Origin of the sequence: Collinsella aerofaciens (assembly GCF_015554145.1) — a bacterium.
GTDB classification, from domain to species: Bacteria; Actinomycetota; Coriobacteriia; order Coriobacteriales; family Coriobacteriaceae; genus Collinsella; species Collinsella aerofaciens_AA.
This window is the reverse complement of record NZ_JADNHZ010000013.1, coordinates 1-57,671: the sequence shown is the minus strand read 5'-3', so window position 1 is coordinate 57,671 and position 57,671 is coordinate 1. Positions and strand designations below refer to the sequence as shown.

The following is a 57,671-nucleotide window of genomic DNA, read 5'->3' as shown; positions in this document are numbered from 1 at the left end:
CGCCGTCCGCTGCACCTGGTCTTGGCGCTGCTCGTCTCGGCGGTGCTTATTCCCATCGCGGCATATGCCATGGGGTCACTCTTCTTTGGCTCCAACCCCAACCTTGTCTGCGGCATTGTGCTCGAATACAGCGTGCCCGTGGCCGTCACCGCTTTTATGTGGATCAGCATGTTCGGCGGCAACGGCCCGCTCGCGCTCACCATCATCCTGACGTCCTCGGTCATCTCACCTGTGACGATTCCGCTTACGCTCAAGCTCCTGCTGGGCGCCACCGTCTCGATCGACGTGCCGAGCATGATGCAGAACATGGCCTTTATGATCGCCATCCCCGCTGTGCTCGGTATTGTCATCAATGAACTCACGCGCGGCTGGGGCCACGAGAAACTCTCTCCCGCGCTCTCGCCCGCCTGCAAGTTCATGATGATGGGCGTCATCGCGTCCAACTCCACCGCTATGAGCGAGTACGTGCTACACATGAACGCGGTGCGCCTGGAAGTCGCCCTCTTTATTTTGGTCTTCGCCATCAGCGGCTTTGTCGTCGGTTTTCTGGTCGCACGTGCGCTGCATCTGCCATATAGCGAGACGACTACCATGTGCTTTACCTGCGGCATGCGCAACATCTCTTCGGGCGCCGTCATCGCCACACAGTACTTTCCGGGCGAGGTCGTGTTCCCCGTCATGTGCGGAACGCTGTTTCAGCAGGTGCTTGCCTCGCTTATCGGACACCTCTTTGAGAGTCTAACCGGCGAGGAGCGCGCTGCCCAGCGCAAACGGGTCGAGGCCGGTCGCGATGCGTTGGCACGCTAGGCTGTCCGCATTACGCGGGTGTTAGTCTTGCTATACGAGCGTTTCCAGATGCGCACGCAGACGCTCAGCATCGATATCGAGCGTCGTCTCGGCATTGACTTGGGCCAAACGATAGCCGACAAAGTAGGGCGAAACCACCCAACGCGGCAGCACCTTGGCAATGGTCCGACCGCCCAGGTGATAGAAGAACAAGTTGTACGACTCTGCGCGACCACCGTGGCGCCCGTTTAGGATATAGCGCAGAGCTACCTGGATCGCATCGGCAAAGAGATCCGCCTCGGCTTGGTCTCGTGCGCCATCGCTGGCGGCGATTCCCTGCGGGGCTGAAACGTTGATCTCAAAGAACCCCATGATCGGTTCGGTTGAGATATTGACCGAGATTCTCCCCTGTTGCCAGACATTGATTCCTTCGAAATTGGCGGAAGTCAGCGAAGCATAGCCGTCTTCCTGCTCCAAACCTACAATCTGCATGTGCGGATGGACCAGACTGCCGCCCGAAAGTGGGCCCTTGTTCTTGTACATGAGAACGCTGCGATACTGTCGGGAGTCAATCATCCGCTGCCAGCAATCCAGAGCAAACCGCATAACATGATGCAGCTCGTCCGGCGCATAGGTCACCAGGTCGGCGTCGTGGTCGGACGACTCAATCAATACGGTCTGGCGAGTGGCCCGCAAGGTCTTAAACTTATTCTCGAGCCAGATGCAGTCACCGTCGCGCCGGATGATATTGGCGAGTTCCTCGGTATCGCAAAAGGGGCACGCGGTGCCGGGACGACGGTTGTCGTCGGGCTTACCGTTCGCCTGTTGAACGTCAAATACCAGCGCCACGGGTTATACCTCCAGCGGCACAATCTTGGTGCCATGGAGCTCGGAGACGCCCAGTGCCGCCGCCACGGTATCGCGATTGGCCGTGGAAATGCCGCCACCGGGAAGGATGGTCAGGCGGTCGCCCGCGTACTCGACAAGACGCGACAGGTGCTCCAGGTTGTCCTCGATCGGCGTTCCGGCAGCACCACCATGCGTCAGGATGCGCGTGATGCCGCAGTCGGCGAGTGTGTCAATGGCATCGAGCTGAGCCTCGAGCGAGAGCTGGTCAAAGGCCATGTGAAAGGTGATATCGATGGCCCCGCGCTTGCACTCCTCGGTCGCGCAGCCCGTAGCCATCACGAGGGCGCCGAGGGTGAGCTCGTCGAGCGCCCAGCCGCCGGCACAGGGCTTGCAGCAGCCAAAGACCAGGCCGTCAACGCCGGCGCTCACGGCAAGACCCAAGTCCATCTCCATCATGCGCAGCTCGTCCTGGTTGTAGTGAAAGTCACCGCCACGCGGGCGAATCATGCACATCACTCGCGCGTCATGCTCGTGAGCATAGCTGACCGTAGTGCTGATAACGCCGGCCGAGGGCGTGGTACCACCGACGGCAAGGTTGTCGCACAACTCGATGCGCTTAGCACCGGCATCGATAGCCGCCGGCACACGCTCAAAGTTCTCGGCACAAAACTCGTACAGCATAGATAGCCCCCAGGAGACATTTCGATTTCCACACGGCATTGTCGCACGTTAAATAGCAACCCGCACGATGGAACAAAACCTTGACAAGGAGTGTCCCAAAGTGCCGGCACATAAGGAACGTCCCCAGGTGCCACCTTGAGCGATGGGTACTCATTTAAGTACGTCCCCAATGAGTACCCGCAGGGGACAGACAGACCGGACTCCCTATACGACAACTGTTGACATCATATACTATGTGTCATATAGCAGGTGTTGCACAGTATACTACGAAAGGAGGTGTGCGGATGGAGGCACAGATGAAGCGCGGCTTCCTCGAGGCCTGCGTGCTCGCGGCCGTCTCGGGCGAGGAATCCTACGGCTATCAGATCGTGAAGGACGTGCCCGCGAGCATGGGGCTCACGGAGTCCACGCTCTATCCGTTGCTCAAGCGCCTGGAGAAAGCGGGGTGCATCACGGCGCGCTCCGCCGAGCACAACGGGCGGCTGCGAAGGTACTACCGCATCACGGAAACCGGGCATGAGCGTATCGCCGAGCTCCTCGCCGAATGGCCATCCGTGCAGGAAATCTACCGTTACGTGAAGGGAGCGCACCATGACGCGCGATGAGTTCTTGAACCGGCTGGGCGAGCTTCTGGCCTGCCTGCCGGCAGATCAGGTAAGGGAAACGCAGGAGTTCTACGCGGAGGCCATCGCCGACCGTATGGAGGACGGCATGACGGAGGCCGAGGCTGTGGCCGCCATGGGCACGCTCGGTGAGGTCGCCGAGGCAACGCTCGACGAACTGCCCGCCGTGCCGCGCGCAATTGCGAGGACCAAGCGCAAGAGCACGGCGCTTCTATGGGCGCTCGCCATCGTGGGCTCTCCGGTATGGATTCCGCTGCTGCTCGCGTTCGTCGCCGTTGCCGCTACAGTCTACATCTGCATTTGGGTTCTTGCGCTCTGCGTGTGGATCGTGGCCGCGGCATTCGGGGGCGCGGGCGTGGTGGGGCTCCTGTTCACCGCGGACGGCATCATTATCGGGCATGTTCCGTACGTTTTAACCTCGATGGGAATGGGATTCGTTTCCATCGGTGTGGCGCTCCTCGCGGGAGCCGGTGCCTGGACGGCGTCCAAGCAGATCGCGTGCCTCTCTGCCCTTTGGGCGAAGAAAGCCGTTTCGCCCTTCTGGAAAGATCGAGGCAATAAGAGCCGCAGGGGCGCTGAAGCGGCGCCGCTTACGGCATAGGAAGGAGTGCAAACATGTCCAGCGTAAAAAAGATTTACCTTGCCGTAGCGGGTGGGCTTGTTGCCACGGGGCTCGTCCTGGCTGCTATCGGATTTGTGGCCTCCGGCTTTAACCTCGCTGTGTTCAACACACAGATCGACCTGCGCGATGACACCATCATTCTGGGTGGTGTTGAAATAGACGACCCGACAGGGCTTCCGCTCATCGAGCAGCTTGCCGAGGTCGGCGAGATCCATATTGGATCTGCAACGGCTGGTTCGTCTTCTCCTCGCAAATGATCGAGCTCGTAGCGGCCATCCCCCTTCGGGCACACCACGACGGGCGTGAGCACGCCGCGCTCGGAGCCTTTTGACCTAGTCGTTGGGGACGTTCTTAAACGACTAGTCATTCAAGAACGTCCCCAGCGACTACCCCAAATGTCAGAACCAAAGCAACGCCGCAGGCAGAGGACGGACAGCGAGCGGGCGCCAGAGCGAACAAATTGGCATGAAAAGAGGGCGGCATAGACCTTCTGGTCATGCCGCCCTCTTTGAATGACAAGTTGTCGCTCTGGTGCCCGCGCAGCGTCGGCCGGTCCGCCGTTCGGTAGAACGGCGGAACCTCCTAGCCACCGAGATAGGCCTTGCGGACGTTATCGTCGTGCAGGAGCTCTTGGCCGGTGCCGGTCATGGTGATCTTGCCGGTCTCGAGCACGTAGCCGCGTGTGGCGATCGAGAGCGCCATCTGCGCGTTCTGCTCGACCAGAAGCACCGTGGTGCCGGCCTTGTGCAGGTCCTCGACAATCTGGAAGATCTGCTCAATCAGAATCGGCGCCAGACCCATGGAAGGTTCGTCGAGCATAAGCAGTTTGGGGTTACTCATAAGGGCGCGGCCCATAACGAGCATCTGCTGCTCGCCACCCGAAAGGGTGCCGGCGACCTGGCGACGGCGCTCCTTCAGGCGCGGGAACTGCTCGTAGACGCGCTCAAGGCCCGGAGCAACCGTGGACTTGGGCTGCGTGTAGGCGCCCATCTCCAGGTTCTCCTCGACCGTCATCTGCAAAAAGGCGCGACGGCCCTCGGGCACCTGGGCCAGGCCCTTACCAACCAGCTTATCGGCGGGCGTATGAGTAATGTCCTCGCCCATAAACTTGATGGAGCCGGTCTTGGAGCGCAGCAGGCCCGAGACGGTCTTGAGCGTTGTGGACTTGCCGGCACCGTTCGCACCGATCAGAGCCACGATCTCGCCCTCGTTGACGTTAAAGGAGATGTCCTTGATGGCGTGGATGGCACCGTACCAGACGTTGATGTTGTAGACGGAAAGCATCGGCTCTGCCATTTAGTTCTCCCCCTTATCCTGCTTGCCCAGATACGCCTCGATAACGGCGTCGTTGTTCTGGATTTCCTCGGCCGTGCCCTTGGCGATGACCTTACCAAAGTTGAGCACGCAGATGCCCTCACAGATGTTCATAACGAGCGACATGTCGTGCTCGATAAGCATGATGGCGATGCCGAAGGTGTCACGAATCTTGACGATGTTCTCCATGAGCTCGGCGGTCTCGGACGGGTTCATGCCGGCGGCAGGCTCGTCGAGCAGCAGCAGCTTGGGGTTGGTGGCAAGCGCACGGACGATCTCCAGACGACGCTGAGCGCCGTAAGGCAGCGAGCCGGCCTGCTCATTTGCCAGATGCTCCATATCAAAGATGGACAGCAGCTCCATGGCGCGCTCGTGGGCGGCCTTCTCGTGCTTCCAATACGTCGGCAGGCGCAGCACGCCCTCAAAGCCGGAGTAACGCTCCTGGTTATGCAGGCCGACCTTAACGTTATCCTCCACCGTCATGGTGTTAAACAGGCGGATGTTTTGGAAGGTGCGGGCAATACCCATGCGGTTGACCTGGTAGACCGACTTGCCCGAGGTGTCCTCACCGTCGAGCAGGATGGTGCCGTGCGTGGGCTGGTACACCTTGGTGAGCAGGTTGAAGACCGTGGTCTTACCGGCACCATTGGGGCCGATCAGGCCGGCGATCTCGGTCTTGCCGATAGTCAGGCTAAAGTCGTCGACTGCCTTAAGGCCACCGAACTCAATGCCCAGGTGGATGCACTCGAGCGCCGGGCGCTGGCCCAGGTCGCGATCGGGAACGATGGCGCCAGAAGGATACGGGACCATCTTGCCCTTGTTGAACTCAAATTTACTGGGCATCGGCTGCCACCTCCTTCTTGGAAGCAAAACGGTCCTTGACGCGACCGAAGAACGCCTTGAGCTGCGGGTTGTTGGTAAAGATCATGACCAGGATCAGCACGATGGCGTAGATGAGCATGCGGTAGTCCGAGAACTGACGGAGCAGCTCAGGAAGCACCGTGAGCAACGCCGCCGCGATGACGGAGCCGCGCATGTTGCCCAGACCGCCCAGGACCACGAACACCAGGATGAGGATCGACGTGTTGAAGTCGAACTTGGTGGCGGAGAGCTGCGAGAAGTTACCGCCGAAGAGAGCTCCGGCAGCACCGGCGAGGGCAGCGGAAACCACGAAGGCGATCATGCGGTACTCGGTGACGGAGATGCCTACGGACTCGGCTGCGATCTTGTTATCGCGCACGGCCATGATGGCACGGCCGGTACGGCTGCGCACCAGGTTGAGTACAATCACGAGCGCGACCATGACCAGGATGGCACCGGCGAGGAAGGTCGAGTACGTCGACACGCCCGAGGCACCCTGGGCGCCCTTGATGATGGCGGTGCCGTCCTCGAGCAGGTGCAGGTCGTCGATCGTGGAGTTGCCCGTGATGTTAAAGATCACATGCAGGCCGCGGGAGTCGACGCCCACGATAAGGCAGGTGACGATCTCTTTGATGATCTCGCCAAAGGCCAGCGTCACGATAGCCAGGTAATCGCCGCTCAGGCGAAGGACCGGGATGCCGATCAAGAAGCCCAGGATGGCGGCAGCGATGGCACCGACCACGATGCTGATGATAAGGCGCACCGGATCGGAGGGAACGGCGCTCTCCAGCGCGACGGCGGTGACGATTCCCGTATAGGCACCGACACTCATAAAGCCCGCGTGGCCCAGCGACAAGTCGCCCGCGATGCCGACGACGAGGTTAAGGGAGATGGCCATGACGATATAGGCCGTGATGGGAACCAGCTGACCGGCGATCATGCGCGGAATCATGTGGTTGGACTGCATAAAGAACACGATGGCGAACGCCACAAGGCACATGGCGTACGTAACAAAGTCGTGACGCGTCTGCTTGTCTTTAAGAAACTTCATAACGCTCACCTACACCTTCTCGGGGACGTACTTGCCCAAGAGGCCGGCAGGCTTGACGAGCAGGACGATGATCAGAACACCAAAGACGATGGAGTTGGCAAGGCTCGTGGAAATGTAGGCCTGCGCCATCGCCTCGATGATGCCGATGAGAATGCCACCGACAAAGGCGCCGGGGATGGAGCCGATACCGCCGAAGACGGCGGCGTCGAAGGCCTTGATGCCAGGCATGGCACCCGTCGTGGGCTGCAGCACCGGCGAGTAGGAGCACAGCAGCACGCCGGCGATGGCGGCAAGGGCAGAGCCGATGGCAAACGTCATCGAGATGGTACGGTTGACGTTGATGCCCATGAGCTGAGCGGCGGCCTTGTCCTCGGACACGGCGCGCATGGCTTTGCCCATCTTGGTCTTACCTGTAAAGAACATCAGACCGGCCATGATAACCAGGCAGGCGACGATGGTGACGAGCGAAACGGCGCTTACATTGAACTTGGCCAAGAACTCCGGCACCTGGAAGGTGACGAGCGAAGTGAAGTTCTTGGGCGTGGCGCCCCACAGAAGCTGCGCGGCGTTCTGCAGGAAGTAAGACACGCCGATGGCCGTGATCAGAACGGCCAGCGGGCCCGCCTGACGCAGCGGCTTGTATGCCAGACCCTCGATGAGAACACCGAGAACGGTGCAGACCACACAAGAGAGAATTACAGATGCCCAGCCCGGGAGGCCGAGATACGACGTGGCACAGAACGAGACATAGGCACCGACCATGATAACGTCGCCGTGAGCGAAGTTCAGCATCTTGGCGATACCGTAGACCATGGTGTAGCCCAACGCGATGATGGCGTAGACGCTGCCCATGGACAGGCCGTTGACCAGGTATTGGATAAAGACCGTCATGTTCCACATCCCCCTTTCGAATAGGTTTCCAGTTAATGTATGAAACAGGGACGTTACACTGTCCCTAGATACCAAGCAAGCAGGGAAGGCCAAACCTCCCCTGCTTGGGATCAAAACCGCTCTATGTAAGGCGGCTTATTAGGCCTGTACGTACTTGCCGTCGGTGATGACGTACGCCGTGGGCTCCTTCTGGACCTGGCCCTTATCGTTCCAGGTGAGCTTGCCGGTCAGACCGTCAACGGTAATCTTGAGCATAGCCTTAGGCAGCTTCTCGGCGACCTCGGTCGGGTCGGCGTCGACACCAAGACCGGCCTCCTCGAGGGCCTCGGCCACCGCGTGCACGCCGTCGTAAGCGTCGGCGGCAAACTGGTCCGGAGTCTCGCCATACTTATCCTTGTAAGCGTTGACGAAGTCGGCGTTCTTCTCGTCGTCGGCGGAGAACGGGGTCATGAGCAGCAGACCCTCGGCAAGAGAGGTGTCGAAGCCCTCAACGCCCAGGATGCCGTCCATGCCGTCGCAGCCCATCATCTTGACGTCGTAGCCCATGTCCTTGGCGTTCTTGAGCAGGACGGACGCCGGCGTGTAGTAGATTGGTGCAAAGATCATGGTGGCGCCGGCCTGCTTGGCCTTGGTGAGCTGGTTGGTAAAGCTCGTGGCGGAGTCGTCCTTAAAGGTCTCCTCGTCAACAATCTCGAGCTTGGATTTAGCGGCCTGAACCTTAAAGGAATCTGCGATGCCCGAAGAATAGGCGTCGCCGGAGTTATAGAACAGCACGAACTTCTCGTCCGCATACTTCTGCGCCAGGAACTTGGCAGCGTTGACGCCCTGGTTGGGATCGGTAAAGCAAACCTGGAAGACGCAATCCTTGCCCTTGGTGACGTCCTCGGAGGACGCGGACGGAGTGATCATGAACGTCTCGGGGTCGTTACCGCACTCGGCGGCAACGGCAACCGACGCACCCGTGGTGGTCGGGCCGACGAGGGCCTGCATGCCCCAGTCGAGCAGGGTGTTAAAGGCGTTGACGGCCTTCTCGCCGTCGGCCTGGTCATCCTCGGCCTTGCTGGCAAGCGGCAGCTCCTTGGTCGAGAAATCCTTGCAGCCAAGCTCGACACCCTGGGTAACGGACTTGCCGTAGGACGCGTTGGCGCCGGTCAGCGGGCCGATGGTGCCGATCTTAAACGAAGCGTCGCCCGAAGCGGAACCGCTGTCGCCGCCGTTGGAGGAGCAGCCAGCTAGAATAGACATCGCCCCCAGACCTGCTGCGCTCGCGATAACGCTCCTGCGATTCATAACAGGGTTCAATGACTTACCGGTGAGGCTCGACATGCGGCTCTCCTCTCAAATCTCGTCGGGTTTCGGTTACCCAACAGGCCATCCTTCGCCGTGTTCGGCGTTCGCAAAATAGTAGACGCTTTAGTTGAGAAAAGTGGCGATTATTTCAACTTTTCTTTTGTTTTGTCCGTTTATCCATAATTATGCGTATTTCTATTGGTTTATGCAGTTTAGCCACTTTATTGTGTGAAAGTAATGTTTCCATTCCGTTACAAGCGTCCCTGCCCTGAATAAAACGGCCTCACCGGTCGCACTTTTGCGCACTTAGGCGGCGATGTACTTGCCGTCCTGGATCACATAGGCTGTGGCGGGCTTTTCGACTTGGCCCTCGTCGTTCCACGTGAGCTCGCCCGTCAGGCCCTCGATCTTGATCTTGCGCATGGCCTTGGCAAGATCGCCGGCAATGTCGGCGCCGTCGGCCGTGATGTCGATGTCTGCCTTATCGATAGCCTCGACAATCGCATGGACGCAGTCATAGGCATCGGCGGCAAACTGGTTGGGCGTCTCGTCGTAGGCGTCCTTATATGCCTTGACGAAGTCGGCGTTCTTCTCATCGTCGGCAGAGAACGGGGTCATGAGCAGCACGCCCTCGGCAAGAGAGGTGTCGAAGCCCTCAACGGAGAGCAGGCCGTCCATGCCGTCGGTGCCCATGAGGGTCATGTCGTAGCCCATGTCCTTGGCGTTCTTGAGCAAAACGGACGCCGGCGTGTAATAGATCGGGGCAAAGATAAGCGTGGCGCCGGCCTCCTTGGCCTTGGTGAGCTGGTTGGTAAAGCTCGTGGAAGAGTCGTCCTTAAAGGTCTCGGTATCGACGATGTCGAGCTTGGATGCCTTGGCCTGCTCGGCAAAGGCGTCGGCAACACCCGAGCTGTACGTATCGCCGGAGTTGTAAAACAGGGCGATCTTGGCGTCTGCATACTTCTCGGCCAAAAACTTGGCAGCACTCGCGCCCATGGTGGGGTCGGTAAAGCAAACCTGGAAAACCGTGGTCTTGTCCTTGGTGACGTCGAGGGACGAAGCAGAGGGCGTGACCATGAGCATATCGTCGGCGATCTCGCCCGAGACAGCGACGGCGGCACCAGTCGTGACGGGGCCGACGAGCGCCTGCATGCCCCAGTCGCACAGGGTATTGAAGGCGTTGATAGCCTTCTCGCCGTCGGCGACGTCATCCTCGGACTTAAGCGAGAGTTTGAGGTCCTTGGTCGAGAAATCCTTGGCGGCAAGCTTGGCACCCTTCTCGGCCGAAACGCCATAGGTTGCCGCGGCGCCGGTCAGAGGGCCGATGACACCGATCTTGAAGGTCTTGCCGTCATCGGCGGTGCCGCCGTCCGAGCCACCCGACGAGCAACCAGCGAGTGCGGCGGTGCTGCCGAGCGCCGCAGCGCCGGCGAGAAAGTTCCTACGGCTGAGCGTGCTGTTGATGTTGAACATGGTGTCCCCCTTTTTCGCTGGCCGCGGTGCGGCCGTCTTGCGGTACAGGGCAAACCTTATGGCGCAAACGTTGACAGTTTGTTACGGAAGTCCGTTTGTAGCGAGCGTGTTTCCAATGTTTCCGCAGCGTTTCGGGGGTGCCGTTTTGTGCGGCTCCTGTTGCCTGGCGAGCACGCGCCCCCGGTTCACGCTAGAATGCACTCAACCTTTAAGCGGTTTATCCATCCATAAGATGCACGAAGGAGTTATCTATGAGCGAACCCCTGCGCACCGTGAACGTCGGTCTGATCGGTCTGGGAACCGTCGGCGGCGGCGTGGCCCGTCTGATCAAGAGCCACCACGATGAGTACCTGGCAGCCTACGGCATCGACCTTAAGCTGACCCGCGCCTGCGCGCTTGCTTGGGAGCAGGCCGAGGCGGCAGGCATTGAGCGCGAGGCCTTTACGAGCGACTGGCACGATGTCGTCACCGACCCCGCCGTCGACATCGTCGTCGAGCTGATTGGTGGCGAGCATCCCGCAACCGAGATCTTCACCACTGCCTTCGAGAACGGCAAGCATGTCGTCTCCGCCAACAAGGCCCTGCTGGGCCGCCATGTCGAGACGCTTGCCGAGAAGGCGCGTGCGTGCGGCGTGCAGATTAAGTGCGAGGCCAGCTGCGGTGGCGGCATCCCCATTGTCAGCACACTCGAGCACGACCTGGTGGGTAACAAGATCCTGACCATCGCCGGCATCCTCAACGGCACCACCAACTACATCCTGTCGCGCATGGACGCCGAGGGCGCCGATTACGCTGACGTGCTCGCCGACGCACAGGCTAAGGGCTATGCCGAGGCCGACCCGTCCGCCGACGTCGACGGCTTCGATGCCGCCAGCAAGACGGCCATCCTCGCCTCCATCGGCTTTGGCACCCGCGTTACCACCGATGATGTGTACCAGCAGGGTATCCGCACCATCGGCGCCGAGGACATCGCCCAGGCCCGCGAGCTCGGCTACACCATCAAACTGCTCGGCATCGCCCGCAACACCGACGCTGGCGTCGACGTTCGCGTGCATCCCACGCTGATCCCCGCAGACCATATGCTCGCCAAGGTCAACGGCGCCATGAACGCCGTCTACGTGGTAGGCGACGCCGTGGGCGAGACCATGTTCTACGGCGCGGGCGCAGGCTCCTTCCCCACCGCGAGCGCCGTCGTGGGCGATATCCTGTCGCTCTCCGAGCAGATCAGCCGCGGCGTGGCTCCGCTGCCCGAGATTGAGCCCTATGGCCACAACCTCACCTTTAAGCCCATGGACGAGCTCCAGACCAAGTACTATGTGCGCCTGAAAGTCGCCGACCGCGTGGGCGCCCTGTCCGAGACGGTCGACATCTTTGCCAAGCACAACATCTCGATCTCGCTCATCAACCAGGTCGAGGACGGCAAATCGGGCGTCAGCGATGCCTGCTCGGTCATCTTCCTGACGCACCGCGCGCTCGAGAAGGACGTCCAGGCTGCCGCCGCCGAGCTTGCCAGCGTCGGCTGCGTGGCCGAGGTCGCCAACGTCCTGCGCATCGAGGACGTTGAGGCTTGGACCGAAGGCGTCATGGCGAACTAGCCCAACGCTCGCCTAGCAATACGCGCCTTGAGGGCTCCCGTCCGATGTGGGACGGGAGCCCTTTTGTCACCTGCCCTAAGCACAACGGCAAAGCATATTTGCGCGAGCCGCTCATCGGTAACGCGGGCTACCGTTCACCGATATGCAAACGCGGCCGATTCCGACTACCGCTACGCTGTGCTGCGAATGTCCGCCCGCGATGAGAGGAAGCACCATGTTGCTCGAGGGCAAGAAAGCAATCATCACCGGAGGCACACGCGGTATCGGCTATGCCATCGCCTGCCGTTTTATCGAGGAAGGCGCTGCCGTCACCGTCTTTGGCTCGCGCCAGGAGACTGCCGACACGGCCGTTGAGAAGCTGACAGCCGCCTATCCCGACGCCAAGGTCTGGGGTCGCTCCTGCGATCTCACCTCGCTCGAGGCCGTGACTGAGGCCTTTACGCAGACTGCAGCCGACATGGGCGGCTTGGACACGGTCGTCAACAATGCCGGTATCTCCCAGCGTTCACCCCTCTTGGACTACACGGCCGAGGAGTTCGCAAAGGTCATGGACCTTAACGTCGTCGCCGTCTTTAATGGCCACCAGGCTGCCGCCAAGATCATGACCGAGGCCGGCCACGGCGGCACCATCACTACCACAAGCTCGATGGTCGCCAAGTACGGCCAGCCCTCCGGCGTCGGTTACCCCACGTCCAAGTTTGCCGTCAACGGTATGGTCCAGTCGCTCTCGCGCGAGCTCGCTCCCATGGGCATCCGCGTCAACGCCGTCGCCCCCGGCGTGACTAAGACCGACATGGTCGCCAACCTGCCCGAAGAGGTCATCAAGCCCATCATCGCCACCATTCCGCTGGGTCGCATGGGCGAGCCCGAGGATGTCGCCAACGCCTTTGTTTTCCTGGCGAGCGACATGTCCTCCTATGTCACGGGCGCCGTGCTCCCCGTCGACGGAGCCGCCCGCTCCTAAAGGTCGCAAGCCACGATTTCGGACCTCAACGGAGCTCAACGCAAAAGGCGCGCTGCCTGCATCAACCGCAGGCAGCGCGCCTTCTATTATTTGGACGGAACCCGTATCCCGACATTCCTTGCTACTTGCCGTCGTCGTCTTCGGCTTCTTCGCGCGCATAGAGCTCCAGCATGCGGCGGCGGTATTCGCGCACAGCGAGCTTGGCGCGCTCCAGGCGGCGGCGCTCACGCGGAGTCAGCTCGGACGGGTCGACCTCGTCTCCATAGGTCTTATCGGCAAGCAGGTGCGCCGCGTCCACGATGCGGGCATCGATGTGGCCGCTCGCTGCCTCGGCGGAAAGACGCTCGGCAATCGTATCGAGCGTAGGCAGGCCCTCGAATACGCGACCATGGCCATGCGAGGTCAGCAGCTCGTGCTCGCGCGCGAGCAAGCTCGCTAGGTCGTGGTGGGCGCGCAAGATGTCGAGCGCATCGGATGGATGCTCGGCAACCTCTGCCACGGCGGCGACCGGTGCGGCATCCACCACGCGGTAGAAGAGCTGCGCGAGCAATGGCATCAAGAACACCGTGATGGCACCGGCGGCAACCATGACCGACGCAATATCTTGCGACAGCGCGCCCGCGTTGACGGCAACGCTCGTAACGGCAACGATGATCGGCAGCGCCGTGGTGCAGTACAGGGCCACGGTAATGCGACCATACGCCGACACATCGCGCGTCGCAGGACAAATGCTCATGGAAATAAGAATGGGCACGGCACGAATAATCAACAACGCCACGATAAAGCCCACGAGCAGACCCGGGCGCGACGCCACGGCCGTCAGATCGATCTTTGCGCCCGATACGGTAAAGAACACCGGAATCAAAAAACCGTAGGCCAGACCGTCGAGCTTGGTCTCGAGCGTATGGTTGCCCTCGGGGATGATATAGCGCAGGACAAAGCCGGCGGCAAAAGAACCCAACACGATGTCGAGATCAAAGACAGCCGAGAATGCCACGAGCGTGACCAGGATGAGCACCGTCAGGCGCACGAAGGTCTGCGACGTGGTATCGGCGCGCTCCTCAACAAATGCAAAGAAGCGGCTGCCGACGCGCTTGGAGCGGCTCGGGACCACGGCCAGCAACACGCAAACCACCGCAAACAAGCCAAGGATAACGAGCGTTTGGATGCCAGTGCGGGCAGACAACAGCACCGACATGGCGAGCACGGGACCGAGCTCGCCCCAAGTGCCATACGCGAGAATCGAGTCGCCCACGCGCGTGCCGGTGAGCGAGCGCTCACGCATGATGGGCACAAGCGTACCGAGCGCCGTCGAAGTGAGGGCAAGCGTCACGGCGATACCGTCGAAATGACTGACTGAGAACCACGGGGTAAAGCGCACGGCAAGCCAGGCGATACCAAACGTGACGACCCACGTCGCCAAGCCGTAGCGCCCCTCGACGCCCGTGATGCTCTTGGGGTCGATCTCAAAGCCGGCAAGCAGGAACAAAAAGGCCAGGCCCAGCTCGGACACAAGCGAGACCTCAGCATCTACATGGATGACGCCGAGCATATGGGGTCCCAGTACCGCGCCGAGCACGAGCAAAAAGACCGTCTCGGGAACGGGTTTTCCGGGAATCGCCGAGGCGATAAAAGGACTCGCAAAGGCCACGAGTGCGATGATGGCGAGCGAAACGAATGCCATGTGATGCCTTTCTCTTGTTTGCGCTTCACTGTAGCACCCTCGCCGTCCTCAACGCGCCGCGAGCTGTCGTATCATAGTGAGGTTTACAAACATGTGGCTCAAGGCGACCGCAGGGCAGACCCCGCAAACCGACCGCTGCCGCATACCGTACCGTACGCCCAACCGATCAGGAAGGCAGGAACCAATGGTCTCTCGTATCTACGTGGAGAAGAAACCCGGGTTCGACGTCGAGGCTCAGCAGCTCAAGGGCGAGCTGACCGAAATTCTCGGCATCAAGGGCATCGAGGCCCTGAGGATTATCAACCGCTACGACGTCGAGGGCATCGACAAGGAGCTTTTCCGGTCCTGCGTGCCGACCGTCTTTAGCGAGCCCCAGGTCGATGTGACCTACGACGAGCTCCCCGCAAGCGATGGCGCCGTCTTTGCCGTCGAATTCCTGCCTGGCCAGTTTGACCAGCGCGCCGACTCCGCCAGCGAGTGCGTGCAGCTCATCAGCCAGGGCGAGCGCCCCGCCGTGCGCTCCGCCAAGGTCTATATGATCTCGGGCGCTCTGGACGAGGCCGCCATTGATGCCATCAAGCACTACGTGGTGAACCCCGTCGAGGCGCGCATCGCCTCGCTCGACCTGCCCGAGACGCTGTACATGGAGACCCCCGAGCCCCAGCCCGTCGAGGTGCTCGACGGTTTCCGCGAGCTCGACGAAGCCGGCCTTGCCGCCTTTATTTCCGAGCGCGGCCTTGCCATGGACGAGGCGGACATCGCCTTCTGCCAGCAGTACTTCCGCGATGAGGATCGCGACCCCACCATCACCGAGATCCGCGTGATCGACACCTACTGGTCCGATCACTGCCGCCACACCACCTTCGGCACCGTCCTGGACGACGTGACGATCGACGACGCCGTGGTGCAACAGGCCTTCGACCGCTACATGGAGATGCGCCACGAACTCGGTCGCGACACCAAGCCCGTCTGCCTCATGGACATGGGCACCATCGGCGCCAAGTACCTCAAGAAGACCGGCGTCATGACCGATGTCGACGAGTCCGAGGAGATCAACGCCTGCACCGTCAAGGTGAAGGTCGATGTCGACGGCGAGGACCAGGACTGGCTGTTCCTCTTTAAGAACGAGACCCACAACCACCCGACCGAGATCGAGCCCTTCGGCGGTGCCGCCACCTGCGTGGGCGGTGCCATCCGCGACCCGCTGTCGGGCCGCAGCTACGTGTACCAGGCCATGCGTGTCACCGGCGCCGGCGACCCCACCGTCCCCGTGTCCGAGACGCTCGAGGGCAAGCTGCCGCAGCGTAAGCTCGTGACCACTGCTGCCGCCGGCTACTCCAGCTACGGCAACCAGATCGGCCTTGCCACCGGTCAGGTCAACGAACTCTATCACCCCGGCTACGTCGCCAAGCGCATGGAGGTCGGCGCCGTCGTGGGCGCTACCCCGGCAAACCACGTGCGTCGCGAGTGCCCCGCCCCCACCGACAAGATCATCCTGTTGGGCGGCCGCACCGGCCGTGACGGCATCGGCGGTGCCACTGGCTCCTCCAAGACCCAGAACACCGAGTCCATCGAGACCTCGGGCGCCGAGGTCCAGAAGGGCAACGCCCCGGTCGAGCGCAAGCTGCAGCGCCTCTTCCGCCGCGGCGACGCCTGCCGCCTGATCAAGCGCTGCAACGACTTTGGCGCCGGCGGTGTCTCGGTCGCTGTAGGCGAGCTTGCCGACGGCCTGTATGTCGACCTTGATACCGTGACCAAGAAGTACGACGGCCTGGACGGCACCGAGCTCGCTATCTCCGAGTCCCAGGAGCGCATGGCCTGTGCCGTCGCCGACGGTGACGTCGAGGAGTTCATGGGCTACGCCGCCGAGGAGAACCTCGAGGCGACCGTTATCGCCGAGGTTACCGCCGAGCCGCGCATGCGCATGGCCTGGAACGGCGTCGCCATCGTCGACCTGTCCCGCGAGTTCCTCAACTCCAACGGTGCACCCAAGCACCAGGTCGCCCACGTCTGCGCCCGCAGCGTGTGGCAGCCCAGCTGGGCCGGCACCACGCTTGCCGAGCGCATGACCTCGCTGGTCACCGACCTCAACGTCGCCTCCAACAAGGGCCTTTCCGAACGCTTCGACTCCACCATCGGCGCCGCGACCGTGCTCATGCCCTTTGGCGGCAAGACGCAGCTCACCCCGAGCTCGGCCATGGTCGCCAAGTTCCCCGTGGACGGCGAGACCACCACGGCAAGCGCTATGGCATGGGGCTTCAACCCCTACCTGATGGAGGCCGACCAGTTTGCGGGCGCTTACCTGTCCGTGGTCGAGTCCATCGCCAAGCTCGTAGCCGCCGGCTTTGAGCACAAGCGCGCCTACCTCTCCTTCCAGGAGTACTTCGAGCGCCTGCGCACCGAAGCAGAGCGCTGGGGCAAGCCCATGGCTGCCGTCCTGGGTGCCCTTATGGCCCAGGTCGACCTGGGTGCCGGTGCCATCGGCGGCAAGGACTCCATGAGCGGTTCGTTTGAGGACGAGACCGGCGAGCTCAACGTTCCGCCGACCCTGATCAGCTTCGCCGTCGCCGTGGGCAAGGCCGCCCGCGCCGTCTCGCCCGAGTTCAAGGGCCTCACGCACCGCGTCGTCCGCATCGCCCCCGCCACCTACGGCGAGGATTACCGCCCCGACGCCCAGCAGCTGCTCGCCGCGTTTGACGCCGTCGAGGCGCTCACCGCCAACGGCAACGCCCTGGCCATCTCCACGCCCGGCTACGGCTGCGGCGCCGAGAGCCTCTTTAAAATGTGCGTCGGCAACCAGATCGGTATCGAGCTTGCCGAGGATGTGGACGTGGAGAGCCTCTTCACCCCGCTCTACGGTAGCTTTATCGTCGAGCTCGCCGAGGATGCCGAGCTGCCCGAGGTCGCCGACGGCGTTGTCGTCGAGCCCCTGGGCACCACCGTCGAGGGCTATGTCATCGACACCGGCTCCGAGGTCATCGAGCTCGCCGAGCTCCAGGAGGCCTGGGAGAGCGGCATCGAGGGCGTCTTCGCCTACCGCAGCGCCGGCAAGACCCCCGAGGTCGAGACCATCGACTTCCGCGCCAAGGATATCCGCGTGTACGGCGGCGCCAAGATCGCCCGCCCGCGCGTGATCATCCCCGTGTTCCCCGGCAACAACTGCGAGTACGACAGCGCCCGCGCCTTCCGTGCCGCCGGTGCCGAGGCCGACACCTTCGTGATCAACAACCTCACGCCCGAGGCCGTCGCCGAGAGCACCCGCGAGCTTGCCCGCCGCATCCGTGCAAGCCAGATCGTTATGATCCCCGGCGGCTTCTCGGGCGGCGACGAGCCCGACGGCTCTGCCAAGTTCATCACGGCGTTCTTCCGCGCTCCCGAGGTCACCGAGGCAGTCCGCGACCTGCTCAAGGCCCGCGATGGCCTGATGCTGGGCATCTGCAACGGCTTCCAGGCCCTGATCAAGCTCGGCCTGGTGCCCTACGGCGACATCGTCGACGCCACGCCCGATGCGCCCACGTTGACGTTCAACACCATCGGTCGCCACCAGAGCCGTCTGGTGCGCACCCGCATCTCGTCCAACTTGTCCCCGTGGCTGTCGCAGTGCAGCCTGGACGACCCCTACACCGTCGCCATCAGCCACGGCGAGGGCCGCTTTGTCGCCAATGACGAAGTGCTCGCCCAGCTGATCGCCAACGGCCAGGTCGCCACGCAGTACGTGGGCGAGAACGGCAAGCCCAGCATGGATCTCTCCGTCAACCCCAACGGCTCCGCACTCGCCATCGAGGGCATCACGAGCCCCGACGGCCGCGTCCTGGGCAAGATGGGCCATGCCGAGCGTCGCGGCGACAACCTGTACCGCAACGTGCCCGAGCATGTCCCCGGCGATAAGTTCATGCCGATCTTTGAGAGCGGCGTGGCCTACTTCGCTTAAACCTTTCCCATCGGGTACAATCCCCTCGGGTAACAACACCCGCCACCGACGCATCCGGTGGCGGGTTCTTTTTTGCTTCGCGCATGCAGGAAGGACATCATGGAAAGCCGCAAGCCGTATCTCGCCACCCTGCCCGGACTCATCCTGGGTTGTCTTGTTTGCTGTGCACTCTGGGGATCGGCGTTTCCCTGCATCAAGATCGGCTACGCGCTCTTTGGTATCCCGGCGCACGATAGCGCCTCGCAGCTGCTCTTTGCGGGCTTGCGCTTCACGCTTGCCGGCGCCCTGGTTATCGTTGGGATGAGTGCGGCCCAACGCCGCCCCCTCATTCCGCAGGCTCGCGACATCAAGCCCATCTTTGTCTTGTCGCTCTTCCAGACTATCGGGCAGTACTTCTTTTTCTATCTGGGCCTCTCGTGCGCCAGCGCCATGTCGAGCTCCATCATCGAGGCCAGCGCCAACTTCCTCGCAATCCTCTTTGCCGCCCTAGCATTTCACACCGAGAAGCTCAATACGGCCAAGGTGCTTGGCTGTGCGCTGGGCTTTGCCGGCGTCGCGCTCGTCAACCTCTCGGGCGCAGATGGCACCTTTGGCTTCAGGCTCGATGGCGAGGGCTTTATCCTAGCCTCCACTGTCGCGGGTGCTCTTTCGACCTGCCTGATCGGCATCTTCTCGCGCAAGCACGACGGCGTCTTGCTTGCCGGGTGGCAGTTCTTGGTCGGCGGACTGGTCCTCACCGCCATCGGCTTTTTGATGGGCGGCGCGCTCTCCCCCACTGAAATCGCCCCCGCCATCGCGCTCATTATCTATATGGCACTCATTTCCGCCGTCGCGTACTCGCTATGGTCGCATCTGCTTGCCGTCAACCCCGTCAGCCGTGTGTCGGTCTTTGGCTTTATGAATCCAGTCTTTGGCGTACTGTTAAGCGCGCTGCTGCTCGGCGAGGGCGCTGGCACGAGCCCTGTGACCGTACTTGTTGCCCTGCTGTTGGTCTGCGGCGGCATCATCATCGTCAACAGGCCCAAAAAGGCCTAATGAACTGCCCTTATTTAGCAGAGCGGATTCACATACTTTAGTTTAATGGAGTACATCGGAGAGCCGAGGGCCGCCACGCACGCCAGCGTGTGCCCCTTTTCCTAGCGTATCTGAACGCCGGCTTTCTTCTTCTCGCGCTTTACGCGGTAGAGCTCCGCGTCGGCAGCACGAAGCAAGTCTTGCCAGGTATCGACGCCATCACCAACCCGTGCGTAGCCGATGGACATCCGCAACAGATACGGAACCTCGGCGCGCGCGAGCTCATCGTTGATTGTCGCGCACAGATGCATGATATCCTGTTCCGCCACTGCCTTTTGGAGCACCACGAACTCATCGCCACCATAACGTGCGATAAAGCCGCCAGACGCCGAGCAGACTTCTTTGAGCGCAGCGGATATGACCTGAAGAGCGTGGTCGCCCTCCACATGCCCATAGCGATCGTTAATCTGCTTAAAGCCGTCGGCGTCCATCATAAGCAGATATACATCTTCGGCCTGATCCACATTTGAGAAGAGCGACAGCATATAGGTCTCAAAACGGTTGCGATTGTTAAGTCCAGTCAACGGGTCGGTCGAGATGAGCTGCTCCTGGTAGATGATGTAGAGCAGCAACATGCTAATCATTATGCCGACACAAAGGCCGGGCACCGAGTATACGACCTGAAAGGTACCGCCCACCAGGGCCGGAATGGCGAAAAATGCCAAGGTTCGATAGATGGCCTTCGTCTGCAGGCTCTCGACCCTGCGAGATTGCACAAATGCATGCAGGGACGTATGTATAACGTAACAGTAGCTGACGATGGGCTGGATCATATAGGCAAAGCCGCGACGATACACGCCCTGCGAATCGATATAGAACAGGGCGTGCGTCCAGTAACTGGTAAACGCCAGCACGACCACCAGAGCCGTAGGCAACGCTACAAGCACCACCCTATAGCGCGAGGTCAAAAGGCGAGAACCCTGCACCGTCTCGGAATAGATAAACCAAATGAGACACGCGATAGCAAAGAGCGAAAACGAAACCGCGTTGGAAATCCAGTTGGCAGCAATGCCCAACGTGCCGTCCACACCGTCCGAAAGCGTCCAGATCATATCGAATAATATGTACGCGGCAGAGGTGTAGCCAAGCATGCTAAACAATAGCTGCTGGGTGCTCGAGAACAAGGAGCGACGACTTCGCACGGCAAGCCCGATAAGAACAATCATGCATAGCACGAATATCTCAATCTTGAGTGCCTTAACCACTAGCGCCATCCCTTCAATATCCAAGTGGTCAGAATCGCCCAATTCGAATCAGGGCAATAAACACCCCTTTACTCCGCAGGGGTAAAGGGGATAATAGCAGAGCGCCCGAACATCACTGCAAAACAGTTTCTGTTCGGGCGCCCATACGGCGCGAATTGCACACGCCGGCATCATTGATGGGTATCGATCGCTACTCGCCATCGATGTCAGTCGCGACGGCCTCCTCGATGGCCTCGACACCGACAGGCGACAGATCCTCCTTGCCTTGGCAGAACTTCTTGTCGACCCAGCCAGTCAGAATCGGAGCCATGATCGCCGTGATGATAACGGCGGTGGCGATCTGAGCGTACGCGGTGGGCGCAAGCTCGGCATAGCGCGGCGCGACCTCGGCGAGGGCAACCGGCGTGGTCATAGCCGTGCCGGCGATGGTGGAGCAAGCAACGGCGGCCTTGCCGTTGCCGCCACACAAGCGCTCGAAGGCAAAGGTGATGGGGCCAACGATAAAGAGGGTGATGAGGCCCAGCAGAATGCCCGAGATGCCGCCGGTGATGAAGCTCGAAAGGCTCATGGACGCACCGAGCTGAAATCCGATGACGGCAATCGCAGGATTGGCACCGGGAACCAGCAGGTTCTTGATAAACGGGAACAGGTTGCCCAGAACCATGCCGATAACGAGTGGCAAGATGGAGCCGATAATGGTGCCAATGGGAATGTTGGCGAGGCCGGAAACACCGAGGATGATCATCGTGACGGCGGGGCCGGCCGTAAAGAACAGGATACCGACGGCGCCCTGCTCAGACTCATCGCCGAACTCGCCCATGATGCCCGTATAGAGCGCCATGTTGCAAAACGTGATGCCGCCGATGATAGACACGGAGCTCAGACCCAGGAAGTTGTCGTTAAAGAAATATGCCACGCCCAGGCCGAGAGCCGCTGCGACGACCAGCTTGGGGATCAGCACGACGATACCGGTCTTGATGGCACCCGGCGTGGACTTAAAGCTGATGCCGGCGCCCACAAACAGCAGGATCGCGGCGACGATGGTATTGGAGCCACCGCGGCAGGCAGCCGTAAAGAATCCGCCGATCTCAAAAACCTGCGGGCAGAAGGTGTTGAGCAAAAGACCGACGATCATCGGATAGATCATGATGTCGCCCGGGATGCGCGGGACCTTGAATTTCTTTTGCTCGTTGGCGGTTGCTTCCTGTGCCATGAAACCCCCATTTCCGCTGACGGGGTACAAAAGCCCACGTCACGCTTTGCTACAGTAAAGTTTGACCATGGTACCAGAAGAAATAGACCAGCTCGGTGAAAAATTCGACGAGTTGGGATGGAACGAGATTCGGCGCCCGCGACGCCACCCCTATATAAGGCCCAAGACGATATAGAGTACGATGCCCGAGACGCAGCACCACAGCATCGATTTTGTCTTGACCGCCACGACCACGACGCCGGCGGCCGCAATCCAGGGAACCAAGGCAGGCCAGAGCCCCGCGTCGAACGCGCCGGGACTCACCAAGTCGTTGGCGACCAGCGCGGCAAAGGCAGCGGGCGGGATATAGCCCAGGGCCTCGGTAATGCGGGGCGACAGGGTCCGCCCGCGCAAGGCGAACGCCGGCGCGATGCGAAAGAACGCGATAGCAGCCCACGACGACAGCCACAGAACCAAGAACTCGTTAACGGGCATCGCGGGCACCTCTTCCGTCAAATACAGCATCGCACGCCAGCGCAATGGTAATGCCGACCACGACGCTTGCCGGCACGGCAATATTCGTGAGGCCCAAGAACTTGCATACGGCGACGGACACCGCGCCCGAAACCGCCGCGACAACGTTGCCGCGCGACAGCCGCTGCGAAAAGAGCAGGCAGATAAAGAGCGAGGTGCAGACAAAGGCCGCAATGGCGGTGGGAACATCGACAACGGCGCCGACGATGGCGCCCATCGTACACGAAACGCCCCATGTTGCGATGAGAATCACGTTGAGCACGAAGGACTCGCGCGGGCCCCAATCCTCCCCTTCAACCAACTTGGCAAGCGAGATGCCATATGCCTCCTCGGTAAGTGTCGCGGCAACAGCCAGCGTCTGACGCTTCGAGGCACCCGTCAGATGCGGCGCGATCGATGCCGAGTAAAGCGCAAAGCGCGAGGAGATGGCAGCAACGCTCGCGACGATCGATGCTGCAGGCACGCCCGCCAGCCAAAGATTGCAGATCATAAACTGGCCGCTGCCCGTCACAAACGTGCTGCTCAGAGCAAAGACCATCCAGGGCTCCATTCCCGTCTGCCCCATGATCATTCCGCACGGCGCGCCTATTGCAATATAGGTAAGCATCACTGGCCAGACGATTTTAAAGATCCTAAGGACCATGCCACTCCCATTCTGGTAAGTCGTCTGCAGCGCGCCTTGCAACGCAGCAGAAATATCAACCGGTGGCAATAAAGTTCACCTACAATTGCCACCGGATCGAAAGACACAACTTTTTAGGAAGTCATTATGACAGCTATCAATCGAGACCGGGCGCGCGCGGCCTTCAAAAGCTACACCGATGCCTACGACGCCACCAACCCACGCATCGCGCTCAAAATCGAGCATACGTACCACGTGGCCGAGGCATGCGATGCCGTAGCGCGCGAGCAGGGCTGGTCGTCAGAAGATATTGACCTGGCATGGCTTTGCGGCCTGCTACACGATATGGGCCGCTTTGAGCAGTTGCGGCGCTGGGACACCTTTAAGGACGCCGAGAGCATGAGCCATGCAGCGCTGGGCATCGAGGTCCTCTTTGGCGAGAATCCCGCCGATGCACCCGCCGTAACGAGCATCCGCGACTTTATCGATGACCCGGCAGAGGACGAACTGATCCGCGCGAGCATCGCCCACCACAGTGATTTTCGCCTGCCCACGGAACTCGACACCCGTACACGGAGCTTCTGCGAGATCGTGCGCGATGGCGACAAGATCGACATTATGCGCACCATCGCCGACAGCACCGTCGACACCATCCTCAAGGTGGATGAGGACACGTTTCTCGCCAGCCACTTCTCGACACCGGCGCTTACCGCCTTTGACGAGCATCGCTGCGTCGCGCGTGACGAGCGCAACGAGCCGGCGGACTACCTGGTGGGGCTCATCTGCTTTATGTTTGAGCTCGTCCATCCGGCAAGCCGTGCACTGGCGCGCGAGCAAGGCGATATCTATCGCCTGCTCGACGCGCCCTTTGGCATTACGCGACCCTTAACCGACCCCGCCGCGCAGGCAACCTGGAGCCGCCTTAAGGACGAGCTGCGCCGCTGGCTGGCAAGCGCTTAGCACTCGAGCTGAGCCAGCAGTTCCTCAACGATCTCAACGGCATCGCCGACGACCTTGTACTGGGCGGCACCGAAGATGGGGGCATCCGGGTCCTCATTGATGGCGACAATGCACTCCGCCCCACCGATGCCGGCGAGATGCTGGATAGCGCCCGAGACACCGATGCTCACGAGGAGCTTGGGCGAGACCGATACACCCGTCTGGCCAATTTGGTGGCGATACTCCAGCCAGCCGGCCTCCACCACGGGGCGCGTGCAGCCAAGCTCGGCACCCAGAGCCTCGGCAAGCTTTCGCATCAGCGGTAGGTTTTTCTTGGAGCCGATGCCGCGGCCCACCACGACTAGACGCTCGGCATCGGCAATTGAGGCCTGCTGTCCCCACTCCTCGGCGGGAATCGAGATCTCGACACGGGCCTTAACGTCATCCGCTAGCACTACCTGGGCAATCGTGCCGGAGCGGCTATAGTCAAACTCGAGCGCCTTAAAGATGCCGGGGCACACCGTTGCCATCTGAGGACGGTGGTTGGGGCAGATAATGGTGGCCATCAGGTTGCCGCCAAACGCCGGGCGCGTCTGCTGCAGCAGACCCGTCTCCGTATCCATCGAAAGCACCGTGCAATCGGCCGTAAGGCCCGTCTGCAAGCGCACGGCCACACCGGGCGCCAGCTCGCGACCAAAGGCGGTCGCGCCGTACAGAATGGCCTCGGGCTTGCGCTCGGCTACCAAATCGCAGATCAAGCGGGCGTAGACCTCCGCGTCGTTCTGACGCAGGCGCTCGTCACGACAGACCAGAACTTCGTCCGCACCGGCGCAAATCAGATGCTCCAGGTCCCCAAGTGAGCCCTCGGGGCTCATGCCGACCAGTGCCACCAGACGGCAGCCGCGGGCATCGGCAAGCTCGCGCCCCTTGCCCATGAGCTCGAAGGCCACGGATGCAACGGCATCGTGCTCGTCAGTCTGCACGAAGATCCAGATGTCTCGATATGCGTCAAGTTCTGCCGCGCCGGCGGCCTCGTCGCGCTCAATCGAGATGGCGTTGACGGGGCAGGCGTCGACGCACCCACCGCACAGGATACAGCCGTCGGTTACGCGGGCACAGCGATTGGGGCGCTCACCCTCCACCACAATGCCGCCCGAGGCGCAGGCGCGAACGCAGCGACCGCAGCCGATACAGGCTTCGCTATCGATAATCAGCCCGCTCATCTATGCCATCCCCTCGATAATCTTGGCAAGTTTTACCGCCTGCTCGGACGCCGTTCCCTCGACGGCCTCGCACGTTTGGTCACGGTCGGGCACAAACGAGCGCACGACCTGCGTCGGTGATCCGGCAAGGCCGCAACGCGAGGGGTCGGCGTTTACGTCGGCAGCGCTGGCCACGCGCACGTCTGCATCCTCGGCCGCGCGAATACCGGCAATACTCGGCATGCGCAGCTGGCCAATCTCCTTGGCGGTCGTCATCGCACACGGCATCTCCAGGTACACCGTCTCCTCGCCGGCATCGCAGCCGTGGACGAGCGCCAGCGAGCCACACGTCGTAAATCCCGCGCTCTGCACACAGCTCACGTCGGTCACGCAGGGGACCCCAAAGGCGCCGGCCAGCTCGGGGCCGATCTGGGCCGTATCGCCGTCCACTGCCATCTTGCCGCAGATGAGCAGGTCAAAGTCCTCATCGAGTGCCTCGATGCCGCATTTGAGGGCATAGGTGGTGGCTAGGGTATCGGCGCCCGCAAAGGCGCGATCGGTCAGCAGCAGCGCGTCGTCGGCACCGCGGGCGATGCAGTCGCGCAGCAGCGATTCGGTCGCGGGGATGCCCATCGACACCACCGTCACACGCACGTCCATGCCAAAGCCGATAAAGTCGTCCTTCAGCGCCAGCGCGCATTCCAAAGCGCTCGCATCAAAGGGATTAATGACCGCCTGCTTGCCATCGCGCACGATGGTATTGGTCTTGGGGTCCATCTTGACCTCGGTGCTGCCCGGCACGGCCTTGACGCACACCACCATATGGAAATCGCTCATCTTCACGCGCCCCCTTTCTGGACGAGCTCATCCAAGAGCTTCTCCGAAAACAGGTTGCCGCGACCCAGCTGCCCGTCGGGATCGAGCTGGAGCTTGAGCCGCGCCGACTCGACCATGGCCTCGTGACCGTACATCGTCTCTAAGAAGCCCGCCTTGATCTTGCCGACGCCGTGCTCGGCAGAAACGGCACCGCCCATAGCCGTTACCTCCGCAGCCCACTGGGCAAACAGCTCGCCACCGCGACGGTAGTCCTGCGCATCGCGCGGCAGGATGTTCACATGCAGATGGTTGTTACCGATGTGCCCCCAGGCAGCAGATTCAAGCCCGCTTTCGGCCAGCGTGCGGCGATAGAGGGCCACGACATCGGCAAGGCGTGCATTGGGCACCGACATGTCCGAACCCAGTTTGGTGATGGTGGGATCCGTGCGGCGACGCTCGTCGATCAGCATATTGACGCTCTCGGGGACCGCATGGCGGAAGAACCGCTGGCACTCGCGATCAACCTCGGTGCGCGCGACCCATGTCGCATCGTCGCGGCCACCCGCGAACTCGAGCACCCATCCCAGGTGGTACAGTTCCTCGGTCGCCTGGGCTTCGTCGTCGCAGTCGAGCTCCACGTAGACACAGACCTTGGCGTCTTTGTCGAGCGCCGGCAGCGAGGCGAACGCCGTCGACTGCTCGCGCTGGCGACGTAGGATATCCAGGGCGCCCGCATCGAAATATTCGATGGCAGCCGCGTGGGACAGGACGGGACGCACAGAATCGGTAAAGGACACGGCCTTGTCTTCGCTGTCAAAGAAACAGCTCACGCCCCAAACGACCGCAGGTGCCGCCTGCAGGGCGATCTCGAGCTCGGTAATGACGCCGAGTGTGCCGCACGCACCGATAAAAAGATCGATGGCGTCCATATCGTCCGCAACAAAATAACCCGAGGCATTTTTGGTCTTGGGCATGGTGTAGTCAGGAAGATCGAGCTCGAGTATATGGCCCTCTGCCGTCACGAGCGACAGGTGGCGGCCCTGGGCAAAAGCCTCGCCGCGCTGAAGCACAAGCAAATCGCCATCAGCCAGCGCGACGTGGAGTCCCGTGATATGCGGGCGCATGGGACCGTAAGCGTAGCTGCGGGCGCCGGAGGCGTTGCATGCCGCCATGCCGCCCAGACAGGCAGATGCCTCGGTGGGATCGGTGGGAAAGAACTGCTCGGGGGCCTCTTGGAACTCCTCGTAGGCCTCAAGCGATGCCTGGTCCCAACCAGCGGTCGGCAGTACCTTCTTGCTCAGCTGCTTACGCAGCTCCGAGAGCACAACGCCCGGCTCCACGCGCAGCAGAAATTGACCTTGTTCATCGCGGCGAAGGCCCAAGTAGCGATTCATACGGGAAGTATTGAGGATATGCCCACCGTGGGGCACGGCACCGGCGGCAAGGCCGGTTCGGGCGCCCTGAACCGTTACCGGGACACGCTCGGCATGGAGCGTTTCCAAAATGGCACGGACCTCGTCTTCCGTTGTCGGAAACGAGATGCTCGATGCTTCGCCCGATGCGCGAGATTCATCGCGGCCATACTCTTCGAACTCGTCGGTGAAGGGTTTTATGGTTGCAGACACGCGAACTCCCCCTTTAGCTAACTACAGTGTTTGCAGGGAGATGTTACCGCATCGTTTCGTCGACGTGTTCGAGACCGTCTCCATAATTGGCGTTTTTTACGTTCGTGCAATTCGGCGAACGGCAAGGCTTCCTCGGCAGACGATGTTTTTGACACATACCGCCCCGCCGTCGCCGACCGCTCGATTGTCGCTCGAAAAAAGTTGGAGTATTTTTTGCCACCTTTTACCTGCGGAGATGTCAATCCGTCAAGCATTTGGTCAGAAATTGGTCAAGTAGCGGCTGATACGGTCGGCGTCGACAGGCAAAACCGATAGAAGTTTTGGCCCCAGAAGCAGGGAGGTTCCCATGGCATATTACTGGCCCCAGTACGGCGTCGCCATCGAGGTCGACGACGATCCCTATCTCCTACCTTTCGACGAAGAGGCGTTCCCCGATACGGCGGTCTACCACGTCACCACCGATGTTATCTGCGACCCCGAGTCGTTCTCGGCGCTCGCCCACCACATCGCGCGTATCCACGACATCGAGCTCCCTCACGACTTTGACGAGCTCATCTACTCGCGCCGCCTGATGCTTCACATGCTCTTTGGAGCGGACCCGTCCACGTTCGCACGTGTCTACACCACCAAGGACGCCGCATGAGTGCGAAGAAGCCGCCCCGCCTTGCAGGACTGGATCGTCGCAAGAAGTTCATCGTTGCCTGCTTGGCCATCGTCTGCGCCCTTGTCGCCGTAGGACTATACGCTTGGCAGTCTCAGCCCGTACCCGAGGCGGGCGCTTCAGTTACGACGGCCGAGGGCAAAACGCGTCGGGAAATCCAAGATGAGCTCGATGCCATCGTCCGCGACAACATGATGACGATTTCGGTCGCTCCGGTCGCTCAACTACAGGAGGACGGCAAGCTACGCGTCAACGTGCAAAACGTCCAAGACAATAAATTTCCCCAGCGATTCCGCGTCATCCAAAACGACGAGACCATGTACGAATCCGGTGTGGTCGAGACCGGCAAGACAATCGAGACGTGCCCCGCCGGCGACATCAAAGAAGGCGAGGCGTACATCGAGATTCAGGCACTCGATGCCAAGACCCTCGACAGCCACGGCAATCCGACACGTGTCAAGGTACGGGTTGAGCAAACCGAGAACTAGCTTTTTCGGCCGACGCGGCACCGCATGCAATTCACCAGCATTCGTCCAATCATCGCGGGGACGGCCCGCGGCGAATAGAAAGGAACGACCATGGACATCACCAGGAACATGAACGGAGTCAGAGCGCTCGTCGTGGGCGCAGGGCTCGCGCTCGCGCTCGCAATGGGCGCCGCCCCGACGCCAGCTCTGGCAGCCGGGCGCGCTGGAACCACGAAAGTAATGGTCAGGACCGAGATCGACAACGTTGAGTTCAAAGTTCCGACGGTTATTCCCTTCGTCGCCAAGGCCGACGGCACGCTTCAGGGCCCCTCAGAAGACGCGACCACCATCGACAATCATTCGGCCTACGGCATCCATGTCACCAACATGAAGATCGACGCCATGAACACCTGGACCATTGCCGCCGACGCCAAGGCCGGAACCGCGCAGAACTCCATCGACTTTAAGGTCGGCCCCGACGGCGCACTCCAGAACGCCAGCGCCGCAATGCAGGGGACGGGCCTCGATCTTTCCAAGAATGCAGCCTTCGACATGGACTACCAGGGCATTGCCGGCGGCACGGACAAAATTAAGCTCAAGACAAGCGGAAACGTCGCCCGCGTCACGCGCGACATCTTCCACGTAACCGGCGAAGGCGATCAGGTTGCAACGATCACCTGGACGGTCGAGCCCGGTGCGCACACGGCATAAGGCCGTCGCCCTGGCCGCCGCCGTCAGCATCCTAGCGTTTGGGCCAGCCATGGCCTTTGCCCAGCAAGAACAGGCGCAGGCCGCCACGCAAGTAACGGTCGACCTCTCGGAGCTCGACCGCGGCAACCGTGAGGAACCGTTGGCACAGACAGACGACAGACGATGGCTCTTGGCAGCAGGCGCCACGGCAGCAGGCGCGGGAACCGCCGGCCTCGGTCTGCACATCAAACGCAGCCAGAAACGAAACACGGACAGGCCGCACTAAATTAGCTAAGGAGACCCCATGGCATCGAAGAACCTTTTGCCCGTCGTCGCACTCTGCGGCGCGCTCGCAACCGGAACGCCTGTCGCCGCTTGGGCGACTCCCGTCATGGCAGGCTCCTTACCATCAGCCCTAAGCTCCGCACCAAATCCGTCGAGCGCCATTGCGTGCAAGCGTTTCTCGATCGCACAGGCAGCAATCTCAACCTCGGGATGCCTTCGTCGTAATACGGATGGCTCGATAGTCGTGGATATCAATCGTTCGAACAAGGCAAACGGCTCCCAGGCGGGGTGCGCTGTCTGCACATGGCGCTCGGTTGCGCTCGATGCAGATGGCGATTCATGCAATTTAGAGCTGCGCATCGATATCGCTTCGGTCGATGACTCGGCGAACGGAGCGAAGGTCGCCTTCGACGGTGCGTTATTCGAGAAAGGAGGCGGTATATGTCTGGGCTGCGCCGCCGCGAATGCAGACGACACGCAGCCCACCCTCTCATTCACGGCATCGTTGCGGCTGACCAAAGCCGGCACCGATGCCATCGCGGCGGGAGAAGCATCCCTGCTGTTCTACGCCGTCAGCACCAAAGACACAGACGCTCATTTCGAGAAGCCAGCCGGATCACTCAGCCTTACACGAGGGACAGAGGCAGGCCCTATTGAAGTCGATACCCACGCGCAAAGCAGGCAACGCATTCTTGCCGACCCGGCGCTTCTCGAGATGGAGTGGAACGGATCCGGAGCCGTCGGAATTCTCCCCTCCGCGCTTAACGCCAAGACGCTCCCCTCAAACGACGAACCCATCAACGCAACCATACAAGAAGAGAGCACGGACAAAGAAGCAGGTGCGGGCGACACGCCGTCGCCGACAAACAGCGTCCCAGCTTCTTTCGAAGCACCGAATGAGCCCGCTACCGGTCCAAACGATCCCGAGCTCGCGGACAGTCTGGGGCTTGCTGATCCTCAGGAGATCGATGAAGGTAACTGCTGCGTGCTTGCCGCCCTCGACCACACAGAGGTCATCGATGCTGCAAACATCGAAGTTGCCGCCGCCAATCAGCCCGTCCGCAAGTCGGCCATCATCGCATTTCCCGAATCCATCGAAGTCGTCTTTTTGCCATCGGGCGAGGTCGTGGCCCCAACACTGCTCACCTTGTTGGGCGCCAAGAATACTCGAAACGAAATTAAAAAGGTCACGGTTGTCGACCCTGCAACCACCGCTAAACTGCGTCTATACGCCGTTGCCCCAGACGGAGGCAAGACCTTGGAATTCGATGGCGACACACTTCTAGCCTGGCGACGTCTGGACATTATGCAAGACGTTTCGTATCAGATCGAACTCGAAGGGTTTGATCGTGCCCGCGATGCCAATATCATCGCCGCGGCTACTGAATCCCCGCAGCGGCTTATGACACTGCGCTTTGACTACTACCCCTATGTCCCGACAACCACCTGAGGCTTAAATGCTGCGCATCATTCCTAATACCACTTATATAACGTATTAGATGAGTCGCGATGTGCCTCGCATTTCGTTCTGCTACGATTGCCACGTTGGCATCAATACAGGAGGGCTCATGCCGGGCTTGGGAACAATCATCAACGTTGCGCTTTTAGTTGCGGGCGGTCTTTTGGGATTAGCGGGCGGCCGCTTCATTACACCGCACATCCAAGACACGCTCATGAAAGCATCGGGGCTGTGCGTCCTGTTTATCGGCCTGGGCGGCACCATGCAAAAGATGCTCATCATCGATGGAAAGGCGCTAGCGACCACCGGTACCACCATGCTCATCGTCTCATTTGCGCTCGGTTCGCTCATCGGCGAGGCCATCAACTTGGAGGCCGCCATCGAGAACCTTGGCGAATGGCTCAAGCGCAAGACTGGCAGTGAGGGCGATAACAGGTTCACCAACGCTTTTGTCTCGACTTCACTCACCGTGTGCATCGGCGCCATGGCCATTGTGGGATCGATCCAGGACGGCCTGCTCGGCGACTGGTCAACGCTTGCCCTCAAGGGCGCACTGGACTGCATCATCGTCTGCACCATGACGGCCTCGCTTGGCCGCGGCTGCATCTTCTCCGCCCTGCCCGTCGCCGTGTTCCAGGGGACGATCACGTTGTTTGCCGGCGCGCTCTCCCCCATCATGACCACAGCTGCCCTCAACAGCCTTTCGCTCGTAGGTTCCATGCTCATCTTCTGTGTCGGCGTCAACCTCATCCGTCCTCAGACCTTCCGCACGGCCAATATGCTTCCCTCCGTCGTCATCGCCGTCATCTACGCCCTCCTGTTCTAAATCTATCAACGCATCGGTATCTCGAACATCTGTTTGATGCTGTGCTATGATATGAGGTCACCGTAGCTGCGTTCGAGAGGAGGAGCGGTGGCCGACCAGGACATCAAGATGCTCATCGAGCGCATTATGGCCGAGGCCCGGACCCATCAGTCCGCCCGCTTCTCAAACGAAACCTACGCAGACGAGCCGATTCTCAAGACCGGTCGTCAGATGCAGAACTTCCTCCCCGACCAGTACCGCAAGATGCGCGAGATATCACGCTGGCAAGATGATCCCAAAGGCGGCGCGGGACGTTGGCTATCGGAGGCGGAGCTCTTTTACCGCCAAGGCCTGCTGATGGCCGACTTTGAGGACGACTGTCCCTACTACGGCACCTTTAAGTCGTACTTTCCCACCTACAATGCCATGAGCGATCGACAGTTGCGCGGCTACTTTACCTGGCGTGCCCAAGTGCGCCGCGGAACCGTCGAGGAAACGTCTACGTCCTTTGCCTTTCTGTATCTCTATGAGCTGATTTGCGGCATTGGCGTAGATAATCCACTCGATGGTTTTAACAAGATCAAGGCTTTTTGGGATGTCTATCGCGCCTTCGAGCCCGGCATCGACCGGTTTGCGCGCGTGTGGCTGCAAGATTACGCCGTGTTCCATGGGCTCGACCCCAAGCTGCTTCGCGACTCTAAAACCGTCATATTCGATAACGCCCTTATCGAGCTGCGGCGCGCGGCACGAGACCTTGTACCAGCACCGACGCCGTCGGACCCGGCACCCAAGCGTCGCAAAACCTCCGAGCCCACGCTCCCCCTTCCGCCCGATGAGGTGCGCGAGGAGCGACTCATGGCCGCCATCAACGCCCTCTCCACGTACAACCTAAGTAACTCGCGGCTCGACCGCAGCCACCACCGTGATCTGCGCCACGTGGCATGCGCCGTGTATGTCCGCATGGTGCGCTACTATGACACGCACCGAAAGACCGGCATCGTGGCGAGTTTATTTGGGGAGGAGACGGCCATGCCCTACACCATGTTTGCCTCGGCCGTATTCTTTGCGCCCGAGCGCCACGAGGACTGCGAATACCGTCTGGACCCCATCCATATCTACCGTTGCCAAAACGGTTTTTGGGAATGCATGCGAATTCACGGCAGCAGGCAAAAGAGCAGCAAACTTGGCGAGATGATGCGCGCCTGCGACCAACGCCTGCGCCTGGCCCTGGACCCTGCCCATCCCCTGAAGGAAGAAAAGGTCCCCAAATACCTGGCCAAGATTATCGATGACGAGATTGTGGCATGGCTTTCGTGGGACGCCGCACACCAGCCCGTCAAGATCGATATCGATCTGAGCCAGCTGGGGCACATTCGGAGCGCTGCCGCACAAACGCGCGAGGCGCTTTTGATTGACGAGGAGCGCGAAGACGGCACGCTTGCAGATGCCGAGACAGCGGACTCAGGGCAACCGGAAGCCGAACCCGTAGCCGACGCGACGGTCGAGGCGGTCGCGGCGGCCGCAGGGCAGGACGAGGACGACGAGCCGACCATATCCACCGAACAGTTTGATGTCGTGGCACCGCTTCTCGCGCCGACGCCCGCGTTCGCAGCGGCTGCGCCCGCTGACGCCACGAACGAACTCGCGCCTGCGGCAGCCGCCTATCTGCGTGCGCTGCTCGAGCAGAACACAGCGCAGGCGGCATCGGCGCAGGAGAGGTCGGAGCAGAGCGAGGACATGCTCGTCGATAGCATCAACGAAGCGCTCTTTGACCTGGTGGGCGACACCATTATTGAATTTGGCCCAGCAGGACCGCAAATTATCAAGGACTACGAAGCAGACGTGAGAGGATACTTAGACCATGAGTGATACCGCATCCGCAGCACCCCGTGTGCCCAAGCGCGTCGCCGCCGTCATTCTCAACTCGCTCAAGGGCGGCGTGGTCCCGCGCATCGGCCTTCCTTACATCACCGTAGGGCGCGAGGTCGAGATCCGCGCCCTGCTCACCGATCTGAGTCTCATCGCCGACGGTGGCGCGAGCTTCCGCTTTCTGGTCGGTCGTTACGGCGCCGGCAAGAGCTTTTTGCTCCAGACTATCCGCACGCACGCCATGGGCGAGGGATTCGTCGTCGCTGATGCCGACCTGTCGCCCGAGCGCCGCCTGCAGGGCGGTCAGGGACAGGGCCTTGCCACCTACCGCGAGCTCATCCGCAATATATCGACCAAGACGCGCCCCGAGGGCGGTGCGCTCAACCTTATTCTGGATCGCTGGGTCGCCTCGTGTGCCGACGTCGACGAGTCGGTCGTCAATGCCCAACTGGCCCCGCTCGAGGAGATGGTCCACGGCTTCGACTTCACCCGCATGCTCCGCCGCTATCGCATGGCCGCATCCGGGGGCGACGAAGAGACCATGAGCCGCGTGACCAAATGGATTCGCGGCGAATACCGCACCAAGAGCGAGGCACGCGCCGAGCTGGGCTCCTCGACCATCATCAGCGATGACGACTGGTACGACTACGTTAAGCTCATTGCGCGCTTTTTGGTTTGCAGTGGCTACAAAGGCATGCTGGTGCTCATCGACGAGCTCGTGAATCTGTATAAGATTCCCAACGCCATCACGCGCCAATACAACTACGAGAAGATCCTGACTATGTACAACGACACGCTCCAGGGCAAGGCGCAGTACCTGGGCATGATCATGGGCGGCACGCCAACCTCCATCGAAGACCGCCGCCGCGGCGTGTTCTCCTACGAGGCCCTGCGCAGCCGACTCGCTCAGGGTCGCTTTGCGCGCGAGGACCTTAAGGACATGCTCGCGCCCATCATCCGCCTGCAGCCGCTCACCTACGAGGAGCTACTGGTGCTCATCGAAAAACTCATGCAAATTCACGCCGGCTACTTTGGCTGGACGCCCACGCTTACCGAGAACGACTTGGTGGACTTCCTCAAGATCGAGTTCGGTCGTGTGGGAGCCGACACGCATCTGACGCCGCGTGAAGTCATTCGTGACTTTATCGAGTTGCTCGACATCCTATGCCAAAACCCCGACGCCAACGTGGCCGAGCTGCTGCAAAGCGTCGGCGGCGACGCGCTGGCGCCGGCAGCCGCAACAGGCGACACCGATACCGCAGGCGGCGACCGTAACTTCGCCGAATTCACCATCTAACCTGCCAAAAAGGGACAGGTTTATTTTGGCAGGCTCTATCTGGGCAAACGTTGAAGCAGTAATGCAGCAAGCCACTGCCCGCCGCGTTGAGAGATTCGCTTTTGAAAGGAGGCCTCGTGAACGCCTTTGGCCGCTACGCCCCGTTTATCCAAGACTTCATCTACTCCCACGATTGGGAGAGCTTGCGCTCTATCCAGGTTGCGGCAGCTGATGCCATCTTTAACACGCAAGATAATGTGCTCCTGACGGCATCCACGGCTTCCGGCAAAACCGAGGCAGCCTTCTTTCCCATCCTGACCGAATTTTGGGAGAACCCGCCCACGAGCGTGGGCGCCCTCTACATTGGCCCCCTCAAAGCGCTCATCAATGATCAGTTCGTCCGTCTCAATGACCTGTGCGAAGAAGCCGACATCCCCGTCTGGCACTGGCATGGCGATGTCTCGCAGTCGCACAAGGCCAAGCTCATCAAAAAGCCAAGCGGCATCTTGCAGATTACGCCCGAGTCGCTCGAGGCGCTCTTAATCCATAAGCACATGGCGATCCCGCGCATGTTCTGCGACCTGCGCTATGTGGTTATCGACGAAGTCCATTCGCTCATGCGCGGCGACCGCGGCGGGCAGACGCTCTGTCTTATCGAGCGCCTCTCGCGCATGGCAGGCGTGCAGCCCCGCCGCATTGGCCTTTCGGCCACCATCGGCGACCCCGAGCGCACGGGCGCCTTTCTCTCGCAGGGAACGGGGCGCGACTGCGTTATCCCCCGCTTTGAGGAACCGCGTCGCGTGTGGCGCATCTCCATGGAGCACTTCTACAACTCGGGCCCCCAGGCTCAGCAACGAGGATTCGTAGGCACAGGTCCACAAGAAGCCGAGGTGCTTGCTTGCGAGCGTATTGAGACGGCGGCGCCCGCGGCGCTGCCCGCATCCGGACAAGACATGTGCCACAGCGGACAGCTTACACAGGAAGAACACCGTCAACGTCGTGAGCAGGCGCGGGACAAGGCCGCTCCCAAAGACCGTCGCACTTCCTCGGCCCCCGAGGGCGAAGTCGACATCCCACGAGCGACCGAGCAGGCGCTTCTCAACCCCACCGACACGGCGCCCGACAACGCCGACCCCGGCATGGGCTATATCTTTGAGCATACGCGCGGCCGCAAATGCCTGGTCTTTGCCAACTCGCGCGAGGAGGCAGAGGCCGTGTGCTCCATGCTGCGCAGCTACTGCGAGAGCCGGCACGAGCCCGACCGTTTTCTCATCCATCACGGCAATCTTTCGGCATCGCTACGCGAGACGGCCGAGGAGCTCATGCGCGACGAGGAGCAGACGCAGACAACCGTCACCACCTCTACGTTGGAGCTCGGTATCGATATCGGCCGCCTGGAGCGCGCCTTCCAGATTGACGCGCCGTTTACCGTCAGCTCCTTTTTGCAGCGCATGGGGCGCACAGGCCGTCGCGATCTTCCGCCCGAGATGTGGTTTGTCATGCGCGAGGAAGAGCCCGAGCCGCGCACGATGATGCCCGAAACCATTCCCTGGAAGCTCCTGCAGGGTATCGCGCTCGTACAACTCTATCGCGAGGAAAAGTGGGTCGAGCCACCCGAGCTCGATCGTCTCCCCTACAGCCTGCTCTATCACCAGACTATGTCGACCCTCGCCAGCACCGGCGAGCTCACGCCGGCCGAACTTGCCCAGCGCGTGCTCACGCTCAGCTATTTCCACCGTGTCTCGGCAGACGATTACCGTGTGCTGCTACGTCACCTCATTAAGATCGACCATATCCAGGTCACCGAAGGTGGCGGGCTCATCGTGGGTCTCGCGGGCGAGCGCATCATTAACAACTTTAAGTTCTACGCCGTGTTCCAGGAAAACGAGGAGTTTACCGTCCGGAGCGAATCGGCCGAGCTGGGCACGATCGTTAATCCGCCCCCGCCCGGTGAGCGCATCGCCATCGCCGGACACTGCTGGATTGTCGAGGAAGTGGACTGGAAGCGCCACACTGTCTTTGCCACGCAGGTCAAGGGCCGGGTGCCGGCCTACTTTGGCGACTGCCCCGGCGACATTAACACGCATGTGCTCGAGCGCATGCGCCAAGCGCTCACTGAGCACGCAGTATATCCGTACCTTATGGGTAACGCACGGGCTCGCTTGGCGCAGGCTCGTCATACCGCCGAGATTTCGGGCGCGGGAACTAAGCCGCTCATCAACCTGGGTGGCGACACCTGGGTGCTCTTCCCCTGGTTGGGCAGCTACGCCTTCCTAGCACTCGAGCGCATGCTTAAAATCAAATGCGCCGCTGAACTGGGCCTTCGCGGACTCGACCCGTCACGCCCGTACTTTATGCAGTTTAAGATGAAGGCCGACGAGGAGACGTTCTTTGAGGTGCTCGCCGCCGAGGCCGAAAAGGACTTCGATTCCATCGAGCTCGTCTATCCCGGCGAGGTACCTTACTTTGATCGTTACGATGAGTTCGTTCCCGAAGAGCTCGTGCGCAAGGGCTTTGCCGAAGGCGTGCTCGACATAGAGGGCATGAAGCAGCGTGTCCGCAGCTGGCGCGACCACGCCTAAAACCAGTCTTTTTGGGACGGGGAGACTTACTTGTCATGAAGGACGGTGCCGAGGAAGTCGGTGTCGAAGGGCACGGCTTCGGCAAAGGCATAGTCGCCGTCGCTGGCGATGAGCAGGTAGTTTTCCTCGCCGCCGAACTCCGCATCGCCGCAGGGCACCACCCAAACGTGATCGAACACCTCGAGCGTCGTGGCGGCGCAATCGCGCAGGAACGACACATCGCTCCCCTCGTTCGCGCTCACAATATTAGCCACGTAGATGCCGCCCGGGTTCAAGCCACCCCGCACCAGATGCAACGCCTCAACGGTCGCCAGCTCGCGCACGGGCTCGGCACCGCCAAAGCAATCGCTCACGACCACGTCGTAGCGACGATGGCCCACGCTCGTCACACCCAGATACGAGCGAGCCTCGGCGGTAATCACCCGCAGGCGATCGCCCGCCGTGCGCTCCAGCTCGTCTAGGTAGAACCAGCGGCGCGCCAGGCGCGTAATCTCTCCGTCATACTCAATAACGTCCATGCGCAAGCCCTCGTGCGACATCAGAGCGAACTTAGGATAGGCAAACCCGCCGCCGCCCAGCATAAGCATGCGGTCGATACCGTGACTATAAGCGTCACGCATTGCGCCCTCGGCCTCAAACACATCGTCAAACGCACGATAGTACGCAAAGACGGGCTCCGTCCAACGCTCGCCAACGTAGCTCGCACTTTGGTAGACGCCGCCCTGCACGAGCACACGGACCTCGTCACCGCTCTCATCGTGCATGCGCTTCACACGCGCCAACCCATTGCGGGTTCGCGCAACCTGCAGACAGGCAGCACGAACAGCGACGGCGGCCGCACCAAGCGCCGCGGCTCCCAGAGCAACGCCGGCAACGACGCCAGCAGAAACACTCGGCTTGTTCATCTAGAGCTCCTTTTGCAGATAAAGGCCATGGTCATAAAATCCAAGATGGCGATAGTACTCGCGTGTGCCAATCGCGCTAATCACGTTGATACGCGCATAACCCGCATCCCGGGCAATCTCGCACGCGCGCTCTACGAGCAACCGCCCCAGTCCATGGTGCTGGGCCGCCTGGCCTTGATCGCCCACGCGCGCAGCCATGCCATACACGTGCACCTCGCGAATCATCGCCTCGTCCGGCATCGTCGGCAACTCGTCCGTATGTGCAGCAACAAACGAATGGTCGGGCAGAGACAGGCGCAAAAAGCCCGCGATCTTGCCCTGCGGCGTCACCCACTGCAAAAAGCGCTCGTGCGTCACCGGCGTCTCGTACGCCACCTCCTCATCAAGAGATAGCTCATCCAACTCGGCACCCGCGGTACTGATCTCGCGATAGCGAATCTCGCGCACCACCGCGCCTTCTCCACGAGCCGCCAGGCGATTCTCGACGAGCTGACGCAGGTTGGGCTTCTTGTTGCCCACCATAATGTCGTCGGAACTAAAGTCGCGGATCATGCGACTGATACGGCAGAACGCCGGCGTCACCACGATGTCGTCGGCCAGCACATCGAGCAGCTCTTCCTCGGTATAGGGGCGCCACTCGCCGCGCTCATAGCAGCCCACCAGACGCGAGCCCTCGATGAGCGCACACGGGTAAACCTTGACCTCGTCGGGCATAAAGGCCCCTTCGGTCATAAAGCGTTCGTAGTCGCGCTTGTCCCCCTCGGGCGTGGCGCCCAGCAAGTTAAGCATAAAATGCGCGTGGATCTTAAAGCCAAACAGGCGCGCAAGCGAAAACGCCCGCTCGATCTGCGCCACCGAAATACGACGCTCGTTGATATCGAGCAGGTGCTGGTCGAGGCTCTGGATACCCATCTGAATCTTGGTACAGCCCAGGCGGCGGATGAGCGTGAGGGCCTGCGGCGTTACTGCATCGGGGCGCGTCTCGATAACGAGCCCCACCACGCGATGCTTCGCCGTCTCGTTGATGTGCTGCTGACGCTCGAGCTCCTCCATCGTTGCCGTCTGCCACTCGGCAACCTCGCCCCACGGCGTACCAGGGCCGTACAGACGACGCACCGCGCGGTTATAGCCGCCCACGGCAGCATCCACACGCTCCTGCTCGTCGGCAACGCCGGCAGCAAGCTCAGCCTCGTCAGCCGCAATGGCGGCAGCCCGATAGCGCTCGCGGCGCTCTGTTACCACCGGCGGCAGGGCATCGGCGGGCGCGTCATCGAGCAGGCGCCCCGCCTCGGCACGGCTGATGCCCGGACGCGCCAACATGGGGTTAGCCGCCACACCAGCCACGGCATCGTCATTGAGCGCACGGAAAAGCTCCGACATAAACCACGTCTGATACCCTTGCGGATAGTCGCTCCAGGTGCCACCGAGCACGATGAGCTCTATCTTGTCGGTCGCATGCCCCATCTGCGAAAGCGCGGTCAGACGAGCGCTCACCTGCAAATACGGGTCAAAGCAGTTTTGCTCCGCACGGGCGCATGCCGGCTCGGCATGCAGATAGCTTTTGGGCATGCGCAGATCGTTGGGGCAAAACAGGCAATCGCCCGAACAGGGCCACGGCTTGGTGATGACGGTAATGGTCGCCACGCCCGAAGCCGTGCGGCGCGGCTTCATGCGCAGCACCTGCAGCAGCTGACGCTCCAGCTCGGCATCGACATTCCATCCAGCCCAACGAGCCGGCTTCTCACGTTTAACCCGCTGGTAGAACGGCAGCAGACGGCGCTTGGCCAGATCTCGTTTGTCGGCACCCTCACGGCGCGCCTCGGCATGTATCAGTTTGACGAGCGCCTTGTCGTCCACGGTCTCACCGCGACGCAGAGCCTCGAGTATGTTCAAAATAATCTGTTCCATGCCCCCATTGTAAAGGCAAAGGCGCCGGAGCCCGTCACGGCCCCGGCGCCTCCATCAAAGAGCGCGTATAAGCATCTATGTTTGCGGACTTAGCCCGCCGTCGTCATTCCGGATTGAACGACATGTCGCCCGAACCAACCGCAAAGCGATACGTGGCGGACTTATCGCCATTCTCGAACTCGAGGCTCGAAATCGCCTCGTCGTCGTAGCCATCCGGAAGGAAATCGCTCTCGAAGTCACCGCTACCCAGAGTAAGGCTCGCCGTAAAGCCCGTAGAGTTCGGAACCGTTACCTCCACATCGCCCGAGTCCACGCTTACGTTCATCGACTTCGCGGGAGCCTGGTAGAGCTCGAACGTCACATCGCCCGAACCGACCTCAGCACTGAGCGCATCAGTCACGCTGCCCGTAAACTCTACATCTCCCGCACCCAGGAAAAGGTCAAAACCATCACAGATGACACCGGCAATCTGCAAATCACCCGAGCCCACGTGCGCGTTGATACCCTTCAGATGTTCGGCAACACGGCGTGGCAGCTCAACCGTAACCGAGCGATCGATTGCCTTGCCGTCATCACTGCCAAACTGGGAAACCTTGAGCGTCGAGTCCTCGACGGATGCGATGTGTTGCGCCGCGGCCTTGGAGGCATCCATACCCTTGGCAACGCGCCCCCGCTCGATAACGCGAGCCTTGTTGCCATCAACAACCTTGACGTCCACCGAAGCCGCATTGATATCGAAATCGAGGTAGCGGAACATATCGGCATCAAAAGTCGTGCTCGAAAGCTGCTGAGGCTGAGCGGAGTAATTACCGCCATTCAAAAGATCGTCTTTGTCATCCTCATGGTCCATACCTAACAAGCCAGATGCGATATCGCCGAGACCCCACGGGCCATCGTAGTGAATCAATGTCCGCGAAGCGCCAAAGACAAGTCCGATGATAAGCACAAAGGCTCCGATGCCAACGATCAGGCGCACCTTGGATTCATGCGAAAGCTTCATCATTCATCACCCTCTTTGGCAATCGGCTCAGCGGTGGTCGCGGTAGCCACGTCAGCATCAGGTTCCGCAGAAGTATCCTTCCCCTGGGCCTTGATCGCCACCGGTGCCGAACCAACCTGAATATCCCCGCGCGCCCAATCGCCATCGAGCGCACGCGCCACCCAGTGATAGATAGGGATCGTAAAGAAGATCAGCGCGGCAAAGGGGCCGGTATCAAACGGAAACATCAGCAAAAAGAACAGCAGCCAGCACACGGCCCAATACGGGAACGACTGGAAGGGGCCCTTCACCGGAGTCACGCTGGTCGCACCGCCACTCGTCGCCTGCGCCGTAGCAGCATTGGCGGCCTGCGCACTCCAGCTTGCCGCTTGTGCCGCCTTGGCCGCAGCATCACTCGCCTGCGTTGCCGCTTCGGTGGCGCGCGCCGCCGCCTCATGGGTGCGGGCACGCTCTGCCGCCTCGGCCTCGCGCTGGCGGGCGCGGTCCTCGTTCTCAAACTCGATATCGTCCTCGATCTCATCGCTCGGATTGAGCAGCTCGTCCAGACTCACGCCATAGAGCTTGGCGAGCGAGATCAGGTTCTCGGTATCGGGCGAGCTCTCCGCTCGCTCCCATTTACTGACCGCTTGGCGTGACAGTCCCAGCTTTCGCGCCAATCCTTCTTGGCTAAAGCCCTTGCTGCGGCGAAGGTCGGCGAGCCGCTGAGCAGTTTCTACATTCATGGTTCCTCCTATGCGATGCCAGCCGTGCCGCCGGACCGCTTTTGTTCTTAAGGCGCCTTGCACAGTTAAAAATCTATCCGCCACCGCCAAAATCATGCCACCTATTCTAGTGAGATTTTTGACAACCGGCGGTTGCGGGCACATATGAGCTGCGGAAATGTGTCCAAACAAAGCAATGACCCACAGCTCGGTTGTCCCCGTTGCGGCGTTAACGGTAGTATGGTCGTACTGTTTATTCCGCACCGCCATCGGAGGGAGTTCCGCGCCGTGAACCGCGATTTCGCATCATCGCTCATCCAGCTCAACAATACGTTCTATCGCGAGCACTCCGCTTCCTTTTCCGATACGCGCCAGGCCCCGTGGCCCGGCTGGGTGCGCACCATGGACATCGCGCTCGAGCAGCTCGATGTGGCCACGATCGAGCATCCCGTCCGCGTCTTCGACCTTGCCTGCGGCAATATGCGATTCGAGAACTTTGCCGCCGGCGGGGCACTTGCCGCCAAGGGCGTCGACGGCGCAAACCCCTCGGCAGATGCCAGCTGCCCGTTTGAGTTCTATGGTGTCGACTCGTGCCAAGATTTGGCAATAGACGCCCACGGCCACGCCCTGCGCATTCCCAACCTGCACTTTCAGGAACTCGATGCGCTCGACGCCCTCATGAAGCTCAACCCCGCCGAGACGCCCGATGTGCTTTTCGATGCCCCGCTCGCCGATATCTCGGTCTGCTTTGGCTTTATGCACCACGTGCCGTCGTGCGAGTACCGCGTACGCGTGCTCGACGCCCTGGTACGCCAGACGCGCCCGGGCGGCATCATCGCTATCAGCTTTTGGGAGTTTATGAACGACGAGCGCATGGCGCGCAAGGCCGTTCGCGCCGAAGCCCGCGCCGAGCTTACCCCGCCGTTTGAAGGTTACGATTCCGCGCAGTTTGAAGCCGGCGACCACCTCATTGGCTGGCAAAACGACCGCCACGCCTACCGCTATTGCCATCACTTTGACGATCAGCAGATCACCGACCTGGTGCGCGGCGTCCGTACGTTCTACAAGAGCGGCGAGGTCCCCGTGCGCGAGCTTGAGCGCTTCCATGCCGACGGTCGCAGCGGCGAGCTCAACCGCTATGTGATCCTCAAGCGCCTGTAGGCATCGGCGACTCGCCGCCGAGCCGCACCGCAACTACCGGGCAAACTATGCCCATCCTTTTCCAACCCATTGACGGAACGCGCAGCCATGCGTTCCATACTCATGATCAAGGAGCCTCATGGGAGCCATCCACGTTCGCACGCCTAAGAACTTTGTGCTCGAAGAGCGCCTGGAGCGCTACGCCGATGCCATCGAGACGAGCCCCGAGAGCTATACCGGACATTGGCGTGAAGCATGTACGCCGGCTGGTGGCAAGCCCTTCGCCCGCCTTCACCTGGATCTGGGCTGCGGCAAAGGCACCTATCTGGTTGAGCGAGCCCACTGCGAACCCGACACTCTCTTTATCGGCATGGACCAGGAGCCCATCTGCATTGCCTATGCCGCGCAGAAAATATGCGAGCAGGAACTGACCAACGCACTTGTCCTGCCCCGAGGCGCCGCATCGCTGCCGCAACTGTTTGCCGCAGGCGAGCTCGACGCCATAACCATCAACTTTCCCACGCCGCAGCCCAAGGCCAAGTACGCCAAAAAACGGCTCGTCCATGTCGACCATCTGATGCTCTACCGCCCGCTCTTTTCAGCCGGCGCCACCGTCACACTGCGCACCGACAGCAAGCCATTGCGCGACTACGCCCTGGGGCAGTTTGCCGCAGCCGGCTACGACACACTTTGGGTAAGTGACGACGTCCGCCGCGACCATCCCGAGCACCCCGAGACCGAATATGAATGCCGCACACGCGAGATGGGTGCCGCCGTCTATGGCATTTGCGCCACACCCGGCGCGCAACCCAGCGATGAACAGCTCGCGGCGGGCCGCGCGCAGGAGCAAAGCCTTGCCTGCTACCTGCCCGAAAACCTCGATGAGCTCACCTATGTACCTCTGGGTATGGAAGAGGCCGTCGAGAACTTTAGAAACCGCGCCCGCAAAGGCAAGAAGCGCCTGCCGCAAGAATCCCAGGGGCCTCTGATGGTCGCGGCGTCGGTAAGCAAGCGCAAATAGGCGCCAGCAAACGACCCTCAAAACCTAAGTGAGTAGACTTTTTTGCAATAGCCAAGCACAACCCGCATAACGAAAACTAAAACCGCAGGTAGAGCCCTTGCGCAAAAGCCGTGTGCTCGAGATATCGCAAAAGGTCTACTCACTTAGCTGGCAACTGCGCCAAACGGCCGAGCAGAACGCCCATTTCCTGCATTTTCTCGCGCGCTGGCACCCCGCGCCGCCGCTACGCCATAATAGTTGGCGGACAATCGCGAGAGAAAGCAAACACATGGCACAGACCACGACAGATATCGCCGCCAGCACCGTCTCCGGCGCCGGAGCCGCCAGTTCATTCTCGGGCGGCACGGGAACCGAAGCCGAATTCGGCTCACTCGGTGCGCTCTCCCCCACCTGGTGGGAGCCCGAGGACGGCAGCGAGCCCGAACCGTGGCTCACGCCCGACCAGGCCTTCGAGCGCTTCTTTGAATGGACGAGCAATCGCGGTATTGAGCTGTGGGACCACCAGGAAGAGGCCCTCATGGATCTAGCCGCCGGCGATCACGTCATTCTGGGCACGCCGACCGGATCAGGCAAGTCGCTTGTCGCGCTGGGCATGCTCTTTATGGGCATGGCACAGGGCAAACGCTGCTATTACACGGCCCCCATCAAGGCTCTGGTCAGCGAGAAGTTTTTCGACCTTGTGCAGGTGCTCGGCCGCGATAACGTCGGTATGATCACCGGCGACACGCATATCAACACCAAGGCGCCCGTCATCTGCTGCACGGCAGAGATCCTCGCCAACGACGCACTACGCGAGGGCGAAGATGCCGATGTTGGCTGCGTCGCCATGGACGAGTTCCACTACTTTGCCGACCCCGATCGCGGTTGGGCCTGGCAGGTGCCGCTGCTCACCCTGCCTCACACGCAATTCATGCTCATGAGCGCCACGCTCGGCGATGTCACTGCCATCGCCGCCTCACTCGAGGAGCACACCGGCGCTGCTTGCGACTTGGTCGTCGACGCCCCGCGTCCTGTTCCGCTGAGTTACGACTATGTGACGACCTCCCTCGAGGGCACGGTCGAGCTCGCCATACGCCGCGACGAGGCCCCACTCTATATCGTGCACTTTAGCCAGGATGCCGCCCTTGCGACGGCACAGTCGCTCGCCAATTTTGGCATTGCCAGCAAGGAGCAGCGCGAGGCCATCAAGGAGGCGGCCAAGGGCACGAGCTTCTCGACGGCCTTCGGCAAAATCCTCAAGCGCTTGCTCGGATGCGGCGTCGGCGTGCACCATGCTGGCATGTTGCCGCGCTACCGCCTGCTGGTCGAGCGCTTGGCGCAGCAGGGCCTGCTACCCGTCATCTGCGGCACCGATACGCTCGGCGTCGGTATCAACGTGCCCATCCACACCGTGGTGCTCACCGCGCTCACCAAGTTCGATGGCTACAAGATGCGTCGTCTGCGCGCCCGCGAGTTCCATCAGATTGCCGGTCGTGCCGGCCGCTCGGGCTTCGATACCGAGGGCATGGTCATCGCCGAGGCACCCGAGCACGAGATCGAGAATGCCAAGCTTATGGCCAAGGCGGGCGACGACCCCAAGAAGCTCCGCAAGATTAAAAAGAAGAAGGCCCCCGAGGGCTTTGTCACCTGGAACAAGCAGACCTTTGAGCGCCTGATCGAGACGCAGCCCGAGACACTCAAGCCGCGCCTGCGCATCACGCACTCCATGGTGATTAGTGTGGTCGAGCAGGGCGGCGATGCCCGCGCCCGCGTGCACGACCTCATCGAGACAAGCCTGCAGGCCCCCGAGGAAAAGGCCAAGCTCGAGATTCGCGCCGACGAAATCTTCGCCACGCTCATCGATTCCGGCGTCGTCGTACGCACCGAGGTGCCGCCCGTACCCGACGCCCCGACCGACGCCGCACCAGACATCGACTATGCGCTGACGGTCGATCTGCCCGAGGACTTTGCGCTCGACCAGCCGCTTTCGCCGTTTTTGCTTGCCGCGCTGGAGCTGCTCGATCCCGAGAGCGAGACCTATACCATGGACCTCATCTCGATGGTCGAGGCTACGCTCGAGGACCCCAAGCAGGTATTGCGCGCACAGGAGCGCGCCGCACGCGATCGCGCTATGGCCGAGATGAAGGCCGACGGCATCGAATATGAGGAGCGCTTGGAGCGCATTCAAGACGTCACGTACGAAAAGCCGCTCGAGGATTTGCTCGACGCCGCCTTTGACAAGTACTGCCAGGAAGTACCCTGGGCAAACGACTACCAGCTCTCTCCCAAGAGCGTCCTGCGCGATATGCTGGAAAGCGCGAGCGATTTTAAGGGCTACATTCAAAAGCTCGGCATCGCCCGCTCCGAGGGCATTTTGCTGCGCTACCTGGCAGAAGCCTATCGTTCACTCGACCGCACCGTGCCCATCGAGAAGCGCGACGAGCGCCTGCGCGACATTATCTCGTGGCTGGGCTTTGTGGTGCGCTCGGTCGACTCGAGTCTGGTGGACGAGTGGGAGAACGCCGGCAACCCGGCAGCCCTCGACGCCGCGCCGCCGCAGGGCATCGACGAGGTCGTGGCGGACCGCCGCGGCTGCACGCTGTTGGTGCGCAACGCGCTCTTCCGCCGCGTGACCCTTGCCGCCCGCGAGCACGTGCGCGACCTGGGCGAGCTCGACGACGACTGGGGCATGAGCGAGATCCGCTGGCAAAAGGCGCTCGATGCCTACCATGATCAGCACGAGGAAATCCTCACCGACGGAGACGCCCGCAGCGCCGCGATGTTTTCCATCGATGAGTCCGACGAGAAGACGCTGCACGTATGGCACGTGCACCAGATTTTTGCCGACGAGGACGGCGACCACGATTTTGGCATCATGGGCGATGTCGATCTGGACGCCACACAAGACGGCGGCGAGGTCATTTTCAAAAACTACCGCGTCGGCTTTATCGAGGACCTGCTCGAGGACTAGCCGAACAGAATGGGACGAAACGAAGCGGGGCCGCTGGCAACATCGCCAGCGGCCCCGCTTTTGCACTATCCGCTATACCCTATTCGGCATCCTCGACCTCATACGAATCCGCCTCGGCTGGCGCATCGCTTGTCTCCGGCGCAGCCTCGCGCGCCTCGTCAAACGCCGCCTTCATGGTCTTGTTGCCCCACGTGAGCTTGCGAATGGTAAGATCGTCGGCCTTCTTGTTGGCTAGGCGCAGATTGTTCTCGGAGGACAGCAACGCCTCCTTGGTTTTCTGCAGATGGCTAATCGTCTTGTCGATCTCATCGATTGCCGTTTGGAACTTGCGGCTCGCGATCTCGTAGTTGCGGCCGAAATCGTTCTTGAACTTCTCCATCTTGGCTTCGAAGTTCGTGACATCGATATTCTGCTGCTTGTACTCCGCCAGCTCCTGCTTATAGCGAAGCGAACCCATGGCGGCATTGCGCAGCAGCGTAATGATGGGAATGAAGAACTGCGGGCGGATCACATACATCTTCTCGTAGCGATAGCTCACGTCCACGATTCCCGCGTTGTAAAGCTCGCTCTCGGGCTCGAGCAGGGTGCAGAGCACCGCATACTCGCAGCCTTTCTGGCGACGATCGTGATCGAGCTTCTTAAAGAAATCCTCGTTCTTGTGTTTGGTCGCGGTTTCGTCGTTCTCGTTTTTCATCTCGAACATAATCGAAATGACCTCGTTGCCGCTCGCATCGCACTCGCGGAAGATAAAGTCGCCCTTGGTGCCCTCGGACGCATCGTTATCTTTCTCGAAGTACGCGTTAGGAAACGCCGTCATGCGCAGACGGTTAAACTCGGTCTCGCAGTGCTGTTCGAGCGACTCGCCCACCATCTTGGTGGACAGGCGGACCTTCATGTCCTTAAGGCGCTCGATCTCTTCATCCTTGTAGCGAATCAGATCATCGCTCGCGCGCTTGGCCTGCGCAAGCGCAAGCTCGTGTGCCGCCTTAGCCTGCTCCTCGCGCGAATCGCGCACTGCCAACTCGCTCGTCAGTTTGGCACGCGCCTCATCGCGCTCTCGCTTCGCCGCGGCAACCGCCTCAGACAGGTTCATTTTTGCCATCAGCTCCTGCTCGCGCAACTGCGCACGCAGACCCTCGGCCTCCTGCTCAGACTGAGCCTTTGCGGCAGAAAACTTCTCCTGCACCTTCGCTTGATAGTCAGCAAGCGTGCGCTCGGCCTCGTTGTGAGCGGCATCGAGCTCACGCTGCGACTCGGCCGCGGCAGCGGCAAGCGCCATCTCCCGTGCCTTGTCCGCCGCGGCAAGCCTGGCCTGCAGCTCGGCAATCTGGGCATCACGTGCGGCTAAATCGTTTTGAGCAGCATTGCGCGCCGAAGCCTCGGCAAGCTTGGCTTCATCATCCTTGCGCCCCAGCTGCGCACGCAAGTTGTCGATTTCGCGCTGGAGCTCGGCGTTCTCCTTCTGAGCGTCGGCACGGGCCTCAACCGCCGCGCGCTGGCTTGCACTCTCGCGCTCTGTGGCAGCGCCCTCGAGCTTGGCACGCAATTCGGCAAGCTCGGCATCACGCTTGGCAACCTCTTGTGCCAGCTCCTGAGCCGCGGCGTTTTTCTGCTCGGCAAGCTGAGCGTCGCGCTGAGACTCTGCCTTTTGCAAAGCAGCCGTCGAGCGCGAGCGCTCAAGCTCCAGTGCCTGCTCGCCCTCGCGCTGGACCGCCTTCACGCGCTCATCCAGGTCGCGCGAGAACTCGGCATCGCGCACCTGCTTGACGATATCCGCATAACCGGACGCATCGACCTTAAAAACTTCGCCGCAATGCGGGCACTTGATCTCGTTCATGGCAGCTCCTCGATGGACGCAAATTTCAACCGCCTACACTCTACCGCGCCGCACGGACAAAAAAGACGCCGCCGCCATAATGGCAACGGCGTCAGAACCACCACAAAGGCGACTGTCCCCTTTGTGGTGACTTGGGTCCTTACAGGTCGCGGTAGTCGATCAGGCGAAGATCAGGTTGAGACTCAAGCCAAGTGCGAAGCTCGGGGTCAATCAGCGCATCGACTTCCTTGGTGCGGTCGGTCGTGAGCGAGCTGTTCTCCAAGATAAAACGATCGAGATAGCCCGGATGGCACACAAAGACGACCGTCTCGCCGTCCACCATCTCGCGAACCGTCTGCATGATTGCCTCTTTGGGCTCGTAGCCCGGCTCCATCGAGCGCATCACCATGCGCAGATCAGTATCTCCGCAATGCACCACAGCCGCGGGGTCGAAGCTCGCCTTTTGCTCCTTAAGGCCCAGCTCCTGAGCAACCGCCGAGATCGCTCGGTTAAGGTTTTTGCTCATGACGGCATGGGCCTCAAAGTAATCGGGCTCGCGGCCCACGATCTCGACAAAGCGGTCATGCTGCGCGCGGATCTCGATGCAGGCCTCGTCGAAGTCTATCAACTCCTCGCCGCGCTTAAAATGATCGCGGAAGGTACGGCTGCTATGGAACTCGCCGTTCTCGTTGAGCATGCTCGGAATGAGCGCCGGGTCGGCACACGGCTTGCCCAGGCACACGTTGGTATGCTGACCCACCGCAATGCCGGCGTCCGCCACGAGCGACCAGCCACGCTCGGCCTCGGGCATATTGGGCATAAGTCCCGCCGAGCGCACCAGGCCCTCATTGATACTGCGGGCAATCCCCAGGTTAACGGCATACGAATAACCGATATCGTCGGCACGAATGAGCAATTGCTTCATATTGACCCCCATCTACGGAAAGGGACACTTGAAGCGCAGCCAAGTGCCCCAGATAATTGTCCTACCGAACGGATGCTTTAGGCTTTGGCGGCAGCAGCGTCTTCGTCGAGCTGCTCCTTGGTAAAGCCAAAGAAGTAGGCAATGGCAGCGGCGGCAACAAATGCAGTGCCCGATGCAACGCAGCCCCATACGAGATTAGCAGTTCCGCCTGCAACATAACCTGTAATACCAAGGATATTCGTTGCGCCCAAAACATACGTCGTCACATTGGTAAGAGCCGCGATCAGGCCGCCGATAGCGCCGCCGGCAACCATGGCACCCAGGCAGCGGGCGTACTTAAAGCCGCAGCCATACAGCGCGGGCTCCGTCACGCCGCCGACAATGCCGGAGAGCGAGAAACCAAGCATGGCGCCCTTTTCGTCAGTCTCCTTAAGGCGCAGGAAGGCGCCGAAGGCCATGCCCCACGTAGCGAACTGAGCAATAGCACCCGCGACCATAACACAGGAGTCAGAGCCCATGGTGAGCAGCTGCACAATGCCAAGGGTAAGCAGGACCTGGTGCATACCGGTCATAACCAGGAACTCCCAAAGCGCGGCAATGGCGACAAGAGAGATGACCGTGACGATGCCGCCGGTGTTGCCGAGGCCGAACATAAAGTTACCAACCGCGTTGCCCAAGATAGAACCAATCGGAGCCAGCGCGCACAGCGAAACGGGAATCATGACGGCCAGGGTGCACACGGGCACAAACACGGTAGAGAGCATGTCGGGAATGATCTTCTTCATGAACTTCTCAACAACCATGAGCACCGGCATGGACAGAACCATGGGGAGCACGGTGCAGGAATAGTTATTCAGTTGAGCCGGCAGCACACCGTAAATCATCGTGGTCGTAGCACCCGAATCTGCCGCAGCGTTGACCAGCGTCATGAACTCGGGGGCAATGAGCACGCCGCCGAGCATCATGCCGAGCGGCTGGCTGCAGCCGAGCTGCTTTGCGGCAGCCCAGCCCAGATAAACGGGAAGGAAATAATAGCCGGCGTTGTAAATCCAGTTGTAAAAGAAGTTATAGATGTCGGAATCGGCAGACCAGATACCGAGCATGCCGTCGCCGCAAAGCACAGCAATGGTACGGAACATGGCGGCGCCCATGATGATGGGAATCGTCATAACCATTGTCTTGGACAGGTAGTTGAGGGTCTTCTTGCCCGCAGTCTTGAGCGTCAGCGGCTCCTTGGCGCTCGCATCGAGGTTCTCTGCGATTGCGCCCTCGCCCTTCACGCCGAGCTTGAGAGCGGCGTCATAGACCTTCGGCACGTTCTGGCCAATGATGACCTGATACTGGCCGCCAGACCACTGTGCGCCCAGCACGCCCTTGATCTTCTTCACTTCATCGTCATTGGGAATGGACTGATCCTTGAGGTTCAGACGCAGGCGGGTCATGCAGTGCGTCGCGTTCGTCACATTGGAGGCGCCGCCGACGGCAGCGAGCACGTCCTCGGCAATCTTCTTGTTATCGACAGCCATGTCGAATCCCTTCTCTTCCAACTAAAGGCTCGTGGGGCTTCATGGCACCAAGACACACGATTCCGCTCGCGCCTGCGCAGCGCGCAATGCCCGTTGGCAAGAGATTTCATTGCATGTGATTCCCGGGTGGATCGACATGAAAAAAGCCCCGCGCACAACCGACAGAGACCCAATAATGGTCTCGACAGAATCGGTAGTGCCTCTCGGAGCTGCGCCGTGAGTAACACCCAACACACGGCGAGTATATGCGGCAGATGCGTTCGTTGCGGCTCAGATTACCGACGAACGGTAGCAAACGACCCGCGAACGGTCGCCATGACGGAAAGGAAATACCAGAGAGCCTATTTATCCGAGTGGACAGAAGCCACGCGATTCACATGCATGATCAGATAGACGAGCTCCTCTTGGGCCAATGGCTCGCCAAAGGTCTCTTGAATCAGATCGTCGACACGGTGAGCGCAACGCGATGCCGCCGGATACTGCTCCACGAGCACGTCGTAAAGACCGGAGTTCTCGGTATCGATCGGCTCTTTCTTTGCCACGCGGTCGAGCAGATAGCGCACATGAGTGGCAAAGCGGGCAAAGGCGAACGACGAGCGATCGACCGTCACACCCAACTCTTCTTGAATAATCGCGACCGTCATATCGAGCAGTCGCTCCTCGTGCTGCTCGGCAAGCACGCGCCGCTCGCTCGGCTTAACCGATGCGTTGACAATCGACATGGCAATGCCCGCGGCCTCGCTTCGGGGCATGCGCACATGAAAGCTCTTCTGGATACCGCGAACAGCCAGCTCGCCCAAGCGGTATTCGATGGGATGCAGCTGCTCAAGATCGCGCTCAAGCGGCAACGACACCACCATGTGTTCGCGGGCACGCTTAATGGCAAACTGAATATGGTCTGCCAATGTAATGGGAAGGTTAGGACTCAATTCGTACGAAAGCTGTCCGGTCGCGATATCGGCCAGCTGAGCAGAAAACTCCAGCACCTCGGGATCGACCTCATCGATAAACGCCAGGTACTTTGAATCAATGCCGTAAAAGGTACGCGTGATGACATCCAGGTCGACCTCATGCGGCATATCGCCAAAGCCGATACCACGACCCAGCGCGATAAGCTGACGCCCCGCGCCATCTTCGCAGATGGCAGCGTTATGGTTAATGCGCTGGATAGCCCTCATGGATTCATCGCTCCTACTGAAACGCGCCGCACAGACCATCCGCGCGGCGCGTTCATTCTACCTGCACTTACAGCTACAGTCCAAAGAAGCCTAGGATTTGGTCACGGCTTACGGGCTTGTACTCGTTGGCATCGAGGCCAACGTCGTAGCGAAGGACTGGGCGCTCGCGATCGCGGTTGCGCGCGTTGGTGCGGTCTCCCCTGCTGTGGATATGCCCGTGCAACATGATGGCGCCACGCGCCTTGCCGTTCCAGCTGAGCATGGGGTAATGGCTCATTACCAGGCGATGGCCCTTAGCGTAACCGGGGGCGACCTCCAGATAATCGCGCACCTCATCCCAAATGTGCGGCGCGTCTGGATCTTCCCAGTCGCCGTCATGGTTACCACGGATGAGCGTTATGTTCTGGCATTCGATGCGCCTACGCAGGCGCACCGCCTCCGCCAGGGGCAATCGATACGTAAAGTCTCCCAGGATATAGAGGCGGTCGTCCACAGCCACGCACTCATTGATGGCATCGATGACCTTGCGGTTCATCTCCTCGACCGAATCAAACGGTCGATCCATGTCGCGCAAGATATTCGTATCGCCCAGGTGCAGGTCGGCGGTAAACCACATCATCGTCTATGTCCTCATTTCGCAACGCGTATAAGACCTGTCTAGTATACAGACGCAGCGATGCGACAATTACCCAAAGAGCCCACCGAACAGACCTCGGCGGCGCTTGTCCTTTTTATTCGAACCTTTACCCCGGGCGTTCTTATCCTTTTGCTTTTTGCGGTCCTGCTCCAACTCATCGTCATCGAGTAGCATATCCCACTCAAACGGATCGTCTGTCAGATCGAACAGGTCATCGTCATCAAACACGTGCGCCTCCATTACCGATTAGCGAGCATCCACAACATAGTTGAGAAGTCTACGGGCCCGTGCGGACACAAATTCATCCTGTCTGCGTCTTTCAATCGTTTGCCGCAACGCTTGCGCGACGGAACGCTTGCAGATAAGATAGGAACACGGATGGCACCCGTGGCAGCGGGTCTTGCCAACTCCGATACACATTTTCATCGTGAGAAGTGGCCGTCTTCGCTTACGCGGGGGCGGCCACTTTGTTTTTCCCTATGCCATCTGAATCTAATGCACAAACATGCGCACGAACTTGTGCTTCCAGTTTGCATAAGGAGCATAGCGGAATGGCACGTCCAGCCAGGTTGCCTTGTTCACGATGCTCTTCTTGTGGCTAAACGTATCGAAGCTCTCGCGTCCATGGTACTGTCCCATGCCGCTCGCACCCATGCCGCCAAAGCCCATATGGCTCGTAGCCAGGTGCATGATCGTGTCGTTGACGCAGCCGCCGCCAAAGGGCACGTAGCGCACAAAGCGCTGCTGAACTGCGCGGTCTTGACTAAAGATATACAGGGCCAACGGCGTCGGGCAATCCGTAATAAACGTCTCGGCCTCGTCTAGGCTCTCAAACGTCAGCACCGGCAAGATGGGGCCGAAAATCTCCTCCTGCATCACGGCGTCATCGGGGGACACGCCGTCCAAAATCGTCGGCTCGATCTTGAGCGAAGTCTCGCGCGCGGTACCTCCAAGCACAACCTTATCGGGATCGATCAGCCCGCGCACGCGCGCAAAATGCTTGGCGTTGACGATATGCCCGTAATCTTCGTTATCGAGCGGATGCTCGCCAAACATACGGCGGGTCTCTTCCTTGATGAGACCCAGCAGCTCGTCGTGCACGCGCGTATCGACCAGCAGGTAGTCGGGCGCCACGCAGGTCTGCCCCACGTTGAGCCATTTACCAAAGGCGATACGGCGTGCCGCGACCTTCAAGTTAGCCGTCGCATCCACGATGCAGGGACTCTTTCCGCCCAGCTCAAGCGTCACGGGCGTGAGGTTTTTACTTGCACGCTCCATGACGAGCTTGCCGACCGGAACGCTACCGGTAAAGAAGATCTTGTCCCAGCACTCATCGAGCAACGCTTCGTTTTCGGCACGCCCGCCTTCGACGACCGTCACCAAGCGCGGATCAAATGCCTCTTCACAGATTTGCTTGAGCACCGCGCTCGATGCCGGAGCATAGGCGCTCGGCTTGATGACCACGGTATTGCCCGCGGCAAGGGCGCCAGCGAGCGGCTCGAGCGTCAGCAAAAACGGGTAGTTCCACGGAGCCATGATGAGCGTGACGCCATAGGGCACGGACTGCGTCTTGCACACACTCACGGCGTTGGCGAGGTCACACGGACGCAGACGCGAGCGACTCCATCGAGCCACATGCGCAATCTGATAACGAATCTCGGAAAGCGAGGTGCCGATCTCGCACATATACGCCTCGTCATGCGACTTTCCCAAATCGGTCTTGAGCGCATGGGCAATATCGGCCTCGTGGGCCCGCACCGCATCGCGTAAACTCACGAGCGCACGACGTCGAGCATCGACATCAAACGTGGCGTGCGTCTTAAAGTAGGCGCGCTGATCGCCGACGATGCGCGCAATTTCCTCGGTGTTCATGGACCCTCCTAGTTCTCGCCCTCAAACATACCACCTGCAACGACTTCATACATATGCTCGAGCTCCAAGCGGTCCATTAATAGCGGAACGGGGTACAGGGGATTGGCCTCGGCATCGGCATGCGTCGCCATTTGCGGAATATCGGAGCGGCGAATACCCGAGACATATTTGGGGATTCCCAGGGCCTCGTTCATGCGGTCGACCCAATCGATAAAGGCCTCGGCCGCCAGGCTGTCCTGCGCGTCAGCCGGCGCGATACCGGCCATGCGGGCGAGATCGGCGAGTTTAGGAGCAGCAGCTTCGCCATAGGCGCGAAGCATATGCGGCAGGATGATAGCGTTGGCCAAGCCGTGCGGAATCCCGTAACGCCCGCCCAAGCTGTGTGCGATGGCATGAACGTATCCAACATAGGAGCGCGTAAAGGCAACACCCGCTTTATACGCCGCCGAAAGCATATTGCGGCGCGCACGTATGTTGCCGCCATGCTCATAGGCCTCCAGCAAATTGTCGTGGATGAGCTGCACCGCCTGGCGCGCCATCTTGCGCGTATAGGGCGTGGTGCTGCGCCCGATAAAGGCCTCGACGGCATGCGTCAGGGCGTCCATACCCGTTTGCCCCGTAATGGAGGCGGGCAGGCCGCGCGTAAACTCGGGGTCGTGCACCGCATAGCGCGGGATCAGCACAAAGTCGTTGATGGGGTACTTGTAGTGCGTCTCGTCGTCGGTAATTACCGCTGCAAGCGTGACCTCGCTTCCCGTGCCCGCCGTGGTGGGAACGGCGATGAGCAGCGGCAGGCGACGATGGACACGCAGCAGGCCGCGCATCTTGTTGATGGGTTTGTTGGGTTGCGCGATGCGCGCACCCACGCCCTTGGCACAGTCCATGGCAGAACCGCCGCCAAAGCCGATAATGGCCTGGCAGGCGCGCGCTCGATACAGAGACGCCGCTTCCTCCACGTTTGAGACCGTGGGGTTCGCTGATGTTTTGGCATAGATCGCAACGCCGATTCCCTTGGACGCGAGCGCCGTCTCGAGCGGTGCCGTGAGCCCCAGGCGGGCAATACCGGGATCCGTCACGATAAGGACCCGCTGTATCGAACGCGCCCGAAGCACTGCGGGCACATCCTCGGCGTGCTCCAGAATGCGTGGCTCGGTATAGGGCAGCACCGGCAATTCAATGCGAAAAACCGTTTGATACGTTCGGCACCAGGCACGACGGGCTAGATGCATAAAGGAAGCTCCCTCATTTGTTGATGGGTCAACATTTGCTCGAACGATTGTACTCATCGGCGTCCGCATATGGCTTGCCAATCGTTAATCAATCAACATCTTCACATGCTTAAAATTGTTTTATTAAAAATCATTCCTAATAGGCTTCACATTTAGTTGCATTTATGGATAATAGAACCCGTCAAGACGCACGTCCGGAGAGGGCCCTTACGGGACCGGACGAGCGCGCCATCGCCATCGATCGAAAGGATCGAATCATGAAGTTTGTTTGCCCCGTTTGCGGTTATGTGGAAGAGTTCGACGGCGACCAGCTGCCCGAGGATTTTAAGTGCCCCCAGTGCGGCGTTCCCGGTTCTCGCTTCTTGAAGCAGGAGGAGGGCCAGCTCGAGTGGGCTGCCGAGCACGTCGTAGGCGTCGCCAAGATGGAGGGCGTCTCTGAGGACATCGTTGCTGACCTGCGCGCCAACTTTGAGGGCGAGTGCTCCGAGGTCGGTATGTACCTGGCCATGGCTCGCGTCGCTCATCGCGAGGGCTATCCCGAGATCGGCCTGTACTGGGAGAAGGCTGCCCACGAGGAGGCAGAGCATGCCGCCAAGTTCGCCGAGCTCCTGGGCGAGGTCGTGACCGACTCCACCAAGAAGAACCTCGAAATGCGCGTTGAGGCCGAGAATGGCGCCACCGCCGGCAAGACCGATCTTGCCAAGCGTGCCAAGGCCGCTGGTCTCGATGCCATCCACGACACCGTGCACGAGATGGCTCGCGACGAAGCTCGCCACGGCAAGGCTTTCGCCGGCCTGCTCAAGCGTTACTTTGGCTAAGCCAACCGCCTGAGACATAACCTCTAGCTCGAAGAAGGCCCGGACCGTATTGAACTGCGTCCCAAATCTTGGACGCCCTAAATAGCGACTAGGCCGCGAGGGCCTGATTCCGGAACTCCTCCGGGGT

At 60.7% G+C, this 57,671-nt stretch carries 50 protein-coding genes (1 of these 50 running past the window's edge); 22 read left to right on the top strand and 28 right to left on the bottom strand.

Annotated features, from left to right (window positions below):
- Positions 1–807: the 3' portion of a bile acid:sodium symporter family protein gene (locus I2E13_RS06680; protein ID WP_195404594.1), read on the top strand. 192 nt of this gene lie to the left of the window's left edge; 807 of the gene's 999 nt are visible here — the last part of the coding sequence; its start codon lies beyond the left edge, outside the window; it ends in the stop codon at positions 805–807.
- Between the two features lie 30 nt (positions 808–837).
- On the opposite strand, the gene I2E13_RS06675 is transcribed toward I2E13_RS06680, so the two are convergent.
- Together I2E13_RS06675 and I2E13_RS06670 are read right to left on the bottom strand one after the other, a co-directional pair.
- A complete protein-coding gene (locus I2E13_RS06675) occupies positions 838–1,635 on the bottom strand; it encodes a DUF4931 domain-containing protein (RefSeq protein WP_195404593.1) in 798 nt (265 codons plus the stop codon).
- A gap of 3 nt (positions 1,636–1,638) precedes the next feature.
- A complete protein-coding gene (locus I2E13_RS06670; RefSeq protein WP_117736941.1) occupies positions 1,639–2,316 on the bottom strand; it encodes a copper homeostasis protein CutC in 678 nt (225 codons plus the stop codon).
- A 284-nt stretch (positions 2,317–2,600) separates the two neighbouring features.
- On the opposite strand from I2E13_RS06670, the gene I2E13_RS06665 reads away from it, so the two are divergent.
- The 3 genes from I2E13_RS06665 to I2E13_RS06655 are packed head-to-tail and all read left to right on the top strand — an operon-like array spanning position 2,601 to position 3,818.
- Positions 2,601–2,921 (top strand): PadR family transcriptional regulator, encoded by a 321-nt coding sequence (locus I2E13_RS06665; RefSeq protein ID WP_195404592.1) that lies wholly within the window; start codon positions 2,601–2,603, stop codon positions 2,919–2,921.
- On the top strand, positions 2,908–3,540 hold the full coding sequence (locus tag I2E13_RS06660; protein WP_117637815.1) for a DUF1700 domain-containing protein: 633 nt from the start codon (positions 2,908–2,910) through the stop codon (positions 3,538–3,540). Before I2E13_RS06665 ends, I2E13_RS06660 begins: the two co-directional genes overlap by 14 nt.
- Before the next feature lie 14 nt (positions 3,541–3,554).
- Positions 3,555–3,818: a hypothetical protein gene (locus tag I2E13_RS06655; protein WP_117776090.1), complete on the top strand. Its 264-nt coding sequence runs from the start codon at positions 3,555–3,557 to the stop codon at positions 3,816–3,818.
- A gap of 325 nt (positions 3,819–4,143) precedes the next feature.
- Here the strand turns inward: I2E13_RS06655 and I2E13_RS06650 are convergent, their stop codons facing one another.
- From I2E13_RS06650 to I2E13_RS06625, 6 genes are all read right to left on the bottom strand, one after another.
- On the bottom strand, positions 4,144–4,857 hold the full coding sequence (locus I2E13_RS06650; protein ID WP_006234438.1) for an ABC transporter ATP-binding protein: 714 nt from the start codon (positions 4,855–4,857) through the stop codon (positions 4,144–4,146).
- Positions 4,858–5,718, bottom strand: coding sequence for an ABC transporter ATP-binding protein (locus I2E13_RS06645; protein ID WP_089573307.1), 861 nt, complete (start codon positions 5,716–5,718; stop codon positions 4,858–4,860).
- On the bottom strand, positions 5,708–6,787 hold the full coding sequence (locus I2E13_RS06640) for a branched-chain amino acid ABC transporter permease (protein ID WP_117821257.1): 1,080 nt from the start codon (positions 6,785–6,787) through the stop codon (positions 5,708–5,710). The genes I2E13_RS06645 and I2E13_RS06640 overlap by 11 nt, the downstream gene beginning before the upstream one ends.
- 9 nt (positions 6,788–6,796) lie before the next feature.
- Positions 6,797–7,678 carry a branched-chain amino acid ABC transporter permease gene (locus I2E13_RS06635; protein ID WP_117582912.1) on the bottom strand — a complete coding sequence of 294 codons (882 nt, stop codon included), beginning with the start codon at positions 7,676–7,678 and terminating at the stop codon, positions 6,797–6,799.
- A 138-nt stretch (positions 7,679–7,816) separates the two neighbouring features.
- The gene (locus tag I2E13_RS06630) at positions 7,817–9,004 is read right to left on the bottom strand and encodes an ABC transporter substrate-binding protein (protein ID WP_117855262.1); all 1,188 of its coding nucleotides are present in this window, start codon (positions 9,002–9,004) and stop codon (positions 7,817–7,819) included.
- 270 nt (positions 9,005–9,274) lie between these two features.
- Positions 9,275–10,441: an ABC transporter substrate-binding protein gene (locus I2E13_RS06625; protein ID WP_195404591.1), complete on the bottom strand. Its 1,167-nt coding sequence runs from the start codon at positions 10,439–10,441 to the stop codon at positions 9,275–9,277.
- Between the two features lie 251 nt (positions 10,442–10,692).
- Between I2E13_RS06625 and I2E13_RS06620 the strand changes: the two genes are divergently transcribed.
- Together I2E13_RS06620 and I2E13_RS06615 are read left to right on the top strand one after the other, a co-directional pair.
- The gene (locus tag I2E13_RS06620) at positions 10,693–12,036 is read left to right on the top strand and encodes a homoserine dehydrogenase (RefSeq protein ID WP_117645709.1); all 1,344 of its coding nucleotides are present in this window, start codon (positions 10,693–10,695) and stop codon (positions 12,034–12,036) included.
- A gap of 214 nt (positions 12,037–12,250) precedes the next feature.
- A complete protein-coding gene (locus I2E13_RS06615; RefSeq protein WP_117645711.1) occupies positions 12,251–13,000 on the top strand; it encodes an SDR family NAD(P)-dependent oxidoreductase in 750 nt (249 codons plus the stop codon).
- Between the two features lie 121 nt (positions 13,001–13,121).
- Here I2E13_RS06615 and I2E13_RS06610 read toward each other — a convergent pair whose 3' ends face one another.
- Positions 13,122–14,684, bottom strand: a complete 1,563-nt coding sequence (locus I2E13_RS06610) for a cation:proton antiporter domain-containing protein (protein ID WP_006234446.1) — start codon at positions 14,682–14,684, stop codon at positions 13,122–13,124.
- A gap of 184 nt (positions 14,685–14,868) precedes the next feature.
- On the opposite strand from I2E13_RS06610, the gene I2E13_RS06605 reads away from it, so the two are divergent.
- Together I2E13_RS06605 and I2E13_RS06600 are read left to right on the top strand one after the other, a co-directional pair.
- Positions 14,869–18,615 carry a phosphoribosylformylglycinamidine synthase gene (locus I2E13_RS06605; protein WP_195404590.1) on the top strand — a complete coding sequence of 1,249 codons (3,747 nt, stop codon included), beginning with the start codon at positions 14,869–14,871 and terminating at the stop codon, positions 18,613–18,615.
- Positions 18,616–18,714: 99 nt separating this feature from the next.
- Positions 18,715–19,650 carry a DMT family transporter gene (locus I2E13_RS06600; RefSeq protein WP_195404589.1) on the top strand — a complete coding sequence of 312 codons (936 nt, stop codon included), beginning with the start codon at positions 18,715–18,717 and terminating at the stop codon, positions 19,648–19,650.
- Positions 19,651–19,751: 101 nt separating this feature from the next.
- On the opposite strand, the gene I2E13_RS06595 is transcribed toward I2E13_RS06600, so the two are convergent.
- The 4 genes from I2E13_RS06595 to I2E13_RS06580 all read right to left on the bottom strand — a co-directional run bounded on the left by I2E13_RS06595 (position 19,752) and on the right by I2E13_RS06580 (position 23,227).
- Positions 19,752–20,894 carry a GGDEF domain-containing protein gene (locus tag I2E13_RS06595; RefSeq protein WP_158566189.1) on the bottom strand — a complete coding sequence of 381 codons (1,143 nt, stop codon included), beginning with the start codon at positions 20,892–20,894 and terminating at the stop codon, positions 19,752–19,754.
- Between the two features lie 190 nt (positions 20,895–21,084).
- On the bottom strand, positions 21,085–22,107 hold the full coding sequence (locus tag I2E13_RS06590) for a 2-keto-3-deoxygluconate permease (protein WP_117635479.1): 1,023 nt from the start codon (positions 22,105–22,107) through the stop codon (positions 21,085–21,087).
- Positions 22,108–22,257: 150 nt separating this feature from the next.
- Positions 22,258–22,581, bottom strand: a complete 324-nt coding sequence (locus I2E13_RS06585) for an AzlD domain-containing protein (RefSeq protein WP_195404588.1) — start codon at positions 22,579–22,581, stop codon at positions 22,258–22,260.
- A complete protein-coding gene (locus tag I2E13_RS06580; RefSeq protein ID WP_267472481.1) occupies positions 22,571–23,227 on the bottom strand; it encodes an AzlC family ABC transporter permease in 657 nt (218 codons plus the stop codon). The genes I2E13_RS06585 and I2E13_RS06580 overlap by 11 nt, the downstream gene beginning before the upstream one ends.
- 162 nt (positions 23,228–23,389) lie before the next feature.
- On the opposite strand from I2E13_RS06580, the gene I2E13_RS06575 reads away from it, so the two are divergent.
- Positions 23,390–24,202 (top strand): HD domain-containing protein, encoded by an 813-nt coding sequence (locus I2E13_RS06575; protein ID WP_195404586.1) that lies wholly within the window; start codon positions 23,390–23,392, stop codon positions 24,200–24,202.
- Here I2E13_RS06575 and I2E13_RS06570 read toward each other — a convergent pair.
- The 3 genes from I2E13_RS06570 to I2E13_RS11205 are packed head-to-tail and all read right to left on the bottom strand — an operon-like array spanning position 24,199 to position 27,824.
- On the bottom strand, positions 24,199–25,404 hold the full coding sequence (locus I2E13_RS06570) for an electron transfer flavoprotein subunit alpha (RefSeq protein ID WP_195404585.1): 1,206 nt from the start codon (positions 25,402–25,404) through the stop codon (positions 24,199–24,201). The genes I2E13_RS06575 and I2E13_RS06570 overlap by 4 nt on opposite strands.
- Positions 25,405–26,220 carry an electron transfer flavoprotein subunit beta/FixA family protein gene (locus tag I2E13_RS06565; RefSeq protein ID WP_089573320.1) on the bottom strand — a complete coding sequence of 272 codons (816 nt, stop codon included), beginning with the start codon at positions 26,218–26,220 and terminating at the stop codon, positions 25,405–25,407.
- 2 nt (positions 26,221–26,222) lie between these two features.
- Positions 26,223–27,824 carry an FAD-binding oxidoreductase gene (locus I2E13_RS11205; protein ID WP_195404584.1) on the bottom strand — a complete coding sequence of 534 codons (1,602 nt, stop codon included), beginning with the start codon at positions 27,822–27,824 and terminating at the stop codon, positions 26,223–26,225.
- 346 nt (positions 27,825–28,170) lie between these two features.
- Between I2E13_RS11205 and I2E13_RS06555 the strand changes: the two genes are divergently transcribed.
- The 9 genes from I2E13_RS06555 (at position 28,171) to I2E13_RS06515 (ending at position 37,918) form a co-directional block, all read left to right on the top strand.
- Complete coding sequence (locus I2E13_RS06555) at positions 28,171–28,467, top strand: hypothetical protein (RefSeq protein WP_089573322.1); 297 nt, start codon at positions 28,171–28,173, stop codon at positions 28,465–28,467.
- Positions 28,464–28,973 carry a cell division protein FtsQ/DivIB gene (locus I2E13_RS06550; RefSeq protein ID WP_195404583.1) on the top strand — a complete coding sequence of 170 codons (510 nt, stop codon included), beginning with the start codon at positions 28,464–28,466 and terminating at the stop codon, positions 28,971–28,973. Before I2E13_RS06555 ends, I2E13_RS06550 begins: the two co-directional genes overlap by 4 nt.
- A 90-nt stretch (positions 28,974–29,063) precedes the next feature.
- Complete coding sequence (locus I2E13_RS06545; RefSeq protein WP_195404582.1) at positions 29,064–29,663, top strand: hypothetical protein; 600 nt, start codon at positions 29,064–29,066, stop codon at positions 29,661–29,663.
- Positions 29,647–29,928, top strand: a complete 282-nt coding sequence (locus I2E13_RS06540) for a hypothetical protein (RefSeq protein ID WP_195404581.1) — start codon at positions 29,647–29,649, stop codon at positions 29,926–29,928. Before I2E13_RS06545 ends, I2E13_RS06540 begins: the two co-directional genes overlap by 17 nt.
- Positions 29,929–29,946: 18 nt before the next feature.
- On the top strand, positions 29,947–31,377 hold the full coding sequence (locus I2E13_RS06535) for a hypothetical protein (protein WP_195404580.1): 1,431 nt from the start codon (positions 29,947–29,949) through the stop codon (positions 31,375–31,377).
- A 118-nt stretch (positions 31,378–31,495) separates the two neighbouring features.
- Positions 31,496–32,212, top strand: a complete 717-nt coding sequence (locus I2E13_RS06530; RefSeq protein ID WP_195404579.1) for a DUF554 domain-containing protein — start codon at positions 31,496–31,498, stop codon at positions 32,210–32,212.
- 87 nt (positions 32,213–32,299) lie between these two features.
- The gene (locus tag I2E13_RS06525; RefSeq protein ID WP_271817618.1) at positions 32,300–34,060 is read left to right on the top strand and encodes a TerB N-terminal domain-containing protein; all 1,761 of its coding nucleotides are present in this window, start codon (positions 32,300–32,302) and stop codon (positions 34,058–34,060) included.
- The gene (locus I2E13_RS06520) at positions 34,053–35,357 is read left to right on the top strand and encodes an ATP-binding protein (RefSeq protein WP_195404578.1); all 1,305 of its coding nucleotides are present in this window, start codon (positions 34,053–34,055) and stop codon (positions 35,355–35,357) included. Before I2E13_RS06525 ends, I2E13_RS06520 begins: the two co-directional genes overlap by 8 nt.
- Positions 35,358–35,473: 116 nt before the next feature.
- A complete protein-coding gene (locus I2E13_RS06515; protein ID WP_195404577.1) occupies positions 35,474–37,918 on the top strand; it encodes a DEAD/DEAH box helicase in 2,445 nt (814 codons plus the stop codon).
- Positions 37,919–37,944: 26 nt separating this feature from the next.
- On the opposite strand, the gene I2E13_RS06510 is transcribed toward I2E13_RS06515, so the two are convergent.
- From I2E13_RS06510 to I2E13_RS06495, 4 genes are all read right to left on the bottom strand, one after another.
- The gene (locus I2E13_RS06510; RefSeq protein ID WP_195404576.1) at positions 37,945–38,823 is read right to left on the bottom strand and encodes a spermidine synthase; all 879 of its coding nucleotides are present in this window, start codon (positions 38,821–38,823) and stop codon (positions 37,945–37,947) included.
- The gene (locus I2E13_RS06505; RefSeq protein WP_195404575.1) at positions 38,824–40,731 is read right to left on the bottom strand and encodes an elongator complex protein 3; all 1,908 of its coding nucleotides are present in this window, start codon (positions 40,729–40,731) and stop codon (positions 38,824–38,826) included.
- A gap of 103 nt (positions 40,732–40,834) precedes the next feature.
- Positions 40,835–41,734 carry a DUF4097 family beta strand repeat-containing protein gene (locus I2E13_RS06500; protein WP_195404574.1) on the bottom strand — a complete coding sequence of 300 codons (900 nt, stop codon included), beginning with the start codon at positions 41,732–41,734 and terminating at the stop codon, positions 40,835–40,837.
- Positions 41,731–42,453 carry a helix-turn-helix domain-containing protein gene (locus I2E13_RS06495; RefSeq protein ID WP_195404573.1) on the bottom strand — a complete coding sequence of 241 codons (723 nt, stop codon included), beginning with the start codon at positions 42,451–42,453 and terminating at the stop codon, positions 41,731–41,733. Before I2E13_RS06495 ends, I2E13_RS06500 begins: the two co-directional genes overlap by 4 nt.
- A 267-nt stretch (positions 42,454–42,720) precedes the next feature.
- Between I2E13_RS06495 and I2E13_RS06490 the strand changes: the two genes are divergently transcribed.
- From I2E13_RS06490 to I2E13_RS06480, 3 genes are all read left to right on the top strand, one after another.
- Positions 42,721–43,593: a methyltransferase domain-containing protein gene (locus I2E13_RS06490; protein ID WP_152068388.1), complete on the top strand. Its 873-nt coding sequence runs from the start codon at positions 42,721–42,723 to the stop codon at positions 43,591–43,593.
- A gap of 118 nt (positions 43,594–43,711) precedes the next feature.
- Positions 43,712–44,593 carry a tRNA (guanine(46)-N(7))-methyltransferase TrmB gene (gene trmB, locus I2E13_RS06485; RefSeq protein ID WP_195404572.1) on the top strand — a complete coding sequence of 294 codons (882 nt, stop codon included), beginning with the start codon at positions 43,712–43,714 and terminating at the stop codon, positions 44,591–44,593.
- A gap of 268 nt (positions 44,594–44,861) precedes the next feature.
- A complete protein-coding gene (locus tag I2E13_RS06480; protein ID WP_195404571.1) occupies positions 44,862–47,543 on the top strand; it encodes a DEAD/DEAH box helicase in 2,682 nt (893 codons plus the stop codon).
- Positions 47,544–47,622: 79 nt separating this feature from the next.
- Here I2E13_RS06480 and I2E13_RS06475 read toward each other — a convergent pair whose 3' ends face one another.
- The 8 genes from I2E13_RS06475 to I2E13_RS06440 all read right to left on the bottom strand — a co-directional run bounded on the left by I2E13_RS06475 (position 47,623) and on the right by I2E13_RS06440 (position 56,726).
- Positions 47,623–49,380 carry a DUF2130 domain-containing protein gene (locus I2E13_RS06475; protein ID WP_195404570.1) on the bottom strand — a complete coding sequence of 586 codons (1,758 nt, stop codon included), beginning with the start codon at positions 49,378–49,380 and terminating at the stop codon, positions 47,623–47,625.
- A 139-nt stretch (positions 49,381–49,519) separates the two neighbouring features.
- On the bottom strand, positions 49,520–50,284 hold the full coding sequence (locus tag I2E13_RS06470) for a ChbG/HpnK family deacetylase (protein ID WP_195404569.1): 765 nt from the start codon (positions 50,282–50,284) through the stop codon (positions 49,520–49,522).
- Between the two features lie 77 nt (positions 50,285–50,361).
- On the bottom strand, positions 50,362–51,810 hold the full coding sequence (locus I2E13_RS06465; RefSeq protein WP_195404568.1) for a PTS transporter subunit EIIC: 1,449 nt from the start codon (positions 51,808–51,810) through the stop codon (positions 50,362–50,364).
- 341 nt (positions 51,811–52,151) lie between these two features.
- Positions 52,152–52,988, bottom strand: coding sequence for a PRD domain-containing protein (locus I2E13_RS06460; RefSeq protein ID WP_158551187.1), 837 nt, complete (start codon positions 52,986–52,988; stop codon positions 52,152–52,154).
- A 73-nt stretch (positions 52,989–53,061) separates the two neighbouring features.
- Complete coding sequence (locus I2E13_RS06455) at positions 53,062–53,607, bottom strand: metallophosphoesterase (RefSeq protein WP_195404567.1); 546 nt, start codon at positions 53,605–53,607, stop codon at positions 53,062–53,064.
- Between the two features lie 66 nt (positions 53,608–53,673).
- Positions 53,674–53,853, bottom strand: a complete 180-nt coding sequence (locus I2E13_RS06450) for a hypothetical protein (protein WP_089573341.1) — start codon at positions 53,851–53,853, stop codon at positions 53,674–53,676.
- A gap of 264 nt (positions 53,854–54,117) precedes the next feature.
- Positions 54,118–55,497 carry an aldehyde dehydrogenase gene (locus tag I2E13_RS06445; protein WP_195404566.1) on the bottom strand — a complete coding sequence of 460 codons (1,380 nt, stop codon included), beginning with the start codon at positions 55,495–55,497 and terminating at the stop codon, positions 54,118–54,120.
- A gap of 8 nt (positions 55,498–55,505) precedes the next feature.
- Complete coding sequence (locus tag I2E13_RS06440) at positions 55,506–56,726, bottom strand: iron-containing alcohol dehydrogenase (protein WP_195404565.1); 1,221 nt, start codon at positions 56,724–56,726, stop codon at positions 55,506–55,508.
- 257 nt (positions 56,727–56,983) lie between these two features.
- Here I2E13_RS06440 and I2E13_RS06435 point away from each other — a divergent pair, with 257 nt between their 5' ends.
- On the top strand, positions 56,984–57,544 hold the full coding sequence (locus tag I2E13_RS06435) for a ferritin family protein (protein WP_022094328.1): 561 nt from the start codon (positions 56,984–56,986) through the stop codon (positions 57,542–57,544).
- Positions 57,545–57,671: the final 127 nt, after the last annotated feature.

What these genes read in the sequence shown, in the direction of transcription:
- I2E13_RS06590 (WP_117635479.1), bottom strand. Translation starts at nt 22,107, where the DNA reads ATGGCACAGGAAGCAACCGCCAACGAGCAAAAGAAATTCAAGGTCCCG.
- I2E13_RS06645 (WP_089573307.1), bottom strand. Translation starts at nt 5,718, where the DNA reads ATGCCCAGTAAATTTGAGTTCAACAAGGGCAAGATGGTCCCGTATCCT.
- I2E13_RS06670 (WP_117736941.1), bottom strand. Translation starts at nt 2,316, where the DNA reads ATGCTGTACGAGTTTTGTGCCGAGAACTTTGAGCGTGTGCCGGCGGCT.
- I2E13_RS06620 (WP_117645709.1), top strand. Translation starts at nt 10,693, where the DNA reads ATGAGCGAACCCCTGCGCACCGTGAACGTCGGTCTGATCGGTCTGGGA.
- I2E13_RS06610 (WP_006234446.1), bottom strand. Translation starts at nt 14,684, where the DNA reads ATGGCATTCGTTTCGCTCGCCATCATCGCACTCGTGGCCTTTGCGAGT.
- I2E13_RS06640 (WP_117821257.1), bottom strand. Translation starts at nt 6,787, where the DNA reads ATGAAGTTTCTTAAAGACAAGCAGACGCGTCACGACTTTGTTACGTAC.
- I2E13_RS06495 (WP_195404573.1), bottom strand. Translation starts at nt 42,453, where the DNA reads ATGAATGTAGAAACTGCTCAGCGGCTCGCCGACCTTCGCCGCAGCAAG.
- I2E13_RS06530 (WP_195404579.1), top strand. Translation starts at nt 31,496, where the DNA reads ATGCCGGGCTTGGGAACAATCATCAACGTTGCGCTTTTAGTTGCGGGC.
- I2E13_RS06500 (WP_195404574.1), bottom strand. Translation starts at nt 41,734, where the DNA reads ATGATGAAGCTTTCGCATGAATCCAAGGTGCGCCTGATCGTTGGCATC.
- I2E13_RS06650 (WP_006234438.1), bottom strand. Translation starts at nt 4,857, where the DNA reads ATGGCAGAGCCGATGCTTTCCGTCTACAACATCAACGTCTGGTACGGT.
- I2E13_RS06555 (WP_089573322.1), top strand. Translation starts at nt 28,171, where the DNA reads ATGGCATATTACTGGCCCCAGTACGGCGTCGCCATCGAGGTCGACGAC.
- I2E13_RS06435 (WP_022094328.1), top strand. Translation starts at nt 56,984, where the DNA reads ATGAAGTTTGTTTGCCCCGTTTGCGGTTATGTGGAAGAGTTCGACGGC.
- I2E13_RS06615 (WP_117645711.1), top strand. Translation starts at nt 12,251, where the DNA reads ATGTTGCTCGAGGGCAAGAAAGCAATCATCACCGGAGGCACACGCGGT.
- I2E13_RS06655 (WP_117776090.1), top strand. Translation starts at nt 3,555, where the DNA reads ATGTCCAGCGTAAAAAAGATTTACCTTGCCGTAGCGGGTGGGCTTGTT.
- I2E13_RS06440 (WP_195404565.1), bottom strand. Translation starts at nt 56,726, where the DNA reads ATGCATCTAGCCCGTCGTGCCTGGTGCCGAACGTATCAAACGGTTTTT.
- I2E13_RS06660 (WP_117637815.1), top strand. Translation starts at nt 2,908, where the DNA reads ATGACGCGCGATGAGTTCTTGAACCGGCTGGGCGAGCTTCTGGCCTGC.
- I2E13_RS06510 (WP_195404576.1), bottom strand. Translation starts at nt 38,823, where the DNA reads ATGAACAAGCCGAGTGTTTCTGCTGGCGTCGTTGCCGGCGTTGCTCTG.
- I2E13_RS06605 (WP_195404590.1), top strand. Translation starts at nt 14,869, where the DNA reads ATGGTCTCTCGTATCTACGTGGAGAAGAAACCCGGGTTCGACGTCGAG.
- I2E13_RS06585 (WP_195404588.1), bottom strand. Translation starts at nt 22,581, where the DNA reads ATGCCCGTTAACGAGTTCTTGGTTCTGTGGCTGTCGTCGTGGGCTGCT.
- I2E13_RS06575 (WP_195404586.1), top strand. Translation starts at nt 23,390, where the DNA reads ATGACAGCTATCAATCGAGACCGGGCGCGCGCGGCCTTCAAAAGCTAC.
- I2E13_RS06665 (WP_195404592.1), top strand. Translation starts at nt 2,601, where the DNA reads ATGGAGGCACAGATGAAGCGCGGCTTCCTCGAGGCCTGCGTGCTCGCG.
- I2E13_RS06520 (WP_195404578.1), top strand. Translation starts at nt 34,053, where the DNA reads ATGAGTGATACCGCATCCGCAGCACCCCGTGTGCCCAAGCGCGTCGCC.
- I2E13_RS06455 (WP_195404567.1), bottom strand. Translation starts at nt 53,607, where the DNA reads ATGATGTGGTTTACCGCCGACCTGCACCTGGGCGATACGAATATCTTG.
- I2E13_RS06635 (WP_117582912.1), bottom strand. Translation starts at nt 7,678, where the DNA reads ATGACGGTCTTTATCCAATACCTGGTCAACGGCCTGTCCATGGGCAGC.
- I2E13_RS06445 (WP_195404566.1), bottom strand. Translation starts at nt 55,497, where the DNA reads ATGAACACCGAGGAAATTGCGCGCATCGTCGGCGATCAGCGCGCCTAC.
- I2E13_RS06465 (WP_195404568.1), bottom strand. Translation starts at nt 51,810, where the DNA reads ATGGCTGTCGATAACAAGAAGATTGCCGAGGACGTGCTCGCTGCCGTC.
- trmB (WP_195404572.1), top strand. Translation starts at nt 43,712, where the DNA reads ATGGGAGCCATCCACGTTCGCACGCCTAAGAACTTTGTGCTCGAAGAG.
- I2E13_RS06600 (WP_195404589.1), top strand. Translation starts at nt 18,715, where the DNA reads ATGGAAAGCCGCAAGCCGTATCTCGCCACCCTGCCCGGACTCATCCTG.
- I2E13_RS06630 (WP_117855262.1), bottom strand. Translation starts at nt 9,004, where the DNA reads ATGTCGAGCCTCACCGGTAAGTCATTGAACCCTGTTATGAATCGCAGG.
- I2E13_RS06460 (WP_158551187.1), bottom strand. Translation starts at nt 52,988, where the DNA reads ATGAGGGCTATCCAGCGCATTAACCATAACGCTGCCATCTGCGAAGAT.
- I2E13_RS06475 (WP_195404570.1), bottom strand. Translation starts at nt 49,380, where the DNA reads ATGAACGAGATCAAGTGCCCGCATTGCGGCGAAGTTTTTAAGGTCGAT.
- I2E13_RS06505 (WP_195404575.1), bottom strand. Translation starts at nt 40,731, where the DNA reads ATGGAACAGATTATTTTGAACATACTCGAGGCTCTGCGTCGCGGTGAG.
- I2E13_RS06550 (WP_195404583.1), top strand. Translation starts at nt 28,464, where the DNA reads ATGAGTGCGAAGAAGCCGCCCCGCCTTGCAGGACTGGATCGTCGCAAG.
- I2E13_RS06545 (WP_195404582.1), top strand. Translation starts at nt 29,064, where the DNA reads ATGGACATCACCAGGAACATGAACGGAGTCAGAGCGCTCGTCGTGGGC.
- I2E13_RS06580 (WP_267472481.1), bottom strand. Translation starts at nt 23,227, where the DNA reads ATGCTTACCTATATTGCAATAGGCGCGCCGTGCGGAATGATCATGGGG.
- I2E13_RS06535 (WP_195404580.1), top strand. Translation starts at nt 29,947, where the DNA reads ATGGCATCGAAGAACCTTTTGCCCGTCGTCGCACTCTGCGGCGCGCTC.
- I2E13_RS06565 (WP_089573320.1), bottom strand. Translation starts at nt 26,220, where the DNA reads ATGAGCGATTTCCATATGGTGGTGTGCGTCAAGGCCGTGCCGGGCAGC.
- I2E13_RS06625 (WP_195404591.1), bottom strand. Translation starts at nt 10,441, where the DNA reads ATGTTCAACATCAACAGCACGCTCAGCCGTAGGAACTTTCTCGCCGGC.
- I2E13_RS06480 (WP_195404571.1), top strand. Translation starts at nt 44,862, where the DNA reads ATGGCACAGACCACGACAGATATCGCCGCCAGCACCGTCTCCGGCGCC.
- I2E13_RS06570 (WP_195404585.1), bottom strand. Translation starts at nt 25,404, where the DNA reads ATGAGCGGGCTGATTATCGATAGCGAAGCCTGTATCGGCTGCGGTCGC.
- I2E13_RS06470 (WP_195404569.1), bottom strand. Translation starts at nt 50,284, where the DNA reads ATGAAGCAATTGCTCATTCGTGCCGACGATATCGGTTATTCGTATGCC.